Source organism: Enterobacter cloacae complex sp. XAL002, from assembly GCF_049236805.1.
Taxonomy (GTDB): domain Bacteria; phylum Pseudomonadota; class Gammaproteobacteria; order Enterobacterales; family Enterobacteriaceae; genus Enterobacter; species Enterobacter intestinihominis.
This window is the reverse complement of the sequence record NZ_JBMKJN010000014.1, coordinates 73865-129391: the sequence shown is the minus strand read 5'-3', so window position 1 is coordinate 129391 and position 55527 is coordinate 73865. Positions and strand designations below refer to the sequence as shown.

The 55527-nt window shown below is 55.6% G+C and carries 48 protein-coding genes and 1 tRNA gene (1 of these 49 running past the window's edge); 22 read left to right on the top strand and 27 right to left on the bottom strand.

Going from position 1 to position 55527, the window contains the following annotated elements; all coding sequences use genetic code 11:
- Positions 1 to 50: 50 nt before the first annotated feature.
- Positions 51 to 890 (bottom strand): AraC family transcriptional regulator, encoded by an 840-nt coding sequence (locus ACOT0L_RS15210; protein ID WP_046618818.1) that lies wholly within the window; start codon positions 888 to 890, stop codon positions 51 to 53.
- 166 nt (positions 891 to 1056) lie between these two features.
- Here ACOT0L_RS15210 and ACOT0L_RS15205 point away from each other — a divergent pair, with 166 nt between their 5' ends.
- From ACOT0L_RS15205 to ACOT0L_RS15195, 3 genes are read left to right on the top strand one after another with little or no spacing between them, the layout of a single operon-like run.
- Positions 1057 to 2871: a DUF2264 domain-containing protein gene (locus ACOT0L_RS15205; protein WP_126503499.1), complete on the top strand. Its 1815-nt coding sequence runs from the start codon at positions 1057 to 1059 to the stop codon at positions 2869 to 2871.
- 31 nt (positions 2872 to 2902) lie between these two features.
- Positions 2903 to 4168: an oligosaccharide MFS transporter gene (locus ACOT0L_RS15200; protein WP_022649415.1), complete on the top strand. Its 1266-nt coding sequence runs from the start codon at positions 2903 to 2905 to the stop codon at positions 4166 to 4168.
- A 28-nt stretch (positions 4169 to 4196) separates the two neighbouring features.
- Positions 4197 to 5384 (top strand): glycoside hydrolase family 88 protein, encoded by a 1188-nt coding sequence (locus tag ACOT0L_RS15195; RefSeq protein ID WP_126503497.1) that lies wholly within the window; start codon positions 4197 to 4199, stop codon positions 5382 to 5384.
- Between the two features lie 12 nt (positions 5385 to 5396).
- On the opposite strand, the gene ACOT0L_RS15190 is transcribed toward ACOT0L_RS15195, so the two are convergent.
- From ACOT0L_RS15190 to qseB, 6 genes are all read right to left on the bottom strand, one after another.
- Positions 5397 to 5924, bottom strand: a complete 528-nt coding sequence (locus ACOT0L_RS15190) for a hypothetical protein (protein WP_048966582.1) — start codon at positions 5922 to 5924, stop codon at positions 5397 to 5399.
- Between the two features lie 39 nt (positions 5925 to 5963).
- Complete coding sequence (gene lysM / locus ACOT0L_RS15185) at positions 5964 to 6404, bottom strand: peptidoglycan-binding protein LysM (protein WP_022649412.1); 441 nt, start codon at positions 6402 to 6404, stop codon at positions 5964 to 5966.
- A 151-nt stretch (positions 6405 to 6555) separates the two neighbouring features.
- Positions 6556 to 6870, bottom strand: coding sequence for a putative quinol monooxygenase (locus tag ACOT0L_RS15180; RefSeq protein WP_003862506.1), 315 nt, complete (start codon positions 6868 to 6870; stop codon positions 6556 to 6558).
- A gap of 30 nt (positions 6871 to 6900) precedes the next feature.
- Positions 6901 to 7482 carry an NAD(P)H-dependent oxidoreductase gene (locus tag ACOT0L_RS15175; protein ID WP_022649411.1) on the bottom strand — a complete coding sequence of 194 codons (582 nt, stop codon included), beginning with the start codon at positions 7480 to 7482 and terminating at the stop codon, positions 6901 to 6903.
- 104 nt (positions 7483 to 7586) lie between these two features.
- Positions 7587 to 8936, bottom strand: coding sequence for a quorum sensing histidine kinase QseC (gene qseC / locus ACOT0L_RS15170; protein WP_126291775.1), 1350 nt, complete (start codon positions 8934 to 8936; stop codon positions 7587 to 7589).
- Positions 8933 to 9592 (bottom strand): quorum sensing response regulator transcription factor QseB, encoded by a 660-nt coding sequence (qseB, locus tag ACOT0L_RS15165; RefSeq protein WP_022649409.1) that lies wholly within the window; start codon positions 9590 to 9592, stop codon positions 8933 to 8935. Before qseB ends, qseC begins: the two co-directional genes overlap by 4 nt.
- 139 nt (positions 9593 to 9731) lie before the next feature.
- Between qseB and ACOT0L_RS15160 the strand changes: the two genes are divergently transcribed.
- From ACOT0L_RS15160 to ACOT0L_RS15140, 5 genes are all read left to right on the top strand, one after another.
- Complete coding sequence (locus ACOT0L_RS15160; RefSeq protein ID WP_022649408.1) at positions 9732 to 10133, top strand: YgiW/YdeI family stress tolerance OB fold protein; 402 nt, start codon at positions 9732 to 9734, stop codon at positions 10131 to 10133.
- Between the two features lie 118 nt (positions 10134 to 10251).
- A complete protein-coding gene (gene parC, locus ACOT0L_RS15155; protein ID WP_023298608.1) occupies positions 10252 to 12510 on the top strand; it encodes a DNA topoisomerase IV subunit A in 2259 nt (752 codons plus the stop codon).
- 163 nt (positions 12511 to 12673) lie between these two features.
- A complete protein-coding gene (gene plsC / locus ACOT0L_RS15150; protein WP_045308377.1) occupies positions 12674 to 13411 on the top strand; it encodes a 1-acylglycerol-3-phosphate O-acyltransferase in 738 nt (245 codons plus the stop codon).
- Positions 13412 to 13472: 61 nt separating this feature from the next.
- Positions 13473 to 14885: a cell division protein FtsP gene (gene ftsP, locus ACOT0L_RS15145; RefSeq protein WP_023298607.1), complete on the top strand. Its 1413-nt coding sequence runs from the start codon at positions 13473 to 13475 to the stop codon at positions 14883 to 14885.
- A gap of 151 nt (positions 14886 to 15036) precedes the next feature.
- Positions 15037 to 17214, top strand: a complete 2178-nt coding sequence (locus tag ACOT0L_RS15140; RefSeq protein ID WP_046618810.1) for a YgiQ family radical SAM protein — start codon at positions 15037 to 15039, stop codon at positions 17212 to 17214.
- Positions 17215 to 17303: 89 nt separating this feature from the next.
- Here ACOT0L_RS15140 and dkgA read toward each other — a convergent pair whose 3' ends face one another.
- Both dkgA and yqhD read right to left on the bottom strand, forming a co-directional pair.
- On the bottom strand, positions 17304 to 18131 hold the full coding sequence (dkgA, locus tag ACOT0L_RS15135) for a 2,5-didehydrogluconate reductase DkgA (RefSeq protein ID WP_023298605.1): 828 nt from the start codon (positions 18129 to 18131) through the stop codon (positions 17304 to 17306).
- 105 nt (positions 18132 to 18236) lie between these two features.
- Positions 18237 to 19400, bottom strand: a complete 1164-nt coding sequence (yqhD, locus tag ACOT0L_RS15130) for an alcohol dehydrogenase (RefSeq protein WP_126503495.1) — start codon at positions 19398 to 19400, stop codon at positions 18237 to 18239.
- Between the two features lie 195 nt (positions 19401 to 19595).
- Between yqhD and ACOT0L_RS15125 the strand changes: the two genes are divergently transcribed.
- Positions 19596 to 20495: an AraC family transcriptional regulator gene (locus ACOT0L_RS15125; RefSeq protein WP_017382749.1), complete on the top strand. Its 900-nt coding sequence runs from the start codon at positions 19596 to 19598 to the stop codon at positions 20493 to 20495.
- 45 nt (positions 20496 to 20540) lie between these two features.
- On the opposite strand, the gene yghB is transcribed toward ACOT0L_RS15125, so the two are convergent.
- Both yghB and metC read right to left on the bottom strand, forming a co-directional pair.
- On the bottom strand, positions 20541 to 21200 hold the full coding sequence (gene yghB / locus ACOT0L_RS15120) for a DedA family general envelope maintenance protein YghB (protein WP_015571869.1): 660 nt from the start codon (positions 21198 to 21200) through the stop codon (positions 20541 to 20543).
- Between the two features lie 142 nt (positions 21201 to 21342).
- Complete coding sequence (gene metC / locus ACOT0L_RS15115) at positions 21343 to 22530, bottom strand: cystathionine beta-lyase (protein ID WP_023306940.1); 1188 nt, start codon at positions 22528 to 22530, stop codon at positions 21343 to 21345.
- A 251-nt stretch (positions 22531 to 22781) separates the two neighbouring features.
- Here metC and exbB point away from each other — a divergent pair, with 251 nt between their 5' ends.
- Together exbB and exbD are read left to right on the top strand one after the other, a co-directional pair.
- Positions 22782 to 23513, top strand: coding sequence for a tol-pal system-associated acyl-CoA thioesterase (exbB, locus tag ACOT0L_RS15110; protein ID WP_023298602.1), 732 nt, complete (start codon positions 22782 to 22784; stop codon positions 23511 to 23513).
- Between the two features lie 4 nt (positions 23514 to 23517).
- The gene (gene exbD, locus ACOT0L_RS15105; protein ID WP_023298601.1) at positions 23518 to 23943 is read left to right on the top strand and encodes a TonB system transport protein ExbD; all 426 of its coding nucleotides are present in this window, start codon (positions 23518 to 23520) and stop codon (positions 23941 to 23943) included.
- 91 nt (positions 23944 to 24034) lie between these two features.
- Here exbD and ACOT0L_RS15100 read toward each other — a convergent pair whose 3' ends face one another.
- Entirely contained in the window at positions 24035 to 24472 is a 438-nt protein-coding gene (locus tag ACOT0L_RS15100) for a hypothetical protein (RefSeq protein ID WP_063850070.1), read from the bottom strand.
- A complete protein-coding gene (locus tag ACOT0L_RS15095) occupies positions 24465 to 24869 on the bottom strand; it encodes a hypothetical protein (protein ID WP_023330187.1) in 405 nt (134 codons plus the stop codon). The genes ACOT0L_RS15100 and ACOT0L_RS15095 overlap by 8 nt, the downstream gene beginning before the upstream one ends.
- 102 nt (positions 24870 to 24971) lie before the next feature.
- Here ACOT0L_RS15095 and ACOT0L_RS15090 point away from each other — a divergent pair, with 102 nt between their 5' ends.
- Positions 24972 to 25475, top strand: a complete 504-nt coding sequence (locus ACOT0L_RS15090) for an ESA_00282 family adhesion-associated protein (protein ID WP_023298598.1) — start codon at positions 24972 to 24974, stop codon at positions 25473 to 25475.
- Between the two features lie 43 nt (positions 25476 to 25518).
- Positions 25519 to 26007: a TIGR00645 family protein gene (locus tag ACOT0L_RS15085; RefSeq protein WP_006811956.1), complete on the top strand. Its 489-nt coding sequence runs from the start codon at positions 25519 to 25521 to the stop codon at positions 26005 to 26007.
- Between the two features lie 80 nt (positions 26008 to 26087).
- On the opposite strand, the gene ACOT0L_RS15080 is transcribed toward ACOT0L_RS15085, so the two are convergent.
- Positions 26088 to 27128, bottom strand: coding sequence for an aldo/keto reductase (locus tag ACOT0L_RS15080; RefSeq protein ID WP_023298596.1), 1041 nt, complete (start codon positions 27126 to 27128; stop codon positions 26088 to 26090).
- Positions 27129 to 27210: 82 nt separating this feature from the next.
- Between ACOT0L_RS15080 and yghX the strand changes: the two genes are divergently transcribed.
- The gene (gene yghX / locus ACOT0L_RS15075; protein WP_048966576.1) at positions 27211 to 28098 is read left to right on the top strand and encodes a YghX family hydrolase; all 888 of its coding nucleotides are present in this window, start codon (positions 27211 to 27213) and stop codon (positions 28096 to 28098) included.
- Positions 28099 to 28211: 113 nt separating this feature from the next.
- Positions 28212 to 29759, top strand: coding sequence for a methyl-accepting chemotaxis protein (locus ACOT0L_RS15070; protein WP_022649391.1), 1548 nt, complete (start codon positions 28212 to 28214; stop codon positions 29757 to 29759).
- 2 nt (positions 29760 to 29761) lie between these two features.
- Here the strand turns inward: ACOT0L_RS15070 and fucR are convergent, their stop codons facing one another.
- Complete coding sequence (fucR, locus tag ACOT0L_RS15065) at positions 29762 to 30511, bottom strand: L-fucose operon activator (protein ID WP_126503493.1); 750 nt, start codon at positions 30509 to 30511, stop codon at positions 29762 to 29764.
- 76 nt (positions 30512 to 30587) lie between these two features.
- Positions 30588 to 31454, bottom strand: coding sequence for a glutathione-dependent disulfide-bond oxidoreductase (gene yghU / locus ACOT0L_RS15060; RefSeq protein ID WP_126503491.1), 867 nt, complete (start codon positions 31452 to 31454; stop codon positions 30588 to 30590).
- 183 nt (positions 31455 to 31637) lie between these two features.
- Here yghU and gss point away from each other — a divergent pair, with 183 nt between their 5' ends.
- Positions 31638 to 33500 (top strand): bifunctional glutathionylspermidine amidase/synthase, encoded by a 1863-nt coding sequence (gss, locus tag ACOT0L_RS15055; RefSeq protein WP_126503489.1) that lies wholly within the window; start codon positions 31638 to 31640, stop codon positions 33498 to 33500.
- Positions 33501 to 33552: 52 nt separating this feature from the next.
- Here the strand turns inward: gss and pgaD are convergent, their stop codons facing one another.
- The 4 genes from pgaD to pgaA are packed head-to-tail and all read right to left on the bottom strand — an operon-like array spanning position 33553 to position 39692.
- The gene (gene pgaD, locus ACOT0L_RS15050) at positions 33553 to 33987 is read right to left on the bottom strand and encodes a poly-beta-1,6-N-acetyl-D-glucosamine biosynthesis protein PgaD (protein ID WP_126503487.1); all 435 of its coding nucleotides are present in this window, start codon (positions 33985 to 33987) and stop codon (positions 33553 to 33555) included.
- The gene (gene pgaC, locus ACOT0L_RS15045) at positions 33984 to 35315 is read right to left on the bottom strand and encodes a poly-beta-1,6-N-acetyl-D-glucosamine synthase (protein WP_022649386.1); all 1332 of its coding nucleotides are present in this window, start codon (positions 35313 to 35315) and stop codon (positions 33984 to 33986) included. Before pgaC ends, pgaD begins: the two co-directional genes overlap by 4 nt.
- Complete coding sequence (pgaB, locus tag ACOT0L_RS15040) at positions 35308 to 37245, bottom strand: poly-beta-1,6-N-acetyl-D-glucosamine N-deacetylase PgaB (RefSeq protein ID WP_126503485.1); 1938 nt, start codon at positions 37243 to 37245, stop codon at positions 35308 to 35310. The genes pgaC and pgaB overlap by 8 nt, the downstream gene beginning before the upstream one ends.
- A gap of 8 nt (positions 37246 to 37253) precedes the next feature.
- Entirely contained in the window at positions 37254 to 39692 is a 2439-nt protein-coding gene (gene pgaA, locus ACOT0L_RS15035; protein WP_126503483.1) for a poly-beta-1,6 N-acetyl-D-glucosamine export porin PgaA, read from the bottom strand.
- A 668-nt stretch (positions 39693 to 40360) separates the two neighbouring features.
- Here pgaA and ACOT0L_RS15030 point away from each other — a divergent pair.
- Complete coding sequence (locus ACOT0L_RS15030; RefSeq protein WP_045308383.1) at positions 40361 to 40888, top strand: helix-turn-helix transcriptional regulator; 528 nt, start codon at positions 40361 to 40363, stop codon at positions 40886 to 40888.
- A gap of 61 nt (positions 40889 to 40949) precedes the next feature.
- Here the strand turns inward: ACOT0L_RS15030 and ACOT0L_RS15025 are convergent, their stop codons facing one another.
- Both ACOT0L_RS15025 and ACOT0L_RS15020 read right to left on the bottom strand, forming a co-directional pair.
- Positions 40950 to 44012, bottom strand: a complete 3063-nt coding sequence (locus tag ACOT0L_RS15025; RefSeq protein WP_126503481.1) for an autotransporter outer membrane beta-barrel domain-containing protein — start codon at positions 44010 to 44012, stop codon at positions 40950 to 40952.
- 114 nt (positions 44013 to 44126) lie between these two features.
- Positions 44127 to 44441 (bottom strand): lipoprotein, encoded by a 315-nt coding sequence (locus ACOT0L_RS15020; RefSeq protein ID WP_003862457.1) that lies wholly within the window; start codon positions 44439 to 44441, stop codon positions 44127 to 44129.
- A 175-nt stretch (positions 44442 to 44616) separates the two neighbouring features.
- Between ACOT0L_RS15020 and ACOT0L_RS15015 the strand changes: the two genes are divergently transcribed.
- The 3 genes from ACOT0L_RS15015 (at position 44617) to ACOT0L_RS15005 (ending at position 47761) form a co-directional block, all read left to right on the top strand.
- Positions 44617 to 45249, top strand: a complete 633-nt coding sequence (locus ACOT0L_RS15015) for a LuxR C-terminal-related transcriptional regulator (RefSeq protein WP_063163587.1) — start codon at positions 44617 to 44619, stop codon at positions 45247 to 45249.
- Complete coding sequence (locus ACOT0L_RS15010; protein WP_126503479.1) at positions 45246 to 47033, top strand: hybrid sensor histidine kinase/response regulator; 1788 nt, start codon at positions 45246 to 45248, stop codon at positions 47031 to 47033. The genes ACOT0L_RS15015 and ACOT0L_RS15010 overlap by 4 nt, the downstream gene beginning before the upstream one ends.
- A gap of 401 nt (positions 47034 to 47434) precedes the next feature.
- Positions 47435 to 47761, top strand: a complete 327-nt coding sequence (locus ACOT0L_RS15005; protein ID WP_023298582.1) for a hypothetical protein — start codon at positions 47435 to 47437, stop codon at positions 47759 to 47761.
- Here the strand turns inward: ACOT0L_RS15005 and ACOT0L_RS15000 are convergent.
- The 3 genes from ACOT0L_RS15000 to ACOT0L_RS14990 all read right to left on the bottom strand — a co-directional run bounded on the left by ACOT0L_RS15000 (position 47739) and on the right by ACOT0L_RS14990 (position 49950).
- Positions 47739 to 48557, bottom strand: coding sequence for a DUF4225 domain-containing protein (locus ACOT0L_RS15000; RefSeq protein ID WP_063134835.1), 819 nt, complete (start codon positions 48555 to 48557; stop codon positions 47739 to 47741). The genes ACOT0L_RS15005 and ACOT0L_RS15000 overlap by 23 nt on opposite strands.
- Before the next feature lie 508 nt (positions 48558 to 49065).
- Positions 49066 to 49141, bottom strand: a tRNA-Phe gene (locus ACOT0L_RS14995).
- 95 nt (positions 49142 to 49236) lie between these two features.
- A complete protein-coding gene (locus ACOT0L_RS14990) occupies positions 49237 to 49950 on the bottom strand; it encodes a DUF554 domain-containing protein (protein WP_003862452.1) in 714 nt (237 codons plus the stop codon).
- A gap of 181 nt (positions 49951 to 50131) precedes the next feature.
- Here ACOT0L_RS14990 and ACOT0L_RS14985 point away from each other — a divergent pair, with 181 nt between their 5' ends.
- Positions 50132 to 52267 carry an ornithine decarboxylase gene (locus ACOT0L_RS14985; protein WP_023298579.1) on the top strand — a complete coding sequence of 712 codons (2136 nt, stop codon included), beginning with the start codon at positions 50132 to 50134 and terminating at the stop codon, positions 52265 to 52267.
- 99 nt (positions 52268 to 52366) lie between these two features.
- On the opposite strand, the gene ACOT0L_RS14980 is transcribed toward ACOT0L_RS14985, so the two are convergent.
- Both ACOT0L_RS14980 and ACOT0L_RS14975 read right to left on the bottom strand, forming a co-directional pair.
- Positions 52367 to 53059, bottom strand: a complete 693-nt coding sequence (locus tag ACOT0L_RS14980; protein WP_022649373.1) for a response regulator — start codon at positions 53057 to 53059, stop codon at positions 52367 to 52369.
- Positions 53049 to 54686, bottom strand: coding sequence for an ATP-binding protein (locus tag ACOT0L_RS14975; RefSeq protein ID WP_022649372.1), 1638 nt, complete (start codon positions 54684 to 54686; stop codon positions 53049 to 53051). Before ACOT0L_RS14975 ends, ACOT0L_RS14980 begins: the two co-directional genes overlap by 11 nt.
- A 345-nt stretch (positions 54687 to 55031) precedes the next feature.
- Between ACOT0L_RS14975 and ACOT0L_RS14970 the strand changes: the two genes are divergently transcribed.
- Positions 55032 to 55527 carry the 5' portion of a 2-hydroxycarboxylate transporter family protein gene (locus ACOT0L_RS14970; protein WP_022649371.1) on the top strand. It continues 866 nt past the right edge of the window, so only the first 496 of its 1362 coding nucleotides appear in the window; the start codon lies at positions 55032 to 55034; its stop codon lies beyond the right edge, outside the window.

Sequence of the window (55527 nt, the reverse complement as noted above, 5' to 3'; positions counted from 1 at the left end):
CAGTGCTCGCATTAATTTGTGGGGAACCCTCAGCCCCGTGGGTGAGGGCGTCAAACCGCACGATGGTTCTTCCGGTACTGCAGCGGCGTCTCGCCAATCCCTTTTTTAAACGCGCTGATAAACCACGTCACGTCGGAAAAACCCGTCTGTGCGGCAATGTCACGCACGCTCGAATCAGTGTGGAGTAAACACTCACACGCCTTACGCAACCTTAGCGTATTCAGGTAGCCGTGAATTTTTTCGCCCGTTTCCGCATGGAATTTTCGCGATACGTAGCTGCGGGATTTTCCCAGCTCATTGGCCAGCGCATCCAGACGAAATTTCTCCTGATAATGCTCGTCGAGCCAAAACATCACCTGGCTGGCGATCCCCTGGCTGTTTCCCGGCTCGCCGTCGCGATCGTCGGGCAGCATCGCGAACAGGCCTATCAGCAGGCTGGCGATGCTCTCGCCGTTCATCGGCGGTTTATAGCAGCTAAACAGATGGTCGATATGGTGATGGAAGTGGGCTAAATCGGCGACCCACGCTTCGCCGCCACGGCGTGACAGCCGCTCCAGACGCTGCCGGGTCTGGGGAAAATCCCGCAGGATCTTCAGCACCGCGTGCTGGTCGAGATGAATAATGGTGCGGCGGTAAATTGCCTCCGCCTGTTCGTCCACCATGACCTTGTGCAGCGTAAAAGGCGGGAAGAAAAACAGCCGTCCGGGGCGCATGGTGTAGTGACGATTATCGACAATCGCCACGCCAAAGCCCTCTTCCACATAGAGGATCTCCAGACACTGGTGCCAGTGATGGTAGCGCACGGTATTGGCAAACAGGCGGCTGAACGAGGCCACGGTATCGTTCAGGGCGATCAGTTCCAGAAGATCGGATGTCGGCGTGTCGCGCATAGTGCAATAAAACTCAACTTTTTCCCGTCTGACCGTCTTTATAAACCACCTTTTTAAATTTTCTCAACTGGAGGTTTATTCATCGTTCATGCCTGTGACACGGCTAACATTTCTGCCCCTTGCGGATTCACTATGCTTTGCCGCAGTTGATTACGAGGGCGAACCGATGTGGGCGGCAAACAAACAAAAATCAAATCCGTTGTCTTCACGCCAGGAGGTAGTGGCGTCGTTGAATGCACTTTTACAGGCGCTGGACACGCAATTTCCGGCGAACCTTTCACGATTCTCGCTGGGTGATACCTGCGCCCATTACACAGCGGATATTGCGCAGATGGAGGGACTTTCCCGCGCGCTGTGGGGGCTGTTTCCGCTGATGGCATCCGGCGAAAGCACGCCGTTCAGCGAGAAGTACCTTACTGCCATTAAGCTTGGTACCGACCCGCAAAGCACCGGCTACTGGGGTGAAACCGGCCCGTACGATCAGCGTCTGGTAGAGATGGCGGCCTACGGTCTGGGGCTCGCTCTGCTGGGAGATAAACTCACCGCGCACTTTACCGGGCGCGAGGTGATGAACCTGCACGCGTGGCTCAACCAAATCACCGACGCGCAGATGCCGGACAGCAACTGGAACTATTTTGCCATTATGGTCCAGCTCGGCTTTAAGCGCGCCGGCCTGCCGTACGATCAGGCCGCCATTGACCACCGCTTTGCGCTGATGGACGCCTACTATCTCGGCGACGGCTGGTACTCCGACGGTCCCGGCCGCCCGAAAGACTATTACATCTCCATGGCTTTCCATTTTTACGGCCTGATTTACGCCACCCTGAGTGACGACGAGGCGAGGGCAAAGGTGCTGCGCGAGCGCTCGCGTCTGTTCGCGGAAGACTTTATCTACTGGTCCGCCGCCGATGGTGCCTCGGTGCCGTTTGGCCGCAGCCTGACCTACCGCTTTGCCATGGTTGCCTTCTGGAGCGCGGTGGCCTTTTCTCAGCTGGACGTCTTCACCCCGGGTATCGTGAAGGGCATTGTGCTGCGGCATCTGCGCTGGTGGCAGCAGCAGTCGATTGTCGATCGCGACGGTATTCTTACCCTGGGGTTTGCGTATCCGAACCTGGCGATGTGCGAGGATTACAACTCCCCCGGTTCACCGTACTGGGCGCTGAAAACCTACCTGATCCTGGCGCTGCCGGAGGCGCATCCGTTCTGGCAGGCCGACGAGCAGCCGCTGCCCGCGCTTGTTGAAAAACATGTGATCCCGCATGCGCAGCAGATCCTGATGCATTCGAAAGATTCGCAGCACGTCGTCATGCTCACCGCTGGTCAGCTGGAGCTGAATAACTACGTCAACACCGAAGCGAAATACACCAAATTTGCCTACTCCAGCCGCTTCGGATTCACCATTGAGCGCGGGCGTTTTGGCCTGAAGCATGCCGCCTGCGATTCGATGCTGCTGCTGGCGGACGGAGATGACTATTTCCGCGGTCGTCGCGAGTGCGAAGAGGTTCGGGTGGATGAACATTACATTTTCTCGCGCTGGTCGCCGTGGCGCGACGTGCAGATTGCGACCTGGCAGATCCCGTTCGGGGAGTGGCACCTGCGCCTGCACCGCATCAACAGCGCGCGCACTCTGCAAACCGTCGAGGGCGGCTTTGCGGTGATGAAAACCGCCCACCAGGTGCGCGATCGCGGTTGTTATCTGATGGCTGAAAACGGCAGCAGCGTCATTGTCGATCTTTCGCCGGTCATTCACCGTCAGCCAGACAGCATCGTCACGCCGCCGAACAGCAGCATTATGTTTGCGGAGTGCGCTTCCATTCCGTTGTTAAAGGCCGACCTCCCGCAAGGGGAAAGCTGGCTCTGTTGCGCCGTTCTGGCTGGCGGAAAACAGCCCGTTGCGGCGACGCCGCAGCTGAATATAACCCATAGCCGGGTCGTCATTAGCGAACCCGGAAGCGAACGTAAGCTGTCGTTCACATTATAAAAATCTGGCCCTACACGTCGGCGAGGATGATATGAAAAGCACATCGACAACTAACAGAACTGAATATTACAAAATCAGTAGCTTTATCTTTCTCTATTTCTTTACCTGGTCTGCCAGTATTGGACTGCTGGCGATCTGGCTTGGCCAGAAAGCCAATCTCAGCGGCTCGGTGATTGGAACCGTTTTTGCGGTGAACGGGATATTCTCCGTTATTCTTAAACCGATCTACGGCTATATTCTCGATAAGATCGGCATGAGCAAATACCTGCTCTATTTTGTGGTGATCATGTCGGCCCTGATGGCGCCGTTCTTTATTTACGTATACCAGCCGCTGTTAATGTCTAATACCCTGCTGGGGATTATTATCGGCGCGCTCTATTTAAGCTTTGCCTGGTACGCGGGTGTGGCGGCGTGCGAATCGTATTCCGACCGCTTTAGCCGCTTAAACGGCATGGAGTTCGGGCAAATTCGCATGTGGGGTTCGCTCGGCTGGGCGGTGGCATCGTCCTTCTCCGGCCTGCTGTTTAACCTCTCACCGGCGTATAACTTTATTCTCGGCAGCGTGGCATCGGTGGTGATGCTGATCGTCCTGCTGAGCCTGAAAGTGAACACTAACTCCATTCACGCGGGCGAGGTGCTAACGAAAGAGAAAATCGCCCCGTCAGACGTTTACGCCCTGCTGCGAAACCGCAAATTCTGGGCCTTCTGCCTGTACGTGGCGGGCGTGGCGTGGATGATGTTTATCGCCGAGCAGCAGTTCTCGCGCTATTTCGTCACCTTTTTCGATGATATTCATGAGGGCAACGCGGTATTCGGTTATCTCGGGACCGTGCAGTCGGGCATGGAATTTGTCATGTATATGGTGGTCCCGCTGTTTGTGAACTTTATTGGCGCCAAACGCGGGCTATTAATTGTCGGGCTGGTGGTCGGGGCGCGTCTGATTATTTCCGGCATGTGTGATTCTCACCTGTTAATTTCAGTGCTTAAGCCGCTGTACGGTCTGGAAATTTGTCTCCTGCTGGTGTCGGTATTTAAATATATCGCCGAGCATTTCGACAAGCGCGTCAATGCCACCATGTATTTACTCGGCTATCAGGCAATGCTCTACGTTGGCAACGTGGTGGTCTCTTCCCCTGCCGGCTATATGTATGACCGTATTGGCTTTGAGCACACCTATATCATCATGGGCGCAACGGCGCTGACCTTTACCCTTATTTCTGCTTTTACGTTATCCGCCTGTCAGAGCAAATGGCGCGGGGCTCGTGCGCTGAACGTAGCAGAAACGTCAACACGATAAATTACGCCGTCAAAGAAGGAACCGAAATATGTTAAGTCGTATCAAAGAAGAACCTCTGCCTGTTATCGCTGCGCCCGTTGACTCCCGCGCATTCAGCGATGAACTGAATTCGGCGCGCAGCCACGTTCTGGACCTGATTAGCCGTCATTTAACGGAGTTCGGCGACAAATTCCCGGCGGAAACCTGCCAGAACGGTTTTTATCCGCTGACTGTCAACGTGGAGTGGACCACCAGCTTCTGGACCGGGCAGCTATGGCTGGCATGGGAGATGAGCGGCGAGGAAAAATTCCGCGCGATGGCGGAAAAACACGTGCGCTCGTTTGGCCTGCGCATCGCCGGGCGCAACGACACCAACACCCACGATTTAGGCTTCCTCTACACGCTCTCCTGCGTAGCCGCGTGGCGGCTGACCGGAAATCGCGAGGCGCGCGGCTTCTCGCTGCTGGCGGCGGAAGCTCTGCTGGAACGCTTCCACGAGAAAGCGAAGATCATCCAGGCGTGGGGCGATCTCTCCGATCCGGACCAGGCCGGGCGGATGATCATCGACTGCAACATGAACCTGCCGCTGCTCTACTGGGCAACGGAGCAGACGGGCGATCCGCGCTTTGCCGACGCCGCAAAAGCGCACGTCATGCAGGCGGCGACGTACCTCATTCGTGACGATGCCTCCACATTCCACACCTACTATATGGATGTGACAACCGGCGCACCGCGCTACGGCAACACCCAGCAGGGCTACGCCGACGACTCCTGCTGGTCACGCGGGCAGGCGTGGGGAATTTACGGCTTCCTGCTGAGCTATATCTATACCGGCGACGAGACGATGATCGCCCTGTCAAAACGGCTGGCGAACTACTTCCTCAATCGCCTGCCCGAAGACTACGTCTGCCACTGGGATCTGGCGCTGGTGGGCACCGACGCGCTGCGTGACTCTTCCTCGTCGGCGATTGCGGTATGTGGGCTGCTGGAGCTGGTGAAACACCTGCCGGTCACGGATCCGGATCGCGAGCGCTATATGGAGTGGGCTAAAGGCATTATGTCGTCACTGACGAAACACTATCTGATGGGGAGAGAAGAAAAGGGCAACGGGCTGCTTAAACACTCGGTTTACCACCTCGGGAGCAACAAAGGCGTGGATGAGTGCGCAAGCTGGGGAGATTACTTCTACGTTGAGGCGCTGGTGCGTTTCACCCGGAGCTGGAAACTGTACTGGTAACTGGCCGGGGGATTACCATCCAAGCACGTCTTTAATGACGCGCCGGTATGGCGTATCAAGCTGGGCAGGCACGCGGCAAATATAGTCCCGCGCATGGCTGCGGGTCTCTCCGCTGAGGCCGTCGAGATAAGCGATGGCTTCGTCCACGGCAGGAACCCTGCCTTCCTGTGACGCGCTTCTCGGCGGGAGCCCGGTCCAGATGATCGCTTCAATACCTTTCTCCCTGGCCCATGTTGACAGGATACCCGTGTCGCGTCCGGTGATTAGCAGCGAGCCAATACCATCGCAGCGATCCTCGGGAATGGCTTCGCGCTCACGCAAAGCGCGGCAGGCCACGCTCAACGTTGTGGCCTCCAGCCATGCCCAAAGCACCGGCACGGCAGGGGCATTCATACAGATGGCGGTCGCCAGTTCACCGCCATCGCTGACCCGACAGAACTCGACGGGCAAAGAAGGCCCGTCGGTCTGCCACTCACCGGCTACCGGTAACGCGCCGCTTTTCCAGATTAACGAACCCCAGCCAAGACAAGCTATTTTCATTCTGTTCCTCTGCGCGACGTGAACCGACTGTTTTAGACGTTATGCTTTAGGAATACGCAGCGTCTGGCCGGGATAGATTTTATCGGGGCTGGAGAGCATAGGGCGGTTAGCCTCAAAAATCTTGTTGTACTGGTTAGCATCGCCGTACACGGTTTTAGAGATCGCGCTCAGGGTATCGCCGGATTTCACCGTATAGTAAGTAGCTTCATCTTTGGCATCTGTCGCGGTAATGTTGTTCTCCACCTCGCTGACGCCTGCGATGTTGCCGACGGCGACCTGGATTTTTTCTTTCTGCTCCTGCGTCAGCCCGTCGCCCGTCACGCTGGCTTTGCCGTCGGTGACGTCAACCTGAACCTTATCGGAACCGGGAATGTTGAGTTTCTTGAGGTGCTCGGTGATTTTGTCGCTCTGACCCTTATGATCGGTCAGATTGTCCCACAGCTTTTCGCCTGCTTCTTTTACGAAATTAAAAAGACCCATTCCATCCTCCTGTTTAACATGAAGTCAGAATAAGCATAGCAGTTGAGTGTTAAGGTGATAAAAAAAGCCCGGTGGCGTTAACGCTTACCGGGCCTGGGAGGGAAGTTGTAGGCCGGGTAAACGCAGTGCCACCCGGCAAATTTCACAGAACTTAAACCCCTTGCTCCAGAATACGAATATGGGTTTCCAGAACGTCCCCTTTCACCGCGTCGCTCCACGCTTTCATATGCGCGGTCTGCAAATGCGCTTCAAGGTGCGCGACGGTTTCCCACTGCTCAACCATGATGATCGAGTCTGGCGCGGTCGCCTGGAAGCTTGCGCTGGTGGCGGCGTCCACCATTGGCGCGTAGCCGTGGCAGCCTTCTTCTTTCAGTACGGTCGGGATGATCTTTGCGAACTCATCCAGCACCGCCTGGCGGTGATGTTGGCCAGGACGCGTACGGATTTCAGCAATAACGGTAAGCATAATTAACTCCTTCTAATTCCAGGCTACCAGTTAAGCAAAAATTTCCGCGAGATGCTTGCGATATTCTGCGATATAGCGTGGGACGTCCGGCATTTTAATTACGTCATTGACGATAAAGGTCGGCAGCGGCTCCATAGCCAGGAACTGATTCGCCTTGTGGAATGGCAGATACGCGCCGTCTACGCCTACGCCTTCAAAGAACTGATCTTGCTCGGTGAACGCTTCAAGCGGGGCATTCCAGGTCAGGGAGAGCATGTATTTCTTGCCCTGCAACAGGCCGCCGGAACCGTATTTTTTAGACGCGTCTGAGCGGGTGCGGCCGTCGCTGGCATACAGCGAACCGTGACCTTCGGTAAACACATCGTCCATGTATTTTTTCACGGTCCACGGTGCGCCCATCCACCAGCCCGGCATCTGCCAGATAACCACGTCGGCCCACAGGAAGTTCTGCACTTCGGCCTTCACGTCGTAATCGCTGTCCGCGCGCACAACCTTAACATCATGTCCGGCGTCGCGCAGGAAACCATCCGCGACCTCGGTCAGGGTGTCATTGAGCTGGCCTTTAGAGTGCGCAAATTCTTTCGCGCCGTTGATAATCAGAATGTTGCTCATTATTTGTCCTCGATGCTGAGAGTATGCCAGGTATTCTACGCGCGAGGACGGAGCGGAAAAATAAGCAAAATGTGCAAAGTCTTTTGCGCTCAGCGCAATAATGGCTACCAGCTGACGGTCACCTCAAAGCCCCCTTCAGGCGCATTGCCCAGCGAGACGCGCATCCCGTGTAACGCCGCGATGCGCTTCACGATAGACAACCCCAGACCGCTGCCGGTGGCGTCCTGGCCCGGTGGACGATAAAAGCGCTCGCCGAGACGCGCCAGCGCATCGGTTGAAATGCCCGGGCCGTTGTCGCGCACGGTAAAGCTTTGGGTGTTCAGCGTCACGTCCACCACGCTGCCGCGCGGGCTGTAACGAACGGCGTTGTCCAGCAGGTTACGCGCCAGCAGGCTCAGCAATAGCGGCTGTCCGTGACGCATCACCTCGGGCGCGTTGACGTTGAGCCGAATATCAATGCCCGCCTGCTGCGCCGGATGCCAGATATCCAGCACCGCGGATTGCAGCAAATCGGCCATCATCACGGGTTCGACGTCATCAAGATTATCCAGTGAATCCAGGCGCGACAGGGTGAGAAGCTGGTCCACCAGTCGGGAGGCGCGGTCGATGCCCGCATGCAATTGCCCCAGCGCTTTAGACTGCGCCTCGGGATCGTCAAGGGAAAGCTGCGCCACGTCGGTTTGCACCTTCAGCGCGGCCAGCGGGCTGCGCAACTCATGAGCGGCATCCGAGGTGAAGCGGCGCTCGCGGGCCATCATCTCCTGCGTACGGGCGAAAAGATGGTTAAGCGCATCAAGCAGCGGGCGAACCTCCGTCGGCACGCCGTGGGTGGGCAGCGTATCGGTCGCATCCGGCGAGCGTGAACGCAGGGTCTGCGCCAGGTTTTTCAGCGGTTTCAGTTCCCGGCTCAGCAGGACAATCAGCAACAGAAGCATTACGGGCAGCGCCACCAGCCACGGCGTCAGCTGCGAGCTGACCACGTCCAGCGCCATATCTTGTCGGTACTCCCACTCCTGGCCAACCACCACGCGGTATTTCCCGTCCGGGGAGGTCAGCCACAGGAAACGCCATTCGTCGTTGTCATCCTGCAACCGACCGTCATCAAATCCGTCCCGGCGGTAGTGATAAGGTATGTCACGCCCGTTCTCACCGTCGTTAAGCACCATGCTGCCGTCTGCGGTGAAGATTGCGAAGGCCAGCGCATCGTCGTCAAGATGGCCGTGTTTGGCTTTTTTCGGCACCTCGCGCATGCGTTCCGGGGCGCGGAGTTCGTCCACGTCCATCGTCAGCAGCCGTTTGGCAAACAGCATCTGCTGGGTATCGAACAGCTTATCGAGCTTGTCGGTCGTCTGGTGCCAGGCCACCACGCTTGCGGCAAACCAGGCCGCCAGGGACAGCAGCAAAAAGAGGAGCGTCAGGCGCAGCTTCAGGCTCAGGCGTTGGGTCAGTTTCATGCGTCACCCAGGGTATAACCGATGCCGTGCACGGTGCGGATAAATTCGCTGCCGAGCTTGCGGCGTAAATGATGAACGTGGACTTCGACGGCGTTGCTGGAGACGTCATCATCCCAGTTGTAGAGTTTCTCTTCGATGGCCTTGCGCGGCAGCACGCGGCCCGCGTTGCGCATCAGCAGTTCCAGCAGGGCGAACTCTTTGGGTTTGAGCACCAGCGTTTCGCCCTCCAGCGTGGCGACGAGACTTGCCGGATCGAGCGTGACCTTGCCGTGACGCAGCTCGCTGCGCGCCTGCCCGTGGCTGCGGCGCACCAGCGCTTCGAGGCGGGCTGCCACTTCAATCAGCGCGAACGGCTTACACAGGTAATCATCCGCCCCCAGGCGTAACCCTTCGACGCGCTGATTCAGCGCATCCCGCGCGGTGAGGATCAGCACCGGTTCGCTCTTACCGCTTTCGCGCCAGGCGCGCAGGATCTCAAGCCCGTCGATTTCCGGCAGCGTCAGGTCCAGCACCACGGCATCGTACGGCGCGGTGTACAGGGCCGCCTGCCCGGTTTTACCGTCGGTAAACCAGTCCACGTTAAAGCCCATTTTGCTTAAGCCCGCTTTGATGCCATCGCCGATGAGCTTGTCGTCTTCTACCAGTAAAATGCGCATATTTCCTCCTTGATGCCGTCAGTAAACCTTCTGCAAGCGCCTGCTGTACAGTAAAAATAAATAAATTTTCCCCTTAAGAAGTTGTTAAGGTTTACCCTGTTTAATGGATTGTGAAACGACATTAAAGGGAGAGATTAAGATGAAAAAATACGCTGCAATTGCTGCCATCATGATGATGACCACTGCCCCTGTTTTTGCTGCACAGGGTGGCTTCTCTGGCCCATCTGCGACACAGACCCAGACGCAAACCCAGCAGGGTGGCTTTGTCGATAATAACGCCAACCTCACTACCGCGGCTAAAGTCAAAGATATGAAGGACGACAGCTGGGTGAAGCTGCGCGGTAATATTACCGAGCGCCTGTCCGATGACCGTTACACCTTCCGCGATGAAAGCGGCACGGTGGTGGTGGAGATCGACCACAAGCGCTGGAACGGCGTGACGGTGACGCCACAGGATAAAGTCGAACTCCAGGGTAAAATCGATAAAGACTGGAACGAGTTTGAAATCGACGTGAAGCAGGTTATCAAGCTGAACAAATAACCCGGAAAGGGCCGCATGAGCGGCCCTTTTTCTTTGTGACTCAACTCGCCAGATGAGGTAGTATCTGCGGCAATATTGCCTGAAACCCATCGGTTTCTGAGTTGAGGAATCACACGTAATGAGCGATATGGCAGAGCGCCTCGCGCTACATGAATTCACGGAAAACGCCTACCTGAACTACTCCATGTACGTCATCATGGACAGGGCGTTGCCGTTTATCGGGGATGGCCTGAAGCCCGTTCAGCGCCGCATCGTCTATGCGATGTCCGAACTGGGGCTGAATGCGACCGCCAAGTTCAAGAAATCCGCCCGTACCGTCGGTGACGTGCTGGGGAAATACCATCCGCACGGTGACAGCGCCTGCTATGAAGCGATGGTGCTGATGGCCCAGCCGTTCTCTTACCGCTATCCGCTGGTGGATGGCCAGGGGAACTGGGGGGCGCCGGACGATCCGAAATCCTTCGCGGCGATGCGTTATACCGAATCCCGCCTGTCTAAATATGCCGAAGTGCTGTTGGGCGAACTGGGGCAGGGTACGGTCGACTGGGTGCCAAACTTCGACGGTACGATGCAGGAGCCGAAAATGCTGCCTGCGCGTCTGCCGAACATCCTGCTGAACGGCACGACCGGTATCGCCGTGGGCATGGCGACGGACATTCCGCCGCACAACCTGCGTGAAGTGGCGAAAGCGGCCATCACCCTGATTGAGCAGCCAAAAACCTCGCTGGACGATCTGCTGGATATCGTGCAGGGGCCGGACTATCCGACCGAAGCCGAGATCATCACCTCGCGTGCGGAAATCCGTAAAATCTACCAGAACGGCCGCGGCTCCGTGCGCATGCGCGCGGTATGGACCAAAGAGGATGGCGCCGTGGTGATCACCGCGCTGCCGCACCAGGTCTCCGGCGCGAAGGTGCTGGAGCAGATTGCCTCCCAGATGCGCAATAAAAAGCTGCCGATGGTGGACGACCTGCGCGACGAATCGGACCACGAAAACCCGACCCGTCTGGTGATCGTGCCGCGCTCTAACCGCGTGGATATGGAGCAGGTGATGAACCACCTGTTCGCCACTACCGATCTGGAAAAAAGCTACCGCATCAACCTGAACATGATTGGTCTGGACGGTCGTCCGGCGGTGAAAAACCTGCTGGAGATCCTCACCGAATGGCTGGCCTTCCGCCGCGATACGGTGCGCCGCCGTCTGAACCATCGCCTGGAGAAAGTGCTTAAGCGCCTGCATATCCTCGAAGGTTTGCTGGTGGCGTTCCTCAACATTGACGAAGTGATTGAGATCATTCGTACCGAGGACGAACCTAAGCCTGCCCTGATGTCGCGCTTTGGCATCAGCGAAACCCAGGCTGAAGCGATCCTCGAACTGAAGCTGCGCCATCTCGCTAAGCTGGAAGAGATGAAGATCCGCGGCGAGCAGAACGAGCTGGAAAAAGAGCGCGATCAGCTTCAGGCGATTCTGGCGTCCGAGCGCAAGATGAACACCCTGCTGAAGAAAGAGTTGCAGGCCGATGCCGACGCCTTTGGCGACGACCGTCGTTCTCCGCTGCATGAGCGCGAAGAAGCGAAGGCGATGAACGAGCACGACATGCTGCCGTCCGAGCCGGTGACCATCGTGCTTTCCCAGAGCGGCTGGGTGCGTAGCGCCAAAGGCCACGATATCGACGCGCCGGGTCTGAGCTACAAATCCGGTGACAGCTTCAAGGCGGCGGTGAAGGGCAAGAGCAACCAGCCGGTGGCGTTTATCGACTCCACGGGCCGCAGCTACGCTATTGATCCGATCACGCTGCCATCCGCGCGCGGGCAGGGCGAACCGCTGACCGGCAAGCTGACGCTGCCGCCGGGCGCCACGGTTGACCATATGCTGATGGAAGCCGACGATCAAAAACTGCTGATGGCGTCTGATGCTGGCTACGGCTTTATCTGCACCTTTAACGATCTGGTATCGCGTAACCGCGCCGGTAAAGCGCTGATCAGCCTGCCGGATAACGCCCACGTCATGCCGCCGCTGATCATCGAGAACGAAAGCGATATGCTGCTGGCGATCACCGCTGCCGGACGCATGCTGATGTTCCCGGTCAGCGATCTGCCGGAGCTGTCGAAAGGGAAGGGCAACAAGATCATCAGTATCCCGTCAGCGGAAGCGGCAAAAGGCGAAGATAGCCTGGCGCATCTCTTCCTGCTGCCGCCGCAGAGCACGCTGACCATTCATGTCGGCAAACGTAAGATCAAACTGCGTCCGGAAGAGTTGCAGAAGGTGGTTGGCGAGCGCGGACGTCGCGGCTCACTGATGCGTGGCCTGCAGCGCATCGACCGCGTGGAGATCGACTCGCCGGCGCGCAGCAAAGCGGACGACAGCGAAGAGTAACCTGTTTCATCCCCCCCTCTTTCCGGAGGGGGATTACCATAAAATTTCCCGTAAAAACGTTGTTAATTCGTGCGTTGCGATTAACAATACGCGCTCGTAATAAAGTCCTTACCTGGCCACAGGTGAAGTATAATTGTCAGCTGTCAGGGCTTCAGAGGTCGCTATGCTATACATTGTTCGTCTTATTCTTACCGTTATTTACTGCATTCTGGTCTGTATTTTCGGATCGATTTATTGCCTGTTCAGCCCGCGTAACCCAAAACATGTCGCGACGTTCGGGCACATGTTTGGTCGCCTTGCGCCATTGTTCGGCCTGAAGGTTGAAAAGCGTCTGCCTGAAGGGGCGGAGGATTTCGGTAACGCCATCTATATCGCTAACCATCAGAACAACTACGATATGGTGACGGCCTCAAATATTGTTATTCCGCCGACCGTAACCGTCGGGAAAAAGAGCCTGCTGTGGATCCCGCTTTTCGGCCAACTGTACTGGCTCACCGGTAACTTGCTGATTGACCGCAACAACCGTGCGAAAGCGCATGGCACCATTGCGGAAGTGGTGGATCAGTTTAAAAAGCGCCGGATCTCAATCTGGATGTTCCCGGAAGGGACGCGCAGCCGCGGTCGCGGCCTGCTGCCGTTCAAGACCGGCGCGTTTCATGCTGCAATTGCGGCAGGCGTTCCAATTATTCCCGTGTGCGTTTCCAATACATCGAATAAGATTAATCTTAACCGTCTGAAAAACGGACTGGTCATTGTCGAAATGCTACCGCCGGTGGATACCTCCAAATACGGTAAAGACCAGGTGCGCGAGCTGGCCACGCACTGCCGCGAGCTGATGGCTCAGCACATTGCACAGCTCGATAAAGAAGTTGCAGAGCGAGAAGCCGCCGGTAAGATTTAACCCGGTTTCGTTCAAGGGAAAACGAATTCCCGCGTTGTTAGTCGTTTCAGATGGAGCTTATATGTCACTCAGTCGGCGTCAGTTTATTCAGGCTTCGGGTATCGCCCTTTGTGCGGGTGCGATGCCGCGGACAGCCAGCGCCGCCGGGCAGCAACAGCCGCTGCCTATTCCGCCGTTGATTGAATCCCGTCGCGGACAGCCGCTATTCCTCACGCTTCAGCGTAGCCACTGGTCCTTTACCCAGGGAACGCGCGCGCAGGTATGGGGCATTAACGGACGCTACCTCGGGCCGACCATTCGCGTGTGGAATGGGGATGACGTCAAGCTCATCTACAGTAACCGGACGACGGAAAATGTCGCAATGACCGTCAGTGGGTTGCAGGTGCCGGGGCCGCTGATGGGCGGCGCGGCGCGCATGATGTCGCCGAATGCCGACTGGGCGCCCGTCCTCCCGATTCGTCAGAGCGCGGCGACATTGTGGTATCACGCCAACACCCCGAACCGCACCGCCCAGCAGGTCTATAACGGCCTGGCCGGGATGTGGCTGATTGAAGATGAGGTCAGTAAAACGCTGCCGATCCCGAATCACTACGGTGTTGATGATTTCCCGATCATTATTCAGGACAAGCGTCTGGATAACTTCGGTACGCCGGAGTACAGCGAGCCGGGCAGCGGTGGCTTTGTGGGCGATACGCTGCTGGTTAACGGCGCGCAAAGCCCGTATGTCGAAGTGTCTCGTGGTTGGGTGCGCCTGCGTCTGTTGAATGCCTCTAACTCGCGCCGCTACCTGCTGCAAATGAGCGACGGCCGCGCCCTGCATGTGATTTCAGGCGATCAGGGGTTATTACCTGCGCCGGTGTCGGTGAAACAGCTGGCGCTTGCGCCGGGCGAACGTCGTGAAATCCTCGTGGATATGACCAACGGGGATGAAGTGTCCGTGACCTGCGGCGAAGCGGCAAGCATTGTTGACCGCATTCGCGGCTTCTTTGAACCGTCGAGCGTTCTGGTCTCCACGCTGGTGCTGACGCTGCGCCCGACCGGCCTGTTGCCGCTGGTGACCGACAGTCTGCCGATGCGCCTGCTGCCGCAGGAAATTGTGACCGGCCCTGCAGTACGCAGTCGCGATATCAGCCTTGGCGACGATCCGGGCATCAACGGCGCGCTGTGGGACGTAAACCGTATTGATATCACCGCCCAGCAGGGAACCTGGGAGCGCTGGACCGTCCGCTCGGAGATGCCGCAGTCGTTCCATATTGAAGGGGTGTCATTCCTGATCCGCAACGTCAACGGGGCGATGCCGTTCCCTGAAGACAGGGGCTGGAAAGACACCGTCTGGGTGGATGGGCAGGTTGAACTGCTCGTCTACTATGGACAGCCGTCATGGCCGCACTTCCCGTTCCTGTTCCACAGCCAGACGCTGGAGATGATGGACAGGGGGTCGGTAGGGCAGATGCTGGTGAATCCGGCACCGTAAAACGAGTCGGGTGGCGGCTTCGCCTTACCCGACCTACAGGCCCGTAGGCCCGGTAAGCGTAGCGTCACCGGGCAATAAATACCCCTTCATTTCCCCCGATAAACCAGCGTATAATCCCGCTCCTTTTGTCTATTTTTTCTTCGGAAGCATTATGAGCGCAATTTCCCTGATCCAGCCGGATCGCGACCTCTTCTCCTGGCCCCAGTACTGGGCAGCCTGCTTTGGACCGGCGCCGTTCCTGCCGATGTCCCGGGAAGAGATGGATCAACTGGGCTGGGACAGCTGCGATATCATTCTGGTGACGGGTGATGCGTATGTCGATCACCCGAGCTTTGGCATGGCGATCTGCGGCCGTATGCTGGAAGCTCAGGGTTTCCGCGTGGGGATTATTTCTCAGCCTGACTGGAACAGCAAAGACGACTTTATGCGTCTGGGTAAACCTAACCTGTTCTTTGGCGTGACCGCGGGCAACATGGACTCGATGATCAACCGCTATACCGCGGACCGTAAGCTGCGTCATGACGACGCTTATACGGCTGACAACGTGGCGGGTAAACGTCCCGATCGCGCGACCCTCGTCTACACCCAGCGATGCAAAGAAGCATGGAAAGACGTGCCGGTGATCCTGGGCGGCATCGAGGCGAGCCTGCGCCGCACCGCGCACTACGACTACTGGTCTGACACCGTGCGCCGTTCGGTGCTGGTGGATTCGAAAGCCGACATGCTGATCTTCGGCAACGGCGAGCGTCCGCTGGTGGAAGTGGCGCATCGCCTGGCGCAGGGTGAAGCGGTCAGCGAGATCCGCGACGTGCGCAACACCGCGATCATGGTGAAAGAGGCGCTGCCGGGCTGGAGCGGGGTGGATTCCCGCATTATCGATATGCCGGGCAAAATCGACCCTATCCCGCACCCGTACGGTGACGATCTGCCGTGCGCGGATAACAAACCAGTTGAGCCGAAGAAAGCGGAAGCAAAGGCCGTGGTGGTGCAGCCGCCGCGTCCGAAGCCGTGGGAAAAGACCTATGTGCTGCTGCCGTCATATGAGAAGGTCAAAGCTGACAAGGTGCTCTACGCACACGCCTCCCGTATTCTGCACCATGAAACCAACCCGGGCTGTGCCCGCGCGTTGATGCAAAAGCACGGCGAGCGTTATATCTGGGTTAACCCGCCGGCGATCCCGCTCTCTACCGAAGAGATGGACAGCGTTTTTGCCCTGCCGTACAAGCGTGTGCCGCATCCGTCATATGGCAACAGCCGTATTCCGGCGTACGAGATGATCCGCTTCTCGGTCAACATCATGCGCGGCTGCTTCGGCGGGTGCTCCTTCTGTTCGATCACCGAACACGAAGGTCGTATTATTCAGAGCCGTTCCGAAGAGTCGATTGTTAACGAGATCGAAGCCATTCGCGACACGGTCCCGGGCTTTACCGGCGTAATCTCCGATCTGGGTGGTCCAACGGCTAACATGTACATGCTGCGCTGCAAATCGCCGCGCGCTGAGCAGACCTGTCGTCGTCTCTCCTGCGTCTATCCGAGCATTTGCGAGCATATGGACACCAACCACGAGCCGACGATCAACCTTTACCGTCGCGCCCGTGACCTGAAAGGCATCAAGAAGATCCTGATCGCCTCCGGCGTGCGTTACGACATTGCGGTGGAAGATCCGCGCTACATCAAAGAGCTGGCGACGCACCACGTTGGCGGTTATCTGAAGATCGCCCCGGAGCACACCGAAGAGGGCCCGCTGTCCAAAATGATGAAGCCGGGCATGGGCAGCTATGACCGCTTTAAACAGCTGTTTGATACCTTTTCAAAACAGGCGGGGAAAGAGCAGTATCTGATCCCATACTTCATCTCCGCGCACCCCGGCACCCGTGATGAAGACATGGTGAACCTGGCGCTGTGGCTGAAGCAGCGTCGATTCCGTCTGGATCAGGTGCAGAACTTCTACCCGTCGCCGCTCGCTAACTCGACGACCATGTATTACACCGGCAAAAACCCGCTAAGTAAGATTGGCTATAAGAGTGAAGACGTGGTGGTGCCGAAAGGGGATAAACAGCGCCGTCTGCACAAAGCGCTGCTGCGCTATCACGACCCGAAAAACTGGCCGCTGATCCGTCAGGCGCTGGAAGAGATGGGGAAAAAGCACCTGATCGGCTCGCGTCGTGATTGCCTGGTGCCTGCGCCAACGCTGGAAGAGATGCGCGAAGCGCGCCGCCAGAACCGCAATACGCGCCCGGCGCTGACCAAGCACACGCCAATTGTGCATCAGCGTTCGAACGGTGGGGCTTCGGGGACGAAAAAAACGGGAAAACGTAAGATCGGATAACGATGATGCCCTCACCCCGGCCCTCTCCCACAGGGAGAGGGTGGAAAGCATTCCCTCTCCCTGTGGGAGAGGGTTAGGGTGAGGGGAAACTACCCGCCAAACTGATCCGGATCCGGGCCTAAACGTTTACCTTTATCCAGCTTCGCAATCTCACCCAGCTCGTCTTTATCCAGGCGGAAATCCCAGACGTCGAAGTTCTCGGCGATACGCGATGGCGTGACCGATTTCGGGATCACCACCAGACCGCTATCCAGATGCCAGCGAATGACGATCTGCGCCGGCGTTTTGCCGTACTTATCCGCCAGTTCACGAATGATTTTCTGGTCAAACACCCCTTCGCCGCCCTGGGCCAGCGGGCTCCAGGATTCGGTCTGGATCTTGTGCGTGGCGTTCCACGAATGAAGCTGGCGCTGCTGCATCAGCGGGTGTAGCTCAATCTGGTTAATCACCGGCGCGACGCCCGTTTCATCAATCAGGCGTTGCAGGTGATGAACCTGGAAATTACAGACGCCGATGCTTTTTATCAGCCCCTCTTTTTGCAGCTCAATCATCCCTTTCCAGGCATCAACGTAATGGTCGATAGCCGGTACCGGCCAGTGCATGAGATAAAGATCGACGAAATCGAGCTGGAGTTTCTCCAGGCTCTCCTGCAACGCTTCGCGGGGACGCTTTTGATCGTCGTTCCACAGCTTGGTGGTGATGAATAACTCATCGCGGGGAATGCCAGCGCTGGCAAGCGCGGTCCCCACGCCGTCCTCGTTTTTATAGGCGGCGGCGGTATCAATGGACCGATAGCCGACTTCCAGGGCTTTATGAATGGCGGAGACGACCTCGTCGTTACCGGCTTTCCATACACCTAGCCCCAGCTGGGGCATCACGTTGCCGTCCTGTAGCTTGATTACGGTTTGGTTTGCCATTTTTCCTCCTTCAGGTGCTCATCGCCGGAGGGAACCTCCGACGATGTGATGTGCATTAAGTCTGGACGAAATGTCAAAAAACGAAAGTCAGGATCCTAAAAACGCTTAGCGTGCCGCTTCGTAAATACGACGGCTGACGTCCAGGGTGATGTCGCCGTGCTCGCCGATCTGCGTCATACCGTGTGCTTCCAGCTTCGCCAGCAGGGCAGGGATGGAGCTGCCGTCCAGGCCGTAGTCAGAGAGACGCGTTGGCACGCCCAGGCTTTCAAAGAAGTGACGGGTGGCTGCAATTGCGGCATCAATACGCGCATCGTCGGAACCCTCGGTGATGTTCCAGACGCGTTCGGCGTACTGGAGCAGTTTGGCGCGTTTAGCGTCACGTTTTTCATTCCACAGCGCAGGCAGAACCACCGCCAGCGTCTGGGCGTGATCCAGGCCGTGCATCGCCGTCAGCTCGTGACCGAGCATATGGGTCGCCCAGTCCTGTGGCACGCCTGCACCGATAAGGCCATTCAGTGCCTGTGTTGCAGCCCACATCACGTTAGCACGCACGTCATAGTTTTCAGGTTCTTTCAGCGCTTTCGGACCTTCTTCAATCAGCGTCAACAGAATGCCTTCCGCGAAACGATCCTGAATTTTGGCGTTCACCGGGTAAGTGACGTACTGCTCAACGGTGTGAACAAAGGCGTCGACCACGCCGTTCGCCACCTGACGCGCAGGCAGGGTATAGGTGTAAACCGGATCGAGGATCGCGAACACGGGCTGAACATGTTCGTTCATAAAGGCCTGCTTGTCACCGGTGGTTTTACGGGAGATGACCGCGCCTTTGTTGGACTCAGAGCCGGTGGCCGGCAGCGTCAGCACGGAGCCCATCGGGATCGCACTGCTGATGTCGCTGCCGCCCGTTTCCAGAATATGCCACGGGTCGATGCCGTCAGCGTAATGCGCTGCCGCCGCGATGAATTTGGTGCCGTCCAGCACGGAACCGCCGCCCACCGCCAGCAGGAAAGTGATCTGCTCCTCACGGGCGATTTTTACCGCGTTCATCAGCGTTTCATAAGACGGGTTAGGCTCGATACCGCCGAACTCGCGTACGTCCAGCCCTTCCAGAGCGCTGTAAACCTGATCCAGTACGCCGGTTTTTTTCACGCTGCCGCCGCCGTAGGTAATCAGGACGCGGGCGTCCGTCGGGATTTGCGCGCGCAGGTCAGCGATAGCGTATTTACCAAACAGAATGCGGGTTGGGGTGTGAAGATTAAAGTTGTTCATGGCTTGTTCCCTGTAGTGGGTAAAAAATCGTGGTGGCGCAGAAGGCAACCTGATGCTGCACATTGTGGCGGGCAGGCGCTATCCTCTCAATGCACATTCCTGCCGATGTCTTGCCCATTTCTACAGCGCTCTGGAGAAACGGTAAGAAAATGCGCACACTGTTAGCGTCGGAAACCGTACCCGGAGTAACTGAAAATGAACCGTGATGCCATCTGCCGCCAGCTAACGTCGCAGATTAAAAGACTGATAGATAACGGAAATGATTCGGCTGAGCTGTTGCCGGATATCCGATTGCTCTACGGTACCCAGCCCGGAACGCGCACCCCGGTGATGTATCAGCCCGGCATCGTGTTTCTCTTTTCTGGCCATAAGATTGGCTATATCAATGAGCGCGTGTTCCGTTACGACACCAATGAATATCTGCTTCTGACTGTACCTTTACCCTTCGAATGTGAAACTTTCGCGACAGAGGAGGTACCGCTGGCCGGGATCCGCGTCAACGTCGACATTCTCCAGTTGCAGGAGTTGCTGATGGAGATTGGGGAGGACGAACTTTTCCGGCCGTCGATGGCGGCAAGCGGTATCAACTCCGCGACCTTATCGGAGGAAATTCTCTGCGCGATTGAACGCCTGTTAGACGTGATGGAAAGGCCTCTGGACGCGCGTATTCTCGGAAAGCAGATTATCCGCGAAATTCTTTACCATGTGCTGCTGGGACCGGGCGGCGGGGCGCTGCTGGCGCTGGTAAGCCGGCAAACGCACTTCAGCCTGATTAGCCGCGTGCTGAAGCGCATCGAGAGCCAGTACACGGAAAACCTCAGCGTTGATCAGCTGGCGGCGGAAGCCAATATGAGCGTCTCGGCGTTTCACCATAACTTTAAATCCGTCACCAGCACGTCGCCGTTGCAGTACCTCAAAACCTACCGTCTGCATAAGGCGCGGATGCTGATGATCCACGATGGCATGAAGGCCAGCGCCGCGGCAATGCGGGTCGGGTATGAAAGCGCGTCGCAGTTTAGTCGGGAGTTTAAGCGTTACTTCGGCGTCACGCCGGGGGAAGATGCGTCACGTATCAGAACCATGCAGGGAGCGTGAGGGGAAACGGAGGCCGGGTAAGCGGTAGCGCCACCCGGCTTTTATTTATGCGCTGCAATACTTTTTCTTGATCACCACCGCAATGGTACCCACCAGCCCTGCAACCAGCAGGAAAATCGGCAGGATCATCAGGAAGGTCATCACCTGGTCTTCATGGCGCTTAACAAAGGGGATCATATTCAGCGCGTAGCCGAGTGTGGTGACCACGCCCACCCAGAGCAGGGCGCTCAGCCAGTTGAAGAACTGGAAGCGGCGGTTAGAGAGGCCTGAAATACCCGCCATGGTAGGCAACAGGGTGCGAACGAACGCCAGAAAACGCCCGGCAAGCAACGCCAGCAGGCCGTGACGGTCAAACATGCAGGTCGCGCGCTGATGATATTTATGCGGCAGCTGCGCCAGCCAGCCTTTCACCACGCGGGTGTTTCCAAGCCAGCGCCCTTGCAGGTAGCTCAGCCAGCATCCGAGACTGGCCGCAGAGGTGAGGATCACCATTGTCGGTGCGAAGTCCATCACGCCCTTGCCGATTAACGCCCCTGCGAGCAGGAGCAGGCTGTCACCGGGTAAAAATGAGGCTGGCAGTAATCCATTTTCCAGAAACAGCGTCGCGAACATCACGAAATAGACAATCCCGACGACATGTGGGTCCGCCAGCGCGGCAAAATCGTGTTGCCAGAGCGCCGTGATGATATTTTGAATAACAGCCATGGACTTTCCTGTGGAACAGCAGATATAACGCTATTGTACTCCCAATTTTGCCTGTCGGGGTTGATCGCAGGCGCATCTCATACAGACTTTTCTGCTTGCGGTGTTCAGAATGGCGTCCAGGGAGTACATGTCAGCCAGCACTTTACACGATGCGCTCAAATCCTGCCGATAAATCCGCAATTAAATCGTCCACATTTTCCAGCCCGATATGCAGGCGGATTAAGGTCCCCTCGAAGTCCACCTCGCCGCCCGGGCGCAGGGCCGCAATCTGCTCCGGCTGATTGGGCAGGATCAACGATTCAAACCCACCCCATGAATAGGCCATGCTGAAGAGGGTAAAGTTATCCAGATAGCTTGCCAGCTCGGCGTCATTCAGGCGCTTCTTAAGAACAAATGAGAACAACCCGCTGCTGCCCGTAAAGTCACGTTGCCAGTATTCGTGGCCCTTGCTGCCAGGCAGCGCCGGATGGTTAACGCGCTCCACCTGTGGATGCAGCGCCAGCCACTGTGCAATTTGCAGGCTGCTTTCGTGATGCTGACGCAGACGCACGCCGAGCGTACGGATGCCCCGGCTGGTCATGTAGGCGGTATCGGCATCCACCATCTGGCCCATCAGGTAGGCGTTTTCACGCAATTGCTCCCAGCAGCGGGCATTAGATACCGCCGTACCGATCATGCCGTCTGAGTGGCCAATCAGGTATTTGGTCGCCGCCTGAATGGAGATATCGATGTCAAATTCCAGGGCTTTAAACAGCACACCTGCCGCCCAGGTGTTGTCGATCATGATGATCGCTTCCGGCGCTATGCTGCGCACCGCCTTCACGATGGCCGGGACGTCATGCACTTCCATGGTGATGGAGCCGGGAGATTCCAGGAACACAACGCGCGTGTTGGGCTGAATAAGCCCGGCAATACCGGCCCCAATCAGCGGATCGAACCAGCTGGTGGTGACGCCGAGCTTGCTGAGTATTTTGGTGCAGAAGTCCTGGCTTGGCTCGTAGGCGGTATTGGTCATCAGGATGTGGTCACCCTGTTCAACAAACGCCAGAATGGTATTGGCGACCGCCGCCGCACCGCACGGGAACAGCGCGCAGCCCGCGCCGCCCTCCAGTTCGCACATGGCTTCCTGCAACGAGAAATGGGTTAACGTGCCACGGCGACCGTAAAACAGCCCGCCCTTCGCGCGATTACGCGTGGCGATTTTTTTATCTTCGACGGTATCAAACACCAGCGAGGAGGCACGCTGGATCACGCTGTTGACCGAGCCCTGGGTGTATTTTTTACTGCGTCCTGCCTGCACCAGCGTGGTCTCAAGCTGCTTTTTAGTCATGTTCGCTAACCCTATTTTTATACGTCTGGACGTCCAGACTACCACGATTGTCAGAATGTGCATCCGGATGCTTATCGAATAAGCAGAAAATATTATCAAATATTCGCATAAGAAATTTTTACTGCGTAAGCGCAAGGAAAGTGAGCGAAAATTACGGCACTATGTAAATACTAATGAGAACTACTATCAATTCGACGACGTTTTGATATTATTACGTTCAGATTGTGTGATTTGCGTCCTGGAGATACAGAGTGGGTAATAATTTGATGCAGACGGATCTCTCCGTTTGGGGCATGTATCAACATGCTGACATCGTCGTTAAGGTTGTGATGATCGGCCTGATTCTGGCGTCCGTGATCACCTGGGCTATCTTCTTCAGCAAGAGCGCCGAACTTCTTTCACAAAAACGCCGCCTCAAGCGTGAGCAGAAGCAGCTGGCGGAAGCCCGCTCTCTGGATCAGGCTTCTGATATCACCTCATCCTTCCATGCGAAAAGCCTGACTACCCTGTTAGTGAACGAAGCGCAGAACGAGCTGGAACTCTCCGCAGGCAGTGAAGATAACGAAGGCATTAAAGAGCGTACCGGCTTCCGTCTGGAGCGTCGCGTTGCGGCCGTGGGTCGTCATATGGGCCGCGGTAACGGCTACCTGGCGACTATCGGCGCTATCTCCCCGTTCGTCGGCCTGTTCGGTACCGTCTGGGGCATCATGAACAGCTTTATCGGTATCGCCCAGACGCAGACCACTAACCTTGCGGTCGTCGCGCCGGGTATCGCAGAAGCGCTGCTGGCAACGGCTATCGGTCTGGTTGCCGCTATCCCTGCGGTAGTTATCTATAACATCTTCGCGCGCATGATTGGCAGTTACAAAGCCACACTGGGTGACGTTGCCGCGCAGGTTCTGCTGCTGCAAAGCCGCGATCTGGACCTGAACGCCAGCGCCGTTAAACCGGTGCATGCGGCGTCCAAACTGCGCGTAGGTTGATTGTATGGCAATGCGTCTTAATGAAAATCTGGACGATAACGGTGAAATGCATGAGATCAACGTGACGCCGTTTATCGACGTCATGCTGGTTCTGCTGATTATCTTTATGGTTGCCGCGCCGCTGGCGACGGTGGACGTGAAGGTGAATCTGCCAGCGTCCTCCAGCCAGCCGCAGCCGCGTCCGGAAAAGCCTGTCTACCTGTCCGTGAAGGCCGATAAGTCCATGTTCCTGGGCAACGATCCGGTGACGGATGCCTCGGTTATTCCGGCGCTGGACCAGCTGACCGGCGGCAAGAAAGACACCACCGTCTTCTTCCGCGCGGATAAAACCGTCGATTATGAAACCATGATGAAGGTAATGGACACGCTGCATCAGGCGGGATACCTGAAGATTGGTCTGGTCGGCGAAGAGAAAGCGGCCGCGAAGTAAAACGAAGGCGAAGCCGCCTTCCGTGCCGGGTGGCGGCTTCGCCTTACCCGGCCTACAATCTCAGGCTAGCGCCGCCGGGCGAACCACGTTGTCAGCAGTTAGAAGATGTTGTTGACGCCTCTTCATCGAGCGCCACGCAGGTGACGTTTGATGTGCGATAGTTGCCTTCCGAGAGTTTACGGGTCAGGCGCAGGGTGGCTGTCTCGCGTGCCAGCAGGTACTGATAGTTCGCCTCCAGTCGCCCAAGGATCTTCTCTTTAAGCTCAGGGCGCTGCTCAATAATGGCGTTCATCACCGCGCCGTAAATCTCCTCTTTGGCCTGCAAGGCATAAATTTCCCGACGGTTCTGCCATTTCAGGCGCACCAGCGTGGCCGGAATCGAAACCAAGTCCTGCGTTATTCGCGTCATCTCGTCATTTTTTATCTTTTTCAGGGCGTCGAGATTCTGCTTTAAGATAAATTCATCGCTTTTCTTATCATCTAAAGTCAAATAAACGTTATTACCGCTATCATCATTCACGTTAATCATCCCCCAGGTTATAAAAAATGGGATTGCTTTTTTCACGCGTAATTAAGTTAAGCCAAATTTCATTGCCAGCTTCATTTATTTGCTGTGTTTTCTCGGCCATTATTTGACTTAGAGCCTGGGCATCTATTTCCCCTTCGGCCTGTAAATCATTTAGCAGATGAACTAAGGCTTCAATCTTGATGGCACGAAATAACCGTTCTTTTAAATGGCGATCGTGCTCTTCCAGCACCATATTACGGGATTTGCCGGTGCGTGAAACACCAATTAATATATCGGCTTCATAGTCGGAGAGTTTTCTTTTTCCTTGAGTGAAATTCGCCTCTTTATCTGCTTCCGTCGAAGGCTGTTCCACAGGCGTAATGTGGTACTTTGCCGGGACAAGATTGTCGGGCAGCATTTTAATTTCCTTTAATTTCAAAAGGGTGGGGTTGGAAAAAGGGTGAGATTCGTTGACAATATCATGAGGCAATTTTAAAATCAAAAAAAATGGAGCCTACCCATGAACAGCATTTTCTTCACGGTCGTAACGTTACTATTACTGACCGCTGGCGTGCTTTTATTGATGCAAGAGTTCAATAAAACGAAAGTGTCAAATGACGCCAGTGAACCACCGCAGCCTGAATTGATGTCCAAAGAGGAGGGGGAAGATCATTTCTCCGTCTTGATGAACGCCGTGACGCCAGTCTGGTACTGGCGGGTGAATCACGAATATATCGATTTTCTCCATGCGACAATTAAGCGAATGAAAATGGCCGAAATTAATGATACGCCCGGCCTGTTCGACGCGCAGCGCCGCTGTAGCGACCTTAATTCGGCGGTCTATAAATATTACGACAATATCAAAAAGCGCTGTCTGAATGGCGAGAAGGTGTCGTATTCCGATTTAGACGTATTAAATCTGCGCCAGTGTTTTCGCGAGTTTAGCCTGGAAGCCTACCCGGAACTGGTCGCACTGGTCTGGCCGGAGTATGCGCGTCCGGATGTGGATCCCAACGAGGTATAGTTGAGATATACTGAGCGCTGGTTTCGTTTGCAGACAGGATTTTATGGAACGCTTCTTTGAAAACGCAATGTATGCCTCTCGCTGGCTGCTCGCACCCGTCTATTTTGGTCTCTCTCTGGCGCTGGTCGCCCTGACGATCAAGTTCTTCCAGGAGATATTCCACGTCCTGCCAAACATTTTCTCCGTGGCAGAAGCCGATTTGATTCTGGTTCTGCTGTCGCTGGTGGATATGACGCTGGTAGGAGGATTACTGGTGATGGTGATGTTCTCCGGTTATGAGAATTTCGTCTCTCAGCTTGATATCGCCGAGCACAAAGAAAAGCTCAACTGGCTGGGGAAAATGGACGCCTCATCGCTGAAAAATAAAGTCGCGGCGTCGATTGTGGCGATTTCGTCTATTCACCTGTTACGTGTCTTTATGGATGCTAAAAACGTCCCGGATAATAAGCTGATGTGGTATGTGATTATCCACCTGACGTTTGTACTGTCGGCGTTTGTGATGGGCTATCTGGATAAGATCAGTAAGAAATAAATTTACAGCGCCCCTCACCCTGCCCTCTCCCCTCTGGGGAGAGGGTTAGGGTGAGGGGCGAAAGCATCGGACCGCACTATTTATTTATCCGACGACGCCTGCCACAAATTCAGCTCACCATCCGCCACGTGCTGGTCAATCCGCGTCAGTTCATCTTCGGTAAAGCACAGGTTATTCAGCGCCTGAACGTTCTCTTCCAGTTGCTCCGGGCGGCTCGCGCCGATCAGCACCGACGTTACACGTGTATCTTTCAACAGCCAGCTTAGCGCCATCTGCGCCATCGTCTGCCCGCGCGCGTGCGCCATCTCGTTCAGCAGACGAAGGCTGCTCAGGTTGGCTTCGGTCAGCATTTTCTCCGTCAGGCCACGCACTTTCTTCCCTTCGCGCTGCATACGTGAACCGTCCGGAATACCGTTCAGGTATTTCCCGGTCAGCAGGCCCTGCGCCAGCGGGGTAAAGGCGATACAGCCCGTTCCGTTTTTCTCCAGCGCGTCCAGCAGACCAGTCTTGTCGACCCAGCGGTTAAGCAGGTTGTAAGACGGCTGGTGGATCAAAAGCGGGATCTTCCACTCGCGCAGCAATTCGGCCATCGCCGTCGTGCGTTCCGTGGAGTAGGACGAAATGCCGACGTACAGCGCTTTTCCGCTCTGCACCGCGTGTGCCAACGCGGCGGCGGTCTCTTCCATCGGCGTGTTTTCGTCTACGCGGTGAGAATAGAAAATATCCACATACTCCACGCCCATGCGTTTCAGGCTCTGGTCGAGGCTGGCGAGCAGATACTTACGTGAACCGCCCGAACCATACGGTCCTGGCCACATGTCGTAGCCCGCTTTGGTGGAGATGATCAGCTCGTCGCGATATCCGGCAAAATCTTCTCGCAGCAGGCGGCCAAAATTTTCTTCAGCGCTGCCTGGAGGGGGGCCGTAGTTGTTGGCAAGGTCAAAATGGGTAATGCCGAGATCGAAGGCCTTACGCAGCAGCGCGCGCTGGGAATCGAGCGCCTGAATGTGGCCAAAGCTGTGCCACAGACCCAGCGACAGCGCCGGTAAGCGCAGGCCGCTTTTGCCGCAGTATCGGTACTGCATGTTTTCGTATCGGCCGGTGTAAGGGTGCCAGGACATGATGTCTCCTTTCTTATCGGTGAATTTTCGAAACAGCGTTTTTATTCTAAGCTTATCAAATCATAAATCATGGAGATAAGCGATGACGCGCCTGACTGCCAAAGATTTTCCGCAAGAGCTGCTTGATTACTATGACTATTACGCCCACGGTAAAATCAGCAAACGCGAATTTCTGAATCTCGCGGCGCGCTATGCCGCAGGCGGCGTAACGGCGCTGATGCTGTTTAATATGCTTAAACCCAACTACGCCCTCGCGGAGCAGGTTAAATTCACCGATCCCGATATTCGTCCGGAATACATCACTTATCCCTCGCCCAATGGTCACGGCGAAGTGCGCGGTTACCTGGTGAAGCCGGCCAAAGCTACCGCGAAAACGCCCGCGGTAGTGGTCGTGCATGAGAACCGGGGGCTGAATCCGTATATTGAAGACGTGGCACGACGCGTGGCGAAAGCGGGGTATATCGCGCTGGCTCCCGACGGCCTGAGCTCGGTGGGGGGATACCCCGGCAACGACGACGAAGGAAAGGTTTTGCAGCAGAAGGTCGACCCGACAAGGCTGATGAACGACTTTTTTGCCGCCATAGAGTTTATGAAAAATCATCCGGAAGCCACCGGGAAGGTGGGGATTACCGGTTTTTGCTACGGCGGCGGCGTATCGAATGCCGCCGCCGTAGCGTATCCGGAACTCGACTGTGCGGTGCCCTTCTATGGTCGTCAGCCGCGGGTGGAGGATGTGCCAAAAATTAGCGCGCCGCTCCTGCTTCATTATGCCGAGCTGGACAAAAATATTAACGAGGGCTGGCCTGCCTATGAAGCCGCGCTGAAATCAAATAATAAGGTTTATGAAGCGTATATCTACCCCGGCGTAAACCATGGATTTCACAACGATTCTACCCCACGCTATGACCAGCCCGCAGCCGAGCTGGCCTGGTCAAGAACGTTAAGCTGGTTTAAAAAATATCTGGAATGATAAGCCCTGCTTAAATAAATCATCACAAAGGGTTATCTTTTCCCCTGTCCCTGCCGATAACGAGGGTAGTACTCGCCTCTGGGCGAATTCACCCTCACGGCAAGGAATACTCAATGAAGATGCTTCGTAATTTCACCATCCGTTTCGTCATGCTGACGGTACTGGGGATCTTTTGTGTCATGTGGGCAGGCGTGGGGCTTTACAGCACCTGGTCTCTGTCTCGTGTTTCTGATGGTAATGACGTTGACCGCCAGCTGGTCAGGCAAATGACGGTGCTGAGCCAGGGCAACGATCAGTATTTCCGTTTCGTCACCCGCCTGAGCCGGGCGATGGAAGCTAAAGCAGCGGGCGGCACGCCGGACCTGGCTCCTGCTCAGCAGGCGCTGGATAACATGAGTAAAAAGCTGGCAGAGATGAAGGCTATCTCCCCGGGCCCGATGGATGAAAAGGTCTCTGCACAGGTGATTTCCACCTGGCAGGCGCTGCTCGATCGGGGCGTTACGCCTCAGATGGTGCAGGCAAAGCAGGCGACGCTCGAAGGCTATCGTCAGCATGCCAACAACGTTACGCCGCCGCTAAGCCGCGCGTTTGGCGCCGCGGTTGAGAACTTTAACAATTCTGCGGTGAAGGCGCTCGACAGTACGCGCGTTGTGGTCGACAGCCTGACCAGCATGACCCGGACGGTGATTATCACCGCCACGATCGTGGGTCTGCTGATCCTGCTGTTCACCGACCGCTACCTGGTGGCGCTGCTGGTAAAACCGCTGGAGCGTATCCGTCAGCAGTTCCGCCAGATTGCGCAGGGCGATCTCAGCCAGCCGATTGAGCCCATTGGCCGCAACTGCGTGGGGCAACTGGTTCCGCTGCTGAGCGCCATGCAGGACAGCCTGCGGGAGGCGGTCAGCACGATTCGTTCCGGCAGCGAAAATATCTGGCGCGGGGCAACGGAGATCTCCAGCGGGAATAACGATCTCTCTTCGCGTACCGAAGAGCAGGCCGCTGCGCTGGAAGAGACCGCGGCCAGCATGGAGCAGCTTACCGCAACGGTGAAGCTGAACGCCGAAAGCGCGCGCCAGGCCAGCCAGCTTGCGGATGTCGCCTCCAGTACGGCCAGCCGCGGCGGGTCGCTGGTAGATGATGTGGTCACGACCATGAGCGGCATTTCGGACAGCTCGAAGAAAATTGCTGAAATCACTACCGTTATCAACAGCATCGCCTTCCAGACCAATATTCTGGCGCTGAACGCCGCGGTGGAAGCGGCTCGGGCCGGGGAGCAGGGGCGCGGTTTTGCGGTCGTGGCGGGTGAGGTGCGTAATCTGGCCAGCCGCAGCGCGAATGCGGCAAAAGAGATCGAAGGGCTGATTGCGGATTCCGTTGCCCGCGTGGAGCAGGGGGCGCAGCTGGTGAACGATACCGGCACGACGATGGAAGCTATCCTGCGCGACGTGACGGAGGTGACCGTCATTATGAAGCAGATCGCCACCGCGTCAGAGGAGCAGAGCAAAGGTATTTCTCAGGTCGGCGTAGCCATCACGCAGATGGACGGCGTGACCCAGCAGAATGCCTCGCTGGTGGAGCAGGTTTCCGCCGCTGCGGCTGCACTGGAACGGCAGACCGAAGAACTCCAGCGCTCAGTGCAGAAGTTCCGTCTCTCCGCGTAACATCATCGCGTCAGGCCGTCTCTGGCGGCCTGACATTTATCGCTCTGAATAATCTGTGTCACCTGCGACAGCTGACCGATTTTCACTTCGCTTGCCCGCATAAATTTACTTTTGTCGATCAGCAGCAGCGACTGGCTGGCCCGGTTTAACAGCAGCGCCTTAAAGCCCGCGTTGTGCTCGGACGGATCCCAAAGGACGCCATGCTCATCAACCCCTTCACACGAGAAGATAAACAGATCGATCTCCAGCCCTTTAAGCTGCGTCACCAGCGCCGGATTAACATAGCAGCGATACTTACGCTCAAGCGTTCCGCCGGAGCAGATAAGCGTGATCCGCTCGCGCTTCGCCATCTCGTGGCAGACAGGCAGGCTATTGGTAAACACGGTGAGTTCGATATCCGGAAGCTGGCGCGCCAGATGAAAGCAGGTCGAGCTGGCGTCGAGGGCGATGGTCATCCCTTCGCTGATCCAGCCCAGCGCATGTCGGGCAATATCGGCTTTGTCAGCATAATGGCTTTTCAGGCGTGCGCCAAAGGGTTCACCGCTGTCGCGGCTGTCCGGGTGAATCAGACGCGCACGCCCGTGCTGGCGCAGAAGTTTCCCCTGCTGCTGTAACGACTTCAGATCCCGGCGGATCGTCTCTTTGCTGACGGAGAGCTTTTCAGCCAGGGCATCAGTGGTCAGCCAGTCGCTTTTACTCAGCAGGGTGATGATGCTCTGCTGTCGGGTCGCTTTTAGCGTCTGGTCTGGCATTCGAGGATCCTTGCGCACGCGTGCTGACTCATTTTTCTCATCGCAGAAGAGGGGCGGCGAACCGCCCGGTCATGGGTCAATCCTGACGTTTATCTTCCGTCTGGGTATCGAAGTCGCTCGCTGAATGGCGCTCATGCAGCTGCTCGTTCAGCTCGCCGTTGGTGCGGTTAACAATGCGCCCGCGTTTAATGGCCGGGCGATTCGCCACATCTTTTGCCCAGCGCTGCACGTTGGTGTACTTCCCGGCGTCGAGGAATTCGGCGGCGTTGTAGACGCTGCCCAGCGCCACGCAGCCAAACCATGGCCAGACTGCCATATCCGCAATGGTATATTCCTCACCCGCTACATAACGACCGCGCCCCAGCTGCTTGTCCAGCACGTCGAACAGGCGTTTAGCCTCCATGGTGAAGCGATCGATAGCGTACTCAATCTTCACCGGCGCGTAGTTATAGAAGTGGCCAAAACCGCCGCCGAGGAACGGGGCCGCGCCCTGTAACCAGAACAGCCAGTTCAGGGTTTCCGTTCGTCCTGCCGGATCTTTTGGCAGGAAGTGACCAAATTTCTCGGCCAGATAGAGCAGGATATTGCCGGATTCAAAGACGCGCGTCGGCGGGGTGGTGGAGTGGTCACACAGTGCCGGGATCTTCGAGTTCGGGTTCACGTCGACAAAACCGCTGGAGAACTGATCGCCCTCACCGATGCGGATTAACCATGCGTCGTATTCCGCGCCCGTCACGCCCAGCGCCAGCAGCTCTTCCAGCATGATGGTAACTTTCTGTCCATTCGGCGTACCCAGAGAGTACAGCTGGAGCGGGTGCTCGCCCACAGGCAGCTCTTTCTCGTGCGTAGCGCCCGAGACGGGACGGTTGATATTGGCGAACGCGCCGCCGTTATTCTGTTTCCATTCCCACACTTTCGGTGGCTGATAGGTGTTATCTGACATGTTGGCCTGCCTTTTTGGTGTTGTGTTGAGGCAGTGTAGCAGGAGATAGGGGAACCGTTTAACGATGCGAGCGTAATGGGCAGGGCGGGTGTATGATAACGCCACCTCTGTCAGTTAATTACAACGTGCAGACGACGACAACCCCACAAAAAAATTGCCGCCTGCCTGTTTTAGGTTGGACACATGCGTAAAGGAACGTTAAGCAGTGACGCACCCTTCGGGACGTTATTAGGCTATGCGCCGGGTGGCGTGGCGATTTACTCTTCAAATTACGGCAGTCTCGATCCGCGGCACTATCCGGAAGACGCGGAATTCCGCAGCTATATCGGCAACGAATACATGGGCCATAAATGGCAGTGCGTTGAGTTTGCGCGCCGTTTCCTGTTTCTCAACCACGGGTTTGTCTTTACCGACGTCGGGATGGCGTGGGAGATCTTCTCCCTGCGTTTTTTACGCCAGGTGGTAAACGACAATATCCTGCCGCTACAGGCCTTTGCTAATGGCTCGAAGCGCGCGCCGCAGGCCGGTGCGCTGCTCATCTGGCAAAAGGGCGGTGAGTTTCAAGAGACCGGCCACGTCGCCGTCATCACCCAGTTGCTGGACGACAAAGTGCGCATTGCCGAGCAGAACGTTATTCACTCTCCGCTGCCGATGGGGCAGCAGTGGACGCGCGAGCTGCGTCTGAGCGTTGAGAACGGTTGCTATACGCTTCATGATACGTTCAGCGATACCGAGATCCTCGGCTGGATGATCCAGACGGAGGAGACGGAACACAGTATTCCTCAGCCGGAGATCGACGGTGAGCTGCTGAAAATCAGCGGCGCGCGGTTGAAGAACAACCGTCAGTTCGACGGAAAATGGCTCAATGAAAACGACGCCCTGCAACAGGCGTACGTTCGCGCGAACGGCCACGTTATTAACAACGATCCCTGCCAGTACTTCACCATTACCGAAAGTGCCGAGCAGGAGCTGATCAAAGCCACCAACGAACTGCACCTGATGTACCTTCATGCCACCGACAAGGTGCTGAAAGACGACAGCTTACTCGCGCTTTTCGACATCCCGAAAATTCTCTGGCCGCGTCTGCGCCTCTCCTGGCAGTGGCGTCGTCACCATATGATCACCGGTCGTATGGATTTCTGCATGGATGAGCGCGGCATTAAGGTTTACGAGTACAACGCGGATTCCGCCTCCTGCCATACCGAGGGCGGGCTGATTCTTGAAGAGTGGGTGAAAAACGGCTATCGCGGCACCGGCCACAATCCGGCGGAAGGGCTGCTGGAAGAGCTGACCGGCGCCTGGAAGCACAGCCACGCGCGGCCGTTCGTCCATATTATGCAGGACAACGATATCGAAGAGGATTACCACGCGCTCTTTATTCAGCGCTCGCTGATCCAGGCCGGGTTTGAAACCAAAATCCTGCATGGACTGGGCGCGCTGAGCTGGGATGCCGCCGGGCAACTGATTGATGATGAAGGCCGTCACGTCAACTGCGTATGGAAAACCTGGGCGTGGGAAACGGCGATCGAGCAGATCCGCGAGGTGAGCGAAACCGAGTACGCCGCCGTGCCCATCCGTACCGGTCACCCGAAGGGTGAAGTGCGCCTGATTGACGTCCTGCTGCGCCCGGAAGTGCTGGTCTTTGAACCGCTGTGGACGGTGATCCCAGGTAACAAGGCGATCCTGCCGGTGCTGTGGCAGCTGTTCCCGAACCACCGTTACCTGCTGGATACCGATTTTGAGGTGAATGCGCTGCTGAAACGGACAGGCTATGCCGTTAAACCGATAGCCGGACGCTGCGGGAGCAATATCGATCTGATCGGCGCCCAGGATCAACTGCTGGACCAGTCCAGCGGCAAGTTTGTTGACCGCAAAAATATCTACCAGCAGCTATGGTGCCTGCCAAAGGTTGACGGCAGATACATACAGGTCTGCACCTTTACCGTGGGCGGAAACTATGGCGGAACCTGTCTGCGTGGGGATGACTCGCTGGTGGTGAAGAAAGAGAGCGATATTGAACCGCTGATTGTGGTGAAGGATAACTAATTCATACCCGCGACAAAAAAGCCCCCGCCGGATAACCTGCAGGGGCTTTTTCTTACTCTTCTTCCTCTTCCTGCTGCTCGCTGATCTTCAGATCAATGATGCGGCCGATCTGGTCATGATAGACCGTCAGCAGGTTGTACTGGCTCATCTCGGACATAATTTGCGGCGTGACGTTAAAACTTTGGGCAAGCTCGTCATGGCGCAACATTTGCGGATGACGCCGCCTCACATGCGCGCGGCGGCGATTGTACTGATACCACAGGATCAGCAGCCAGCCGTTGAACGCGGCAATCAGCAGATAGACCAGCACTGTATTAAAAGAGGCGATAATCACGCTCCAGCGGTGATCGCTCTCCTCGGTTAACTGCATCCACAGCCTGGCATACAGGAAAAACAGGAATCCTCCCCAGGCTATCAGCGTTAATGCGGCATCGAAAAGACGCGGTGCCAGCCGATGTTCAGTCAAAATTAACGTATTCTCGTTCATTGAATGCTCCCTTTTCCCCGGTCCGGACTGATCCAGCGCGCGCGGGCGCGTTTACGTTTAAGCATGACTTTCGGAAATGCCACGAGGGTGGTAAACAGGCCAATCATCCAGTACACCATCGGGAACCAAATCACCCAGAACAGCGAGCCTGCCACTTTCCGCTCGTAGCGCCGCTCGATATACAAACTGACGAGGAATTGCAGCAGGCACATCACCCCCAGCAGCAGCCCGGTAAACGCCGGGGGAAACAGACTCGCAACGGCCAGGTTCGCGGGAAGAGGGATAATATGGCTAAGAATGAACAACACCACGGTCGCTCCATAGGCAAACGCCCACAGCGTTGATAGCGCGTACTCGAGAAACAGGGGCCACATCCGATGATGTTCCCAGCGGGCCATTTTGCGCAGGTTAACCAGAAACACCTCTGCACCGCCCTGAGCCCAGCGCAGACGCTGTTTCCACAGCCCCTTGAGCGTCTCCGGCATCAGGATCCAGCACAGCGCCCGCGGCTCGAAAAAGATATCCCAGTGGCGCAGCTGAAGCTTCCAGCTTATGTCAATGTCCTCTGTGATCATATCCGGGCTCCAGTACCCGACATCCGCCAGCGCCTGTCGGCGAAAGGCGGCGATGACGCCGGAGACCGTAAAGACCCGGCCATAGATCCGCTGCGTTCGCTTGATAAGACCAATAATGGAAGAAAACTCGCCCACCTGAATACGACCAATCAGCGTTGAGCGCGTGCGAATACGCGGATTTCCGGTGACGGCCCCAACGTGGGGATACTGAATCAGCGGTGCCACCAGATACGCGGCCGTATCGCGATCGAGCAGGGCGTCGCCGTCAATGCAGACCAGCAGATCGCCCCGGGCCGCCGCCGCACCAGCCTTGAGCGCCACGGCTTTCCCCTGATTCTCCGCGAGATTAATCACCCGCAGGCGCGGCTGCTCCTGCGCCAGTTGATGCAGCACCTGCGCGGTATTGTCCGAAGAGCCGTCGTTGATGGCGATAACCTCAACATTCCAGTACCGCTGACCCAGCGCGGCGCTAATGGTCTCCCGTGCGTTGCGTTCCTCATTAAAGCAGGGAATAAGAATCGAGATTAACGGTTCACCGGCTAAGGCGGGCGCGGGTGTTGCGTTATCCCACGACCAGTGCCGTTCAAGCTGAAACCAGAAATAGAGGCCGCCGGTTACCCAGAGCACGGACATAAACAGCGGCCAGAAAAAGACAAAGTCCAGAATCAGTTCGCCGGTAAACAGCGCGGCTACGCCTAACGGCAACCCGAATACCAGACACAAAATAGAGAAGGCGATAATGCGATCAGTCATTGTCAGGATACCAGTACGAAGAAAATTCAGGCCTGATACGAGAAATATCAGGTTGGTTGTTGAGAAAGTCGTCGGGGTAATAACCGTAATTTTTGATGCCGTTCAGCTGGAGCACCTGCATCCACTCCACCAGACGTTCATCGGCTACGGCACGCTGCGGTTTCTGCGCCCAGTCCCTGGCCTGTAGCTCAAAAATCGTTTTATTCAGCGCGCCGGGGCGTGCGGCGACGGCTTTGACTAAACGCGTCAGCCAGGCATTGCTCTCTTCTGCCGGGACGGACTCCATCAGTGGCATTGCCATCGGCACCGTCCAGTCGTAGGCCGACAGAAAATCATCCAGATTTTGCGCAAACCACGCTTCGCTTTCGGGCTGCAGAATGGGGAGGGCGAACATATTGCGCGCGGTCTTGATCTGCGGGCCACGGATGTTTTTCACCGCCTGGCTCAGGGTGCGGGTAAAGCCGATAAGCTGCTGGCTTTTCTGGCGCGTCGTCTTCTGCCCGGCATCGTCAACGTCCGTCAGCACCGCGTCGTCATGGAACAAGATCCCGTTGAAGCTGGCATAGCGGGCCAGATCTTCATAGATCTCCGTCACCTGCTGGCGAACCTGCGCACTCCATGGGGAGAGCCGGATATAGGGCTCGGCGGCCACGGTCAACTCTCCCGTTTGGCGATCCCGGCGCTGCACGCGCGGCAGGGCTGGACTGAGATCGAAAGAGAGGACCGGCATCCACGCAAAGACTTTCACTCCCGCGCGGGTTTGTAGCTGCCAGGCGACAAAATTAAAAAGATCGGCCCGGACCGGAAGACGACGGTTGGGGAAATAGAGCGCGCCGATCCTGCCGTCGCCCCGCGGATCCGAAAACGCCTGGAGAAACACATGGCTGATTTTCATGTCGTAGACCCGCTGGACGAGTTTGTTGATGTTTTTCGTCTGCTGGGCCGGATCGGGATCGTAGACATAATCGAGATCAACATGCATGACGCGCACCGGGTCAAACTCCTGAACGCGGTTAACCGTGTTGGCAAAGGTTTTTATCGACGGATTTCCGGCAATCAGCAGGCGCGGGATGTTGCCGAGGTCGCGCACGTTTGCCAGCCCGTCCTCCAGGGTAAAGGCCAGCTGATAGCCCTGTTTCTGGGCGATAGCGAGCGATGTACCGTTGGCAGCCCCATAGGGCCACACCCAGGCACGCGGCGCTTTTCCCGTCACCTGGGTGATTTTTTCGGTGACTTTCCGTACGTCTGCGGCGATCCGCTGGTTGAAGTGTTCATCGGTTTCGTAATGCCCCGTCGCGTTATCGAAAAAACGGTTGGCGATAGCGGGTTCACGGCTTCCCTGCGGGTTGGCCGGGATGCCGTAATGCGAGGCCCAGGTATGCGAGCCAATTTCAACCAGCGGGGAGCGGCTTAACTCGCGCACCATGTCCCATGTCGCGAACCGATCGCGGGGCGTCATCAGACCGCCGAAGTTAACTTTTTGATTTGCCGGCGTATCCACCCAGCTGCCCACCGGCGCCCACAGCGCAGGAACGTTCCAGGCCTGAAGCAGGGGCCAGACGCGGGTGTAAAAGCTGCTGTAGCCGTCGTCGAAGCTGAGCAAAACGGCTTTCGGCGGCAGCGCTTTTTTTCCTTCATGCGCATCCACAATGTCCTGCACGCTGATGGCGTGATAGCCGTTGTGCAAAAGCCAGCTTATCTGCTCGTTTAACGCGCTGGTGCGAACGGAGAGGTAGCGCTGATCGGCGGCATCATCTTCGACGTCGTGGTAGGCCAGGACCAGAAACTGATTCTCCGGCCAGGGTTTGCTGGCCTCCAGCTGCGGCCTCTCTTCAGGAGCCATAAAGGAGAGCGGCTGCGCGCAGAGGCTCGCGCTGAGGCAGAGCCAGCCGATGACGATCAGGCTTACAGAAAAACGTGTATTCAGCATATTCATCCTTAAAAGCGTAAAGTCGCATCTAACGTGACGGAGAGATTGCTCTCGCGTTTGCCGTCGTAAGGGCGTTTATCCCAGTTCAGCATCACGCCAGTATCGACAACGTTGTTCCACTGAATGCGTTGCCCGTAACCCAGCAGGGTAATGGCGCCAGGCGACTGATTTTTCTGCCAGTAGCTGCCGCCGCCTGCCACGAACAGCTGGCTCCAGAGGGTGTCGTAGTGGCGGTACATCTCATGGTCAACGGACAGGGCTGCCGTCACGGACAGATCCCGTGCCGGGTTGTAATAGAGCGTATTCCGCAGGCTGTTATTACTGGCGGCGATCCCCGGTTCGAGATCCAGCGTCAGGGTCGGGGTCTGCCAGAGACGCTCTTTCCCAGAGAGGGTGTATTCCTGACGGCGGTTGTGGTCTGAGAAGCGGCTGACGGCGGCGTTGAACTGGTATTCACGTCGCTCGTTTTGATACCAGCGCACCCCACCTTCACCCCGGTTGGCACTGATCCCATTGCGTAATGCCCGTAAGGGTGTCGCGCGTGATAAGCGCTCGAGGCTACCGCTGACCTGCCAGTTATCACTCAGGCTGTAGGTTGTTGAGAGCCGTGCACCCGGCCTGTTTGTGCCGTGATAGCGGTTGCTGGAGAGCTCGGCTTCGAGCGTGAGGTCACGTGGGCGCCACTCAACGCCGCCCAACAGGTGGCGGCTGATGCCTTTACCTTCGTCGAAATTCCCCTGTGCATAGCGGGCGCCAGCAAATAGCCGCCAGTTATCCGCCACGGGTGGGCCATAGAGCGTGGCGTCCCAGCTCATGTCGTGGCTACCGCTGACGGGGTTATCTGAGTGCAATCCTTTACCCGCGTTCAGACGCAGCTCTGACATATGGTGGACCGCTCTGAGCCTGTCCAGGCGGCGGGCGCTGCGATCGGCGGGGGCGCGAGCAATTACGTCATCAGCCAGTAAATCCATCTGGCGCCACTCCTGAAGGTCCATTGCGACGTAAGCCTGCTGTTTTTCAAGCTCCAGATTCGTGGGTTCGAGCGCCTCTGCTCGTTTAAGCTTTTGCTCGGCCGCGCGCGGCAGGCCCCTGGCCTGAAGCAGGGCGGCATAATCAATCTGTAATCCCTGATTTCCCGGCGCCGTTGACGCCAGACGATACGACAGCTTTTCGGCTTCCGACAGGGCGTTGGTCGCCAGCAAATAGTTAAGTTTGAGTGACTGTCCGGTGAGCCACCGATCGTTCGGCTGAGCGGTCGGGGATCCGAAATCGTAGCGGGTCCAGGGAACGCTGCGGGTCTCGCGCTCAACGTAGCGGCGGGCGGTTTGATACTGCCCCGTATCCAGCCAGGCGTAGAAAAGCGCATGCTCCTCATCCTGCGGATCGGAGGCGTAGTGTGGATAGCGTTGTACAAGCGAGAAGGCGGCGACGGTGTTTTTCTCCTGCAAATATGCAGAGATCACCCAGCCGATGGCCCAGTCCGGCACCGGATGCTGTGCGGTCGTCAGCGCCTCATATTCGCTAATAACCTGCCGGTAATCACCCTGCGCATACAGCGCGCCAAGCCGATCGATACGGGCAAGGATGATGTCTTCAGCCGCCTGCGGTTCGTTTTGCCAGCGGGAAAGCAGGACGTGATAGCGATCTAATGCGTTTTGTGCCAGCCGCAGCCGCTCTTTCTCCGTTCTGCCAGGCACATCCGCCAGGCGTACCTTTTCAGCCGCGGCGTTACGCTCAAGGCGGCGACGCTCCGCGGGGGACATCGCTGCGCTTTGCGACAGCCAGAGTGCGGGCGTGCTTACCCGGTTATCCGTTAACGCATCGATCGTCTCGCGAAGAAGGGCGTTATTCCCTGGTGCGGCGTTTAGCGCGCGCATGTCCGCCAGCAGCCGGTCCCCGTTTTTTCCCTGGCGCATCCAGACATAGGAGAGCGTCTCAAGGTGCGCGGGAGAAGGATCGTCCTTAACCAACTGCCGGGCTTTCGAAAGCGCGAGGCGATCTCTGCGGGCATCGGCCAGGGTCTTAACATAGCCGATGCGGTAATCGTCGTTGTCCGGCGCAAGGCTGAGCGCCTCTTTCCACAGCGATAAGGCGGATGGCCAGGCTTTTTGGTTTCTTCTGGACTGGGCGACAGCAGCGATGGCGCGAGCGGGCAGCGGCATATAAATACCATAACGCTGCCAGACTCGAATAACCTCATCATCGCGTCCTGCCCAGGAGGCTACCTGTAACCAGTCCGCAACCTGTCCAGGTGTTAAAGCATGCTGTTGCTCATAGCGCTGTAGGTAATCAAGAAACAGAGCGTAATTACCGTTACGTGCCTGTTGTATCTGATGCTCATAAACGGATTCATCAGCCTGAACCAGAACAGGAAAGAGTAAAAGCAGGAACAATAATATTGTGGTGCGATAAAAGAATAACGTAGTGAAGCTAAGCGATCTTTCCATATCTATTTGCCATTTGTTTATCGTGAATCCATTGCATAACACGGCCGCCTTTTAACTCTGCGTTAAAGGGCATAAAGGAGAACATTAAATCTGAATGATGCTACGTTATGGGGTACTTACTTAAAGGTAATTATGCGCCCTCATCTCAGTGGTCTGATTGGGCTTAATGTACACCCGATGTGTTGGGGGATAAATAAGTTGAAAAGCGGCTGGGAGGTTTTGAGATAATTCTGGAAGAAGTAAGTTTTTTAGATAATTCAGCGCAGGATTGTTCTTTTTAAATTATTGATATTAAATGTTTTTTCTTTTGCTGTTTGCAGTTTTTTTATATTTGAAATGAAGTTCTGCTGAGTTAATTAAAGTACTTTCTGGTGCATGTTTGGGAAGTTTCATGACAAAAATTCTTAATGTTCAGAGAAGTGACTTTTCTGAAATTCTTTTTTATTTATAATTAACGACAGGCATTGAGTGATAGTCTGCAAAAAGTCTAGCTCACCAATGTCATATTGAGGGATGATCAAAGCCAGAAAACATTTGCCGTTAATGTAAAGCGCTATAAACGAAAGCGTCCTTGTTTCTTAAGAGGCGGGCTTGCTTTAATCTAAAAGGGATGATTAGTGGCGACTTCAATAGTGTTAGTGACTCAGGATTGTTTCCTTGTCAGGGGGATGCGGCTATTTTTCCCGGATATAATTTGCCTCTGTTCGATAGACAGAAACATATTTGATACCGACGCAAATGAATATACTGTACTGATTGATAGCCGTACGCCGCTGCGTTTATATGATTACCTGATACGCCATCCGGCCAGAACGAGAAAAACCATCTGCTGCGTTATGCTGGATATGCGCCCTCGAGAGGAGGATCTGCACAGTATGAAGCTGTTTATGAACACGTCGCTTACGCCTCCGGATATGGCGTCGTTATTCAATCTGGTGCTTGATATGAAAGGCTGGCGTCTGACAACCAAATGGCTGCTTAACTTACGGCTGAGTAGACATGAAGCGATAATGCTCCGGTTGCTGAAGGCAGGGAGGTCAATGGAAGAGATTGCAGATAAGCTGAATATGTCGGTTAAAAGCCTCTATCGCAAGCGAACGGCGCTATCGGAGCGGTTAGGGGCAGGGAACTTCAACGAGGCGTGTTTGTTTATCTTCAAAAACAAACTGCTGGACGCGGCTGGGAACGATCCCTAGCTTCGTCAGAAGCCAAAAGCACAAACCCGCCACGAGGGCGGGTTCTTTTAATGGAAATAATTCAGAACGACCAGCGCAGATTGGCGTTCACCGAGTTGACGCGGGTATCCGCACCATATTGTCCCTGGTAACCCACATCCAGCGTCGCAGCACGCGACAGCTGTACGCTCACGCCGATATCACCCACCATTACGTCCTCATCCACGGCTTGCCCCTGAGTAATGAACGCGTCGCTGCCCGCAAACGCCATGCGCGAAGAGGTATTCTTATCGCCATAAGCGTGCTGCCAGCCCAGCGAACCGTAGAGGTTAACGTTCTTCGGCAGCTCGGTCACACCGCGCACCCCGAGTGTGGAATAGAAGGTGTTCATCGTTTCGTTACGGACGCTCAGCGCAGCGGCACCGCCGTCTTCCCTGAAGCTGTCGGTATGCAGCCGGATGTACGATAAATTGACGAACGGCTCAATATTCCTGTCTGGCTGGCCGAAACGGTAGCCCGCTTCGGTAAACGCCAGCAGCGAGTTAGCGTCGTAATCTGACTTCAGCCGATCCGAGAAGCCGCTGAAATCAACATTGCGCTCGCCCTCGATCTTGTGCCAGGTGTAACCCAGCGCGCCGCGAAGGGAGAACGCATCCTGTTGACCCGCCGCATACAGGCCAAGGTGATAGTTGTCGGTATCCGTTGAGGAGCGACGGCTGTCGACGTCGTAATCACCCCGGCTGTAGCCGAAGTAGCCGCCGACACGCACGTTATGATCCGCCAGCTTGCGATCTGCCCCCAGCAGGAAGCCGGTGGTGTTGCCGTCCAGCTTGCCCACGTTTCCGTCGCCGCTGTTTCGGCTCCAGGAGCTGAAGGTCTGGCCCCAGACGCCATTGTTTTGCGGCTCCGGCTGCTGCACCAGCGACATGGCTAACGGTGGGATCGGCAGGCTGTCGTTATCAAACGCGCGCTGCATACGCTGGTTTAACACGTTAAACACCTGCGTGCTGCCAGCGATCAGGTTGGACTGCATTGATGGATAAACTTCACCAGACAGCTGGTTGAACGCCTCGCGCGCTTCCGGCGCGCTCAGCAGCAACAGCGAGTTATACAGCGCCAGCGACGGGCCGCTTTGCGTCAGCGTGGAGAGCGCGCCAGCGGTATTCCACTGGTTGCTGCTTTGGGCCACGGTCTGGAAAATGCCCGGCTTGCCGCTGCCCGGGTTTTCGCCGCCAGGATTCTCACCGCCCGGGTTTTCGCCTCCGGGATTTTCACCGCCCGGGTTCTCGCCTCCGGGATTCTCACCGCCCGGGTTCTCGCCTCCGGGATTCTCACCGCCAGGGTTTTCGCCTCCGGGGTTTTCTCCTCCAGGATTCTCGCCACCGGTTTCTTTCTGCGCGATGGTCAGATCGACGGCGTTGGTGCTTTGCTTAAGCGCCACGTCCAGGAAGGCGGATTTGGAAATCGCTCCGGCGAACTCACCGTCAATTCCCCCGTCGGAGGTCAAAATGCGGTAGCTTTGGCCCGTTTTATAGCTGGTTTGCGGATCCAGCGCGGTGACCTGTACCTTAGCCCGATCGCTGATGGTGGTTTTGCCCGATACCAGTAGCTGGTCGCTGCTGCCATCGCCCGCGATATCCACGTCATAGAAGGATTCGCCGATAAAGTTCAGATAGCGTTTCAGCGTCAACGTACCGATATTGCCGTCGCCCGGCGAGATATGCCCGCCGGACAGGATCTCGGTCTGGCCCAGCGTGCCGTTGCCGCCCAGCGTGCCGCCGGACTTGATTGACGCGGCGCTGCTGTAACCGACCCCGTCGCTGACGTCTGAACCCGCCGTCGCGTTGAGGATCAGCGTACCGCCGTTCTCGGCGCTAAGCGTCTGAACATCAAAAATATCGTCTTCTGGCTGGGTATTAATATTGCTGGCAATGATGACTTTACCGCCCCGCGCGGTTACGTTCGCCTTGAGTGCGGAAAGATCGCCGTTCAGCGTCGTCTGCCCGGAGGTGTTGATCACATCACCTTCACCGCTCATCGTGTTGCTGAAGATGTAATTTCCGTCGGTATGGTTGAAGTAGACATAGCTGCCGAACAGTCCGCCACGCAGGCTGATTGCCGTCTTCGCATCGAGGGTACCTGCGCCGCCCGCCGTGCCAGGTGTTGGCTCAGTTAAACCCGTGCCGGTGTCCATATTGCCGCGGCTGCCGATGATGAGCGCACCCCGGTTCGAGCCGGAACCCGATGTCCCCACGATCAGCGCATTGCTGCCAGCGGAAAATGAACCGCCGTCAATCACAGACAGCAAGCCATTGCCGTAATCGCCCACGCTCACGCTGCTGCCGCTGGTAAAGCGCGAGTCCTTGCCCGCAATAACCAATTCGGCGGTTTTCCCTGAGCCGGAGACGCCCGCCACCTGCACGCCGCCAACGTTAACCGCTCCGCCGTTCAGTACGTCCAAGTCGCCATAAAGCGTCAACGTACGGCCAACGTTCCACTGTGAGCCACTCCCCGTGACGGTGGCTTTCGGGCTCAGCGTGTCGGTTTCACCCGGCCCGGTACCATTCCCGATGCGCGCATCGTAGGCGGTATTGAGCGCCGCGCCGTCCTCAATTGCCAGCGTGGAGCGTGCGCCCAGATCGGTACCTACGCTCAGAAAATTACTGGTCACGCGAGAGCCGGCACCCGTGGCGATAAGGTGGCTGTCGTAGCCCCGGGTGGTGCCGACAACGATCTCCTTTGCGCTCGCCAGCGCGCCCTCTTCGACTCGCAGGGTGCCGAGGCCAAGATTCAGGTCGCCGCGCAGGACGTACCGATCGTTCACCGCGTTAAGCTCAGCGTCTGGCCCACGGACCGTGACCACGCTTTCATAAATTTTGCCGTCGAACAGCCTACCGATATTGATGTTATAGGCGGTGATTTTGCCATTATCGATCAGCAGGTTTCCGCGTTGATTACGTCCAACATAAACATCTCCGGTGTAACCCAGCGTTTCGGTAATACGCGAGTCGCCATCAAAAAAGGCATCGGCTGCACGCGCGATATCGGCAGGTAAAAACAGTAACAGCGGCGCGGAAAATAGAGCGAGGTAAAGTCTGGAAAGCGGCGTCTTAACCGCTAAAGCATGCGATGTAGAGTTATTCACGGGCTATCTCCGTACTCATTAGCGTGATGTCTGGAAAATCGTTTTTATGAAAACTCAGATACGTCAGAAAATGTAAAAGGCGTTATTTATGTACGCCTTTTGATGCGGCGTTAATTATTTATGTGTGACAACAGGTGTACAGGTTGGCGCGCTTAGCGTCGGTGCGGATCCTAAAATCCCCGGCATCATCATTGATGAACAATCGAAAATACGCCCTTTTTCTGTCGTGGCGCGATAAGACAGTTTTTGTCCTCCCAGTGCGTCCGGCTGGGCGCCATTAACGTTGGTCACGGTTATTTCATCCGATGAGCCCAGTCCCAGCATTTTAGCGGTCTCCGCTTGCAGGAGTGGAATAGCCTGATCGGTTTTCAACGTGGAACAACCGGCTAGCATCAACGTAACGGTTAAAACGATTAGTGGTTTTTTCATAAATTATCCTTGATATCCAACCAGTTAATTTCACTGATTGTATTTATGTTTTCTTTTACCCAAATCAGCGAATAATATATTTCTCTTTCCTAATCGAAAAAACCCTCCTAAAGTAGGGTGGGTAGATAATAATTCATCTGTACTCTAAAATATGCGAAGGTAAAAGGAGGCTCCTTTGGGACAGAATTATGCGTTAGTCGTTGATGACCATCCATTGGTAGCAAGCGGCATCGCCAATTTTCTGATTACACATTGCCAGTTTAAACAGGCGTGTGTGGTGACGAATGAGGATGATTGCTACCGCCAAATTAGGGATCATGGCCCGCCACGTTTGCTGGTAATCGATTTTTGGCTCTCTTCCGGAACGGCCCTGAAATTACTCAAAGAAGTAAAACAACTTTACCCACAGGTACGACTCCTGGTGGTCAGCGGGGATGACAATAATGACATCTGGCGCAAAGTTAATGCCGCCGGGGGACACGGTTTTGTATTGAAAAGCGAGCCACCTGAGATGTTCTCGCGGGCCGTTTTCGCACTCAGTGATAATCAGACCTGGTTTCCTGAGGGAAACGAAATTTCCGTTAAGGCAAATAATGAGAAGTTAAGTAAATTTAACTTAACGCCGCGACAAATAGACGTATTAAATATGATTATGCGCGGCCTGCCAAATAAACGAATCGCCGCGCAGCTTTCAATTTCTGAGCCCACGGTCAAAGAACACATCAGCAATATATTGAAAAAGATAGGTGTTAACAGCCGGGTCGAAGCCATCACGCTTCTGCACGGCAAGCAGGAACCGTCGGAATGAGGTTTTTCCAGAGCTTACAAAACGAAGGTATATCTGCTCCGGCGCAGATCCGTTTGCTAAACAACACCTTTCTGCGGCTGGTATTTAGCTTTAGTGCTGTGCCCTTTGTGGGTATTCCTTTCGCCATCTGGATTTATATGCTTGGGGACGACCTCGGCCCAACGATTATCTGGATAATTATTTATCTGCTATGTGCCGTGGCGATACGACTATTGCACCGACGCTATCAGCGTGAAGCGAAAGAAAACGGTGATAGGGACGTCCTGCGACGCTGGCTTCCGCGTATTAATAATATCGCCTTTATTCACGGGCTGGGCATTTCTTCGCTCTATTTAATTACTCCACAGACGCAGAATTTTGACTTTTTCCTGTTACTTAATATCAGCATCGCCGCTATCGTCGCCGCCAATGCGACGCATCTGACGCCGGTCATCAGCACCTTTACGCGCTTTTTCTTCGCCTCCTGGGGGGGGCTGAACCTCGGTATTATCTGGCGGCTGGATGAGTTGATGTTCATCGTGCTCATGCTGAATCTGCTTTACGGCTTCGCAATTTACCGCCATGCGTTAACTTCCCATGCGTTCTTTATTCAGCAGGCACTGCTTGAGGAAAAAAGCTCACGCCTGGCGGAACAGTTTCGTCAGGCCAAAGAGGACGCGGAGCAGGCACTGCTGGATAAAAATCAGTTTCTGACAACCGCCAGCCACGATCTGCGCCAGCCCGTACACGCTATGGGCTTTCTGATCGAAGCCATCCTCCACCGAAACCGGGACGACAGCCTGACGCCACAGCTTCTTGACCTTCAGCAGAGCGTTCGCTCGGTACATTTAATGCTCAACTCTCTGCTCGATCTCAGCAAAATAGAATCCGGGAATGTCCTCTCTGTCCCGACCAAAGTGGATATCGGTGCTCTGCTCGACTCGGTCATCACGCTGTTTCGCGAAGAGGCCAACAGCCGCGCGCTTAGGCTGTGCATCCGGCGGCCTAAACGCCGTATCTACGTGATGGGCGATTCGCTGCTGGTGCGACAGTCCCTGATTAACCTGATTCAAAACGCCCTTCGTTACACGCTCCAGGGCGGGGTGCTGGTCGCCATCCGACCGCGCGGTGACGAGTGTATGGTGGAGGTGTGGGACACGGGAGTCGGTATCGCCGATGAAGAGAAGGGCAAAATCTTCTCACCTTACTACCGCCCCGAGCTGGCATGGAAGATCGACAGCGCCGGACACGGGCTGGGACTGGCCGTAGTGGCCCGTTGTGCCAAGCTGATGAAGGTGAAATACGGGATGCAATCCATTGAAGGTAAAGGCTCACGCTTCTGGATGCGCTTCACCCAATACGTTGGTGAAGACATTGCGCCGGATATCCCGCCCGCCGCTGACAACACCGCCACGCCGGTACGCTATGCGCCCCTGCACGGTTCCTGCCTGGTCGTCGATGACGACCCGCTGGTGACGTCTGCCTGGGAGAGCCTGATGAACATCTGGGGAATCGACGTACGCTGTGCGGCCTCGGCTGAAGAAGCGTTTGCCATAATCGACGACGGCTTTACGCCGTTCGCCGTGCTGTGCGACCAGCGTCTGCGATCCGGCGAAAGCGGCTTCGATATCCTGAAAGCGCTTTTTGACCGTCTGCCGGATATGAGCGGCGCGATAGTCAGCGGCGAATTTAATTCACCGGTTCTGCTGGAGGCGGAGCAGGAGGGGTACCTGGTGCTTCGCAAGCCTCTGGAGCCGGCTAAACTGCATGCGCTGCTGACGCAGTGGTCAGGGTGTCGTGGATAGGGGAATAGATAATAGCAGCATTGCGCTTCACTGTAGGGCCAGATAGTACGCGGTGTCCTGCTGTGATGCCAATGTGTCGGTATGGTTGAGCCGCTGAGGGAGGATTTCGCGGGCCTGATTAATGATTTCATCGTGCATGATTCAGCCTCCTGTGGTGATCTGCATGTTGCTTCTACCGGGCAGGGCGGGAGATGTTGGAAACGGCCCCGAAGGAGTCATTAGAGTTGCTACCAGCGAAGTTCCGCAGTGGGCAATAATGTCAGTTTTCGAGCGTATACTCTAAGATATCTTCAACTCGTTGATATATATAAATTTGACGAATATCGTCAGGTAGCGATTTATCCGCAAAATTAAGTTAAACTTCGTCACAGGTTTCAGTGAGTTATGGGACGGATAATAGAATGACCAGCGAAGAGGCACTTTTAAAATCAGGTTTTAGCAAACGAGATCTTCAAAAGTTAAAAAACAATATTGAAAATTACGGTGGTTCGTTTGATAGCGTAACTCATGATCTGGCCAATCGTTTTAAGGCTATGAAGTGGATAACTATTATTGCCTTCATCATACTGGCTTTAACTCTTTTACTTGCATCCAAGGATACAAGCCTGACACTTGCGCTCACATTATTGATTGTACTACCTTTCATCTGGTATATAACGCCAGCAAAACTTGGCTACAAATCCTGGCGTTATCGTAAAATGCTGACTAATTCTGGGACGGGTCGCTGACGGACAACAGATCAAAAATAATCTTAGCTTTCACGCCATAACCCGCTATTTTCATTGTAAGCTGCGGGCGGCTCAGTGTGCTCACCTTTCGGTAATAGTCAGCAGGGAGATAACGAAACAGTCGCCAGGTACCAGGTCGCCGTAACAAGCCAAAAATGGTGTACGCATTAGCGGCCAGTGAAATTGATTTGTAGACACCTAACCCATTCTCACGACTAAAGCCCATAAACTCAGCTGTAGACATCGCGGCATTCGCGACCAGCCCTTCACTGGTAGTGTTGTTAGTTGCGTAGCGAGCCACTTCTTTACTGATGCTGTTTGTCCCGTCAGTAACCAGAATCGCACCAGCAAGAACCCCGAGAGGGGTCATAGTGCCTATGAGGGTAAATCCTGCGGCTATTTCAGCACCGGCCAGGACAACACTAACAGCCGAGATCACATACCCAACAATTTTGTTATTCTCTCGGATAAACTCGACTTTAGCGTAAAGCTTCGCTGCCTTCGTTCTTAATAAACGCGCTTGTTCCAGCAGGTTACTGTTTTCTTCTCTGAGAATTTTAACGCATTCCATGCATTCTTCATCTGATTTAGCCCGACGAGCTAACGTAAACTGATGTTCTATGAGGTCCCGAATTTCCTGAACAAACTTCATTCGAGTCAAACTATCGCTGAGATGAAAAGCCGACAGAGTGTTGGCTGTATTTACCAGTTTCCTGGCTTCCATATTCACCATAGTTTCCGCCCAGGCTTTATTTCTTCCATCTGAGCGCATCATGTTAAGTAATGCTGCATCCATTGTAGCTTTACCGGCCTCTGCTTAGACTGATAAATGCCCCCATGACAGCCATGCGTGCCAACGCACACACAATATAGTAGCAATGTGGTTACGGTGTCTGAAGTAGAAGTCGCTTTTTACAGCTTCGTTCCTCGGCCTACTTTACTGCGGTTAGCCAGGGCCTGTTCCAGCAGTGTACGGAACGCCGAAAGGTCACTTTTCAGGATGTCCCGGATGGATTTACCACCGATGAATCTAATAAAACAGTTAGCCGATGGGGGGTAATCACGGATACGTGATGCCGCTCTGTCGGGCTCTGTCCAATTGATATGTGCATTTGTAATGCTCAAATAGATCGGTGAAGGTCAGGTTTTTCTGCTTCTGTGTGGCGGTAAAGGCGGTAAACAACGCCAGTTGTACCACCGGGAAGCGGGGCCGGAGGAGAGATAAGGGCGGTAACTACTGTTCAAACAACGAGTTGCTGACTCAGAAAGCAAAAACCCCCGCCGAAGCGAGGGTTATAAATAAGTGGTGCCCGGACTCGGAATCGAACCAAGGACACGGGGATTTTCAATCCCCTGCTCTACCGACTGAGCTATCCGGGCAACGGGGCGCATTAAACCCGATCCTCCCTCCGACGTCAACGAAATTTGTTGTTTTCGTTGCAGACTGCACACTCTCTCACCATTTCGTCGCAAACTTAAGCGAAAAAGTGCGTCCAGAGCGCGGAAAGCGGCATCGCGAGCAGCAGGGCTGGGAGCATGTTCACCACTGCAAACATCTTGATGCCACAGATGCGCAGCCCTGTCGCCAGCAGCAGCAGGCCGCCGACGGCGGTAAAGTCCGCCATCATCGCAGGCGTCGTCAGCGGCAGGATCAGCGTGGCGCAGGTGGCCAGCGCCAGCTGAATAAGCAGCATCGGTACACAAATCGCCGCCACGGCGATGCCGAGGGTAGTGGCAAAGATGGTGGCAGTAAAGAAATCCAGAAACGCTTTCGCAATCAGTATGCTGGGATCGCCGGTCATCCCTTCCTGCATCGAACCGAATATCCCCGTGCCGCTGGCACAGAACAGAATAATGATCGCAACGTAGTTCTGAATAAACGACTCGTGCGTGCCGTGCTTTGCCTTGCCCGGTCGGGCAATCAGATTTTTGGCTTTGCCTACCGCGTGATTAATGCCTTTTTCCAGATAGCAAAACTCGCCGATCAGCGCGCCGAGCAGTGTCGCCAGTACCATCACCGGCAGGTTGGCGCATTTCACCACTAAAAGGATACCAATCCCTAACGACGCCAGGCCAAAAATGGAGGGCATGGAGACGCGAATACGCTCCGGCAACCGCTGGCTTAATACTGCCCCAAGTACACCGCCCAGCAATACGGCTCCCGCATTGATAAAGGGTCCAATCACCACGTTTAACTCCTGTTATTTAAGCACTGGCATTGCATGATTATGGCACGTCCGTCCCTGATTATGCTTAGCTTTGGGAGGCGTAACGCATACTGATTCCTTCTTGCACCTGAAAATAAAAGGTGACATGATTGCGCGAATTTTCTCCTTCCTGTCTCACCGTTCGGTGAGGGTATTTGCGCTTATGAAAACCATGAAAATTGCCGTCAGCCGTGAGCTGGTATCCAAAGTTTCTACGCATCGCGAAAAGGTTATGCTGGATAACACCGATTTCACCGATGTGGCGGCAGTCGTCATTACGGTTGTTGAAAGCTACAGCGGCATTCTTGCGTTGCTGAAGCGTACGGGCTTTCAGCTACCGGTATTTATGTTCTCAACAGAGCCAGGAGAGGTGCCAGAGGGTGTCACGGCGATCATCTCGGGTAAAGCACAGGAATTGCTGGAACTGGAATCTGCCGCCTGCCGGTATGAAGAGAACCTGCTGCCACCCTTTTTTGACACCCTGAGCCAGTATGTGGCGATGGGAAACAGCACCTTTGCCTGTCCGGGTCACCAGCACGGCGCCTTTTTCAAAAAACATCCCGCCGGGCGGCAGTTTTACGACTTCTTCGGTGAAAACGTGTTTCGTGCCGATATGTGCAATGCCGACGTGAAGCTCGGTGATTTGCTGATCCACGAAGGTTCTGCCAAGCACGCGCAAAAGTTCGCGGCGAAAGTGTTCAACGCGGATAAAACCTACTTCGTGCTGAACGGCACGTCGGCGGCCAATAAAGTGGTGACCAATGCGCTGCTGACCCGTGGCGATCTGGTGCTGTTCGATCGTAACAACCATAAGTCCAACCATCATGGGGCGCTGATCCAGGCCGGGGCAACGCCTGTCTATCTTGAGGCAGCCCGTAATCCGTTTGGTTTTATCGGCGGGATCGATGAACACTGCTTTGATGAGGCCTGGCTGCGGGAACTGATCCGTGACGTCGCGCCGCAGAAAGCCGCCGAGGCGCGCCCGTTCCGTCTGGCGATCATTCAGCTCGGCACCTACGACGGCACGATCTACAACGCCCGTCAGGTGATCGACAAGATCGGTCACCTTTGCGACTACATCCTCTTTGACTCCGCCTGGGTCGGCTACGAGCAATTTATCCCGATGATGGTGGAAACGTCTCCGCTTCTGCTGGAACTGAACGAGAACGATCCGGGAATTTTCGTGACCCAGTCGGTCCACAAACAGCAGGCCGGGTTCTCGCAAACCTCACAGATCCATAAAAAGGATAACCATATTCGCGGTCAATCGCGCTTCTGCCCGCACAAGCGGCTGAACAATGCGTTCATGCTGCATGCCTCCACCAGCCCGTTTTACCCGCTGTTTGCGGCGCTGGACGTGAACGCCAAGATCCACGAGGGTGAGAGCGGACGCAGGTTGTGGGCTGAGTGCGTCGAGCTGGGCATTGAAGCGCGCAAAGCCATTATCGCCAACTGCAATATGATCAAACCCTTTATCCCACCGGTGGTGGCGGGGCGGCCATGGCAGGATCACCCCACGCAGGCTATCGCCAGCGAGCGTCGCTTCTTTAGTTTTGAACCGGGTGCAAAATGGCACGGTTTTGAAGGCTATGCCCGCGAGCAGTATTTCGTCGATCCGTGCAAGCTGCTGCTGACCACGCCGGGCATTGATGCGGAAACAGGGCACTATACCGATTTCGGCATTCCGGCGACCATTCTCGCCCACTACCTGCGCGAAAACGGCATTGTGCCGGAGAAGTGCGATCTCAACTCCATCCTGTTCCTGCTGACGCCAGCCGAGAGCGCGGAGAAGCTAATGCAGCTGGTGGCGATGCTGGGGCAGTTTGAACAGCATATTGAAGACGATACGCCGCTCGTGGATGTGCTGCCGACCATCTATCAGAAATACCCGGTGCGTTACCGCGACTATACGATCCGTCAGCTGTGCCAGGAGATGCACGATCTCTACGTCAGCTTTAACGTGAAGGATTTACAGAAGGCGATGTTCCGTCAGGAGAGCCTGCCTGCCGTGGTGATGAACCCGCAGGATGCCAACCAGGAGTACATTCGCGGGAACGTCGAACTGGTGCGTATTCGTGACGCCGAAGGACGCATTGCCGCCGAAGGTGCGCTGCCATACCCGCCGGGCGTGCTGTGCGTGGTACCGGGGGAAGTCTGGGGTGGAGCAGTACAGCGCTACTTCCTGGCGCTGGAAGAGGGCATTAATATGCTGCCGGGTTTCTCGCCAGAGTTGCAGGGCGTTTACAGCGAGAAGGATGCCGACGGGATCAAGCGACTGTATGGGTACGTGTTAAAGTAGGGCCCCTCACCCTAACCCTCTCCCCAAAGGGGAGAGGGGATTGCACGGAGCCGTCTTTTCACCCTCGCCCCTTTGGGGAGAGGGCCGGGGTGAGGGGAGTTAAGTCGCACTACGCCTGTACATCCTTCTCGGATGCCCAATCTTCCCGTACAGCATCTCCACCGTCAGAAAACCCACCTCCACGCAGTGTTCCAGATAGCGCCGGGTGGTGGTTTTACTCAGGCCCGTCTCGCTCACCACCTCATCCACCGTAAAGCAGTGCGCCGCCTTGTTGTTAAACAACGTTTGCACCCGCGCCAGCGTGTTCTCCTCTATCCCTTTGCTGCCGTTGTCCAGTCGATAATTTTTCGCCTGTAGCTGATAGAGTGAATCCACGTTCTGCTGGTCGACAATCTTCCAGACGCGCTGCTGTTCGGCAAACTGCACAAAACGTTCCAGCGACTGGCTCAGGCGCTTCCAGGAAACCGGCTTGAGGATGTAGTCGAACGCGCCGTTACGAATGGCCTGGCTACAGGTGTCCATATCGCTGGCGGCGGTGATGAAAATCACCGAGCAGTTGGCGCGGGTGAGCATCGGGTTGCTGATAAGGGTGATGCCTTTGCCGTCCGGCAGATAGTTATCCAGCAGCATCAGCTTCGGCTGTTTGCTCTCCAGTTGTACCTGCGCGTCGGCCAGTGACGCGGCAATCCCCACCAGCCTCAGGCGCGGATGTTTACCGATAAGCTCCGCGTGCAGTTGCGCCAGTTCGTTCTCGTCTTCAACAATCAGTACGTCGATAAGTTCATGTTGCATAGTCGGTATCTTCCAGTTCCTGTACGGGGTGCCGGACCGTTCCCGTGGCGGGAATAAACAGTGAGAAAATGGCACCGCGTGGGGTGTTATCGGCAACTTCAATTGCACCGCCAGCCTGCGTGACGTAGCTTTCAATCAGATACAGGCCAATACCGTGATCGCCGCGCGTTTTGGTGGTGATGCCGCGCTCAAAGATCCGGTCGCGGATCTCCGGTGTGATGCCGACGCCCTGGTCGGCGACTTCAATAATCAGTTCCTGCTCGTTCAACTTTATTAGCACGTCTACCGGGGCATGCGGGAGCGGGGCGCGCTGGGTCGCTTCGATGGCGTTATCCAGCAAGTTCCCGATGATCGAGACTAGTTCCGATTCGAGCAGCGGCAGGAAGGGTTTGTCCACCCGGCAGGCTGGATCGAAGCTCAGCTCAACGCCTTTTTCACGCGCGCGCGCGGCCTTTCCAAGCAGCAAACCGCACAGCGTCGGGGAGCTAAAGCGGGACGAGATAAAGTCCAGCAGCTCCTGAGCGTGTTCCGACTGCGCCTGTATATAGCGAATTGCCTCGTCATAACGGCCCATATGCAGCAGGCCGGACAGCGTGGTCATGCGGTTCAGCTGTTCATGGCGCATGATGCGCAGGTTATCAACATAGCGCTTTACCTGGCTGAGCTGGGCGCTGAGCGAGTCGATCTCGTTGCGATCGCGAAAGGTGATCACCCAGCCCTGCAACGCATCTTCCAGCATGATCCGCACCCGGCTGGCAATGACCGTGAGATCGTTAAAGCGACAGATCTCATCGTGGGTGTCTTTCGCAAGCATGGTTTGCGCGTTAAAGAACGGGACGGGCGCGATCACCTGGCTGATGAGTTGACCCCGCAGTTCGCGGGCGGGCTGGCGTAAGCCTAATAATTTACGCGCCGCCTGGTTAATCACCTCAATGCGGAGATCGTCGTCGATGGCAATCACCCCTTCATAAATGGATTCCATCATCGCCTTTTGCTGACGCACCAGCAGGCCGATTTCGCGCGGCTCCAGAGAGAATATCTGCTTCTTGATGCTGCGGGTGAAGAACCAGGAGAAAATAAACAGGGCGATAAGCAGCAGCACGGCGGCAATCAGGATATTAACCACCTTGCTGACGGTGATGGTGTCCAGATAGCTTGTGAGATAGCCTACCGAAACAATCCCCACCACCTGCCCGGCATCATTAAAAATGGGCGCTTTGCTGCGCAGCGAAATGCCTAACCCGCCCTTGCGGATGGTGATGGTGCTTTTGCCGTGTAATACCTCGTCGTTGTCTCCGCCAACCAGCGTTTTGCCTACCCGGTCGGCAAACACGGAATGGAAAAGATGCAGCCCTTTATTGTCACCAATCACAATAAAACTGGCGTCGCTGCGGGCGGCTATTTTCTGCATAAAGTCATGGATGCCCTGGATATCCTTTTGTTCGACTTCTTTTCGCAGAGAAGGAATAAGCGCAATTTCTTCGGCCTGTATTTTTGCGCGCGCGCTCATTTCCTGATAAAGCTGCCTGCCGACATCGACATAATAATATCCGCCCAGTAATGCGAACAGCACTGAGAAAAAGGCGACCAGCGAAATAAACAGCTTGATCTGAAACGATACTTTCATAACTATCACGCGAGATATCAACAGGTCGGCTGAATATATCATCTTTTAAGGCCAGGATGCCCGCTTTGCCGAAAACTTGTGATCCCTTGCACAGCGCAGCCTGTAAAAGATTTTTCCGAAAGTCTCATCCTCTTAAGGTTAAATGAATAAATGTTATTTCTTTGTTCAGTTAAGAAAAGAAACCATAAAAACCACGGCAATAAATAAGGCATAAATCACATTAAATAAAAGAAACCATTAAAACCATAGCGGCCATTAAAACTTCGCTTTTAATATGCCATTCCTCACATAAAGTAAGCCTTTGTGACTCTAAGCTGGACGCACAAAATAACTAAGGGGCTTATTATGAGCACAACTGACGATTCATTCTCTGTTACCCACGACCCGATTGATATTCAGCGGCCATCGCTCAAAGAGCGCTGGTGGCATATTATGGATACCTGGAAAATCGGCATTATTCCTCTGCCACTGTTCGTTCTGGCGGGCGCGCTAATTGCGATTGATTGCCTGGGCGGAAAACTACCGAGCGACATCGTGGTCATGGTGGCCACGCTGGCCTTCTTCGGCTTTGCCTGCGGCGAGTTCGGCAAACGCCTGCCGATTGTCGGCAAGCTCGGCGCGGCGGCAATTTGTGCCACCTTTATCCCTTCCGCGCTGGTCTATTACGGCCTGCTGCCGGACGTGGTGGTCGAGTCCACGACCAAATTCTATAAATCCACCAATATTCTCTACCTCTATATCTGCTGCATTATTGTCGGCAGCATCATGAGCATGAACCGCACCGTGCTGATCCAGGGCTTCCTGCGCATCTTCTTCCCGATGCTGTGCGGTGAAATCGTCG

Bases quoted from the DNA above. Each gene is read 5' to 3' on its own strand.
- ACOT0L_RS15210 (WP_046618818.1), bottom strand. From the start codon at position 890: ATGCGCGACACGCCGACATCCGATCTTCTGGAACTGATCGCCCTGAAC.
- ACOT0L_RS15205 (WP_126503499.1), top strand. From the start codon at position 1,057: ATGTGGGCGGCAAACAAACAAAAATCAAATCCGTTGTCTTCACGCCAG.
- ACOT0L_RS15200 (WP_022649415.1), top strand. From the start codon at position 2,903: ATGAAAAGCACATCGACAACTAACAGAACTGAATATTACAAAATCAGT.
- ACOT0L_RS15195 (WP_126503497.1), top strand. From the start codon at position 4,197: ATGTTAAGTCGTATCAAAGAAGAACCTCTGCCTGTTATCGCTGCGCCC.
- ACOT0L_RS15190 (WP_048966582.1), bottom strand. From the start codon at position 5,924: ATGAAAATAGCTTGTCTTGGCTGGGGTTCGTTAATCTGGAAAAGCGGC.
- lysM (WP_022649412.1), bottom strand. From the start codon at position 6,404: ATGGGTCTTTTTAATTTCGTAAAAGAAGCAGGCGAAAAGCTGTGGGAC.
- ACOT0L_RS15180 (WP_003862506.1), bottom strand. From the start codon at position 6,870: ATGCTTACCGTTATTGCTGAAATCCGTACGCGTCCTGGCCAACATCAC.
- ACOT0L_RS15175 (WP_022649411.1), bottom strand. From the start codon at position 7,482: ATGAGCAACATTCTGATTATCAACGGCGCGAAAGAATTTGCGCACTCT.
- qseC (WP_126291775.1), bottom strand. From the start codon at position 8,936: ATGAAACTGACCCAACGCCTGAGCCTGAAGCTGCGCCTGACGCTCCTC.
- qseB (WP_022649409.1), bottom strand. From the start codon at position 9,592: ATGCGCATTTTACTGGTAGAAGACGACAAGCTCATCGGCGATGGCATC.
- ACOT0L_RS15160 (WP_022649408.1), top strand. From the start codon at position 9,732: ATGAAAAAATACGCTGCAATTGCTGCCATCATGATGATGACCACTGCC.
- parC (WP_023298608.1), top strand. From the start codon at position 10,252: ATGAGCGATATGGCAGAGCGCCTCGCGCTACATGAATTCACGGAAAAC.
- plsC (WP_045308377.1), top strand. From the start codon at position 12,674: ATGCTATACATTGTTCGTCTTATTCTTACCGTTATTTACTGCATTCTG.
- ftsP (WP_023298607.1), top strand. From the start codon at position 13,473: ATGTCACTCAGTCGGCGTCAGTTTATTCAGGCTTCGGGTATCGCCCTT.
- ACOT0L_RS15140 (WP_046618810.1), top strand. From the start codon at position 15,037: ATGAGCGCAATTTCCCTGATCCAGCCGGATCGCGACCTCTTCTCCTGG.
- dkgA (WP_023298605.1), bottom strand. From the start codon at position 18,131: ATGGCAAACCAAACCGTAATCAAGCTACAGGACGGCAACGTGATGCCC.
- yqhD (WP_126503495.1), bottom strand. From the start codon at position 19,400: ATGAACAACTTTAATCTTCACACCCCAACCCGCATTCTGTTTGGTAAA.
- ACOT0L_RS15125 (WP_017382749.1), top strand. From the start codon at position 19,596: ATGAACCGTGATGCCATCTGCCGCCAGCTAACGTCGCAGATTAAAAGA.
- yghB (WP_015571869.1), bottom strand. From the start codon at position 21,200: ATGGCTGTTATTCAAAATATCATCACGGCGCTCTGGCAACACGATTTT.
- metC (WP_023306940.1), bottom strand. From the start codon at position 22,530: ATGACTAAAAAGCAGCTTGAGACCACGCTGGTGCAGGCAGGACGCAGT.
- exbD (WP_023298601.1), top strand. From the start codon at position 23,518: ATGGCAATGCGTCTTAATGAAAATCTGGACGATAACGGTGAAATGCAT.
- ACOT0L_RS15100 (WP_063850070.1), bottom strand. From the start codon at position 24,472: ATGATTAACGTGAATGATGATAGCGGTAATAACGTTTATTTGACTTTA.
- ACOT0L_RS15095 (WP_023330187.1), bottom strand. From the start codon at position 24,869: ATGCTGCCCGACAATCTTGTCCCGGCAAAGTACCACATTACGCCTGTG.
- ACOT0L_RS15090 (WP_023298598.1), top strand. From the start codon at position 24,972: ATGAACAGCATTTTCTTCACGGTCGTAACGTTACTATTACTGACCGCT.
- ACOT0L_RS15085 (WP_006811956.1), top strand. From the start codon at position 25,519: ATGGAACGCTTCTTTGAAAACGCAATGTATGCCTCTCGCTGGCTGCTC.
- ACOT0L_RS15080 (WP_023298596.1), bottom strand. From the start codon at position 27,128: ATGTCCTGGCACCCTTACACCGGCCGATACGAAAACATGCAGTACCGA.
- yghX (WP_048966576.1), top strand. From the start codon at position 27,211: ATGACGCGCCTGACTGCCAAAGATTTTCCGCAAGAGCTGCTTGATTAC.
- ACOT0L_RS15070 (WP_022649391.1), top strand. From the start codon at position 28,212: ATGAAGATGCTTCGTAATTTCACCATCCGTTTCGTCATGCTGACGGTA.
- fucR (WP_126503493.1), bottom strand. From the start codon at position 30,511: ATGCCAGACCAGACGCTAAAAGCGACCCGACAGCAGAGCATCATCACC.
- yghU (WP_126503491.1), bottom strand. From the start codon at position 31,454: ATGTCAGATAACACCTATCAGCCACCGAAAGTGTGGGAATGGAAACAG.
- gss (WP_126503489.1), top strand. From the start codon at position 31,638: ATGCGTAAAGGAACGTTAAGCAGTGACGCACCCTTCGGGACGTTATTA.
- pgaD (WP_126503487.1), bottom strand. From the start codon at position 33,987: ATGAACGAGAATACGTTAATTTTGACTGAACATCGGCTGGCACCGCGT.
- pgaC (WP_022649386.1), bottom strand. From the start codon at position 35,315: ATGACTGATCGCATTATCGCCTTCTCTATTTTGTGTCTGGTATTCGGG.
- pgaB (WP_126503485.1), bottom strand. From the start codon at position 37,245: ATGCTGAATACACGTTTTTCTGTAAGCCTGATCGTCATCGGCTGGCTC.
- pgaA (WP_126503483.1), bottom strand. From the start codon at position 39,692: ATGGAAAGATCGCTTAGCTTCACTACGTTATTCTTTTATCGCACCACA.
- ACOT0L_RS15030 (WP_045308383.1), top strand. From the start codon at position 40,361: ATGCGGCTATTTTTCCCGGATATAATTTGCCTCTGTTCGATAGACAGA.
- ACOT0L_RS15020 (WP_003862457.1), bottom strand. From the start codon at position 44,441: ATGAAAAAACCACTAATCGTTTTAACCGTTACGTTGATGCTAGCCGGT.
- ACOT0L_RS15010 (WP_126503479.1), top strand. From the start codon at position 45,246: ATGAGGTTTTTCCAGAGCTTACAAAACGAAGGTATATCTGCTCCGGCG.
- ACOT0L_RS15005 (WP_023298582.1), top strand. From the start codon at position 47,435: ATGACCAGCGAAGAGGCACTTTTAAAATCAGGTTTTAGCAAACGAGAT.
- ACOT0L_RS15000 (WP_063134835.1), bottom strand. From the start codon at position 48,557: ATGGATGCAGCATTACTTAACATGATGCGCTCAGATGGAAGAAATAAA.
- ACOT0L_RS14985 (WP_023298579.1), top strand. From the start codon at position 50,132: ATGAAAACCATGAAAATTGCCGTCAGCCGTGAGCTGGTATCCAAAGTT.
- ACOT0L_RS14980 (WP_022649373.1), bottom strand. From the start codon at position 53,059: ATGCAACATGAACTTATCGACGTACTGATTGTTGAAGACGAGAACGAA.
- ACOT0L_RS14975 (WP_022649372.1), bottom strand. From the start codon at position 54,686: ATGAAAGTATCGTTTCAGATCAAGCTGTTTATTTCGCTGGTCGCCTTT.